The organism is Desulfosporosinus lacus DSM 15449, assembly GCF_900129935.1.
GTDB classification, from domain to species: domain Bacteria; phylum Bacillota; class Desulfitobacteriia; order Desulfitobacteriales; family Desulfitobacteriaceae; genus Desulfosporosinus; species Desulfosporosinus lacus.
Genome location: NZ_FQXJ01000003.1, coordinates 854,566 through 912,236, shown reverse-complemented (window position 1 = coordinate 912,236; position 57,671 = coordinate 854,566). Strand labels below are relative to the sequence as shown.

Below are 57,671 nucleotides of genomic sequence, written 5' to 3'. Positions count from 1 at the left end.
GTCGTTCCATGCTTTCCAGTAACTGTAATGTGGGACTTTCTCTTACATCATCAACATTTTCTTTATAAGTCAAGCCATAAAGACCTACTCTTGTTAAATCAGACATGCCCTTTTCTTTCATAATTCCATAGACTCTTTCCAGGACAAACTCAGGCATAGAATCGTTAATTTTCCTTGCGGCTAAGATGATATTGGCGAGTCCCGGATAGTCTCCTACCAAAAACCATGGATCTACAGAGATGCAATGTCCACCAACTCCCGGACCCGGCTGTAGAATATTTACACGTGGATGCATGTTTGCAATTTTGATTATTTCATAAACATCCATATCATCTAATCGGCAGATTTTTGTTAACTCATTGGCAAATGCAATATTAATATCTCTAAATGTATTTTCAACAACCTTAGTCATTTCAGCAGTTCTGATATTAGTTACCGCAATATCTCCTTGGCAGAACGAGCTGTAGAGGGCTTTAATCTTCTCCCCTACTTGCTTATCATCGGCTCCGATGGTACGAGAGTTGTGCTTTAATTCATATACCATATCACCCGGAATTATTCTTTCGGGAGCATGAACCAAATTGATGTCTCGTCCAATTGTAAAGCCCTTTGCTTCGACAACTGGACGGACGAACTTATCGATTGTTCCCGGAGATATGGTGGATTCTATTACCACAGTAGCTCCTATAGGACAAACTTCCATTACATTTTTAACTGCAGCAAATACATAGCTTGCGTCAATCTTCTTACTGATTTTATCGTAGGGAGTGGGTACAGCTACGATATATACATCAGTTTTTATGTATTCCGTTGAAAATTGAATTCCTTTTTCTACAGCTTCGTTGAAGAGATCGTCAAGCCCTTCTTCTTCGAAGGTAGTTTTGCCTGACTTTAATGTAGCTACTAACTCTTTATCATAATCTGTCCCAACTACATCCACTCCATGGGATGCAAACATTAATGCTGTTGGCAAACCAATATAACCTAATCCGATTACATTAACCATCGCTTTAACCTCGCTCATCTTAATTTAGATTAATCTCAAACTTCAGGTTGCATTTATTGCTCATACTCCTTTTAACGACAACACAGTTGATTTCTTCTTTTCTTAGATAATACAAACTTCTATAAGCTTTGCGAATTTCTATATTTCCAGACTCAATCTTAACCACACACAGTTTTTTGCCGTCATCAAATACCTCAAACCCATTTAATACACTTTTCACTTCATATGGCGTATGGAAATAAAACTCACAATGTACGCCGTTACCACGTACTTCATCATCTATCTTATATCCCTGTACTGTTCTCTGAATCTTTCTGGAATGCTCATAGCCATTCTTTGAGATCAGTGTACCGGAGAAGCTGTCTTCAGCATGCTTTACATCTTTGCACTCAGCCCAATCATATATCAGAAAAGCACCGCGCTTATTCATCTGCTCAATTCCGGTAACCTTAGCGGTATTATGACCAACTGTTGTTGAGATTTCCTTCACAAGCTCACTTGCATATGAATAAGTACCACTATCACAGAAGATGTTCTTCCCTTTGTGCCATAGATCAATATGCAAGCCATCCATATGCGATGGGCGAGCTTTAAAGCTTTGCAGATAGGTCATCAGGAAACCTCCGTCATGCCGTAGCGTATAAAATCCTGACATATCAAAGGAGGTTGACTTCCTCTCTATCTCTGCAACAGGAATTTCCTTTCCATCACCAAACCACAACAGTTCTTCATCATAATCGCCTGCGTCATATAATCTCTCACCTGTAGTCAATGCATATATAGTGTTCAAAACAGATCGAAAATCCCGATAATCGCAAACTGTCAAAGGAAAAATTAGTGCCCCGTCATTAGAACCATAATTGGGGACGTCTCCAGTTATATCCTGTGCCTGATACATTAGAAGAGCACTACTTTTAAGCAGCTCTTTTGACTTAGCTGATATGGATATACCGGTCTTTTCGCCTATCTTATATATGCACTCAAAAATCTGGAGCGTGAATCGCTGGTAGTTGAATGAGTACTGCGTATAACCACCGTCAAGAAGGAACTCGCCTTCTGTTTCTTTGTCTAGTAATCCATAGGCTTTAGTCAGCCCCTCCTTATCGTTGCAACACCACGCACCAATAATCAAGCCACAGATCTCAGAAAAAGTATGATTATTTTTGATGCATTTATGGGCATAAAAGAAATTGGCAAGAACCTTCTTATAGCACACTTCAACTAATAAGAAAATATTGTTCTCATCCTCATCCGTGGTAAGCTGATTAAAGACTGTATAAGCAATTAGTGCATTTATCATTCGTAGAGTGCATTCCTGCCCACATTTATAATTTGCACCATATGGATATGGATTGTCTTTTAACCAATGCTTAAGTTGCTCTGAGAAGGCACAGTAATATTTCACATTACCTGTAATCAAATATGCTCTTGCAAAATATAAGAAATGGGTTAAGCGCGATGCCTCCCAAATGATCTTAATATCTCCTCGTTTAACCTCGAAATCAGGAATTCGATACCACTTAGCAGTCCTGACGCTTTCTTCTCGAGTTATCGGACTGTAATGCCAGTTAATTGGATTGCCGTAGTCTAATTCTATTGATGAGAATCCTGTGATAATGCCGTTAATGGCTTTATCTGCAATAGCCAATATCTTGTATTGCTTTTCCAGTGAGAGTTTTAATAAAAAGGTCCTAATTCTAGCTACATTCAGATTAAATAAATCAATTTTTTTTACTTGTACCCGCTTCTCAAATATATTCTCGGTAGCTGGTACCGCCGATAGCATCTTCAGTTTAGCTGAATACAATAACCGGTTAATCGCCCAGCCTAAACCATATTCAGTTAAAATTGTCTTGATCATCGTGATACCTTACCTCGCTTTACCATGTTCCGCTCAACAAACACGTATTTGTTTCATACAAGTTAATCTTTCAATATACCATCTATTGTTTTTATCAGCCTATCTGTCAAAACCAAATAATTAAAATCTTCAGCACCCATTCTTGCATTTCTTGCCATCTCTTCATACTGGTCTCTAGGCATGTCATGCACTTTCAGTATCGTTTTGGCAAGTTCTTCAGGCGTTGGTTGTTCTAATGAAAGGCCACACTGATACTTCTCTAAAATGCAGTAACCCATCCTCACGGTTGATATAACAGGTTTGCCAGACGCCATATACTCAAAGAGCTTGTTAGAGCTGTTGCCTCTTGTCCAATTGTACGTTGTTTGGGAGTAATTCAGAATATTAACTGATGATCTACTAAGCACATAAGGAATATATTTTTTATCTACATAGCCCTTAAACTTTACGTTAGTAATCTCTTCATCAATAACCCGTCGTTTTAGAGCCTCCAGTTGGTTTCCGTCACCATAAATAAGGAACTGAATATCGTCATGACCTTTCAGCAAGGTAGCGGCGTCAAGAATATTCCCCACATTATTGATGGGCCGAATAGCACCTGTGTAGACAACATTAAATTTGCCATCAATTAAGTCTAGGTCATCTAGCGCTGTCTCAGTCATCTGTCTAGTATAAGCCTCAATATCTACACCATTGTTAATATAGTGGCATTTATTTAAATCGATATTTCCGCCTTGCTCTAAAGTCCACTTTCTTTCTTTGAGATAATCCGTATCGCCTTCTTTTAAAAATATAAGCGCATGAGCTCTTCTATAAATCCAATTCTCTCCCATAATAAGCCACTTCCCTAGAATGCTGTTCTCTGTTGTCTTGCCAAAGGCAAATATTGCTTCAGGCCACAAGTCACGAATTTCGCAAACGCACGGAACCTTGAACTTCTTTGCAATTTTTATCCCGGCAATCATTGTGAATGGATGAGGGGACGATGCAATTATTAAATCGGGCTTGCCATGCTCTTTTGCATATTTGTTCGTTACGCTAAAAAGCCTTTTATAAAACACTATCATATTCTTAACTCTCGCAACTGTACCTTGGGCAGAAGATGGCGTGTTCACAAATACAAACGGAATATTCGAGTCCTCAATAATAATGTAAGCTTCCTTACTATTGATAAGATTGACATCGGAAAAATGAAGGTATGATGCCGCAAAAACTGTCGTATCATATTTATTTTTCATATGGACCGCGAAGTTATACGGTCTTGAAAAGCCGTTCATTGTTGGCGGTGTTGCATAATGATGAAATACCCAAATATTTTTGCTGCTCATAAAGTTCGTCCTCGATCATTCTTGATTTACTCCATAATAACTCTTCGCATCCATTAGCCCGTCTGCCAAAGAATACTTTCCCTTATACCTCAGTATCTTAGTAGCTTTATCGTTTGAAACGATCTTTATCTCCCCTGCTACTGCAAGTTTCTTTAGAGGCCCTACCTTAGACGCGACCTTTTTACAAAACCAAGTTGGTATGTATACTCGTAACGGGTTTAATCCGTAACAGTCGCAAATGGAATCAATAATTTCCTTGTATCCATAATCCCCCGACGATATGTTAAAAACTTCACCGTCTAGGTCGTTTTCGCTTTCAATATACCTTGCGGTAGCCTGGACTATATCCTTAAGATATAGTAGCGTCTTTTTGTTTGCGCCCTTGCCAATCATTGGCACAATACCTTTGCGGCAAAACGCTATTAAGGATTTCATGCTACCCTTATCGTTCTGACCGTATACCGATGCGGGTCGAAAGATGCACACCGCTGTTTTGCTTCCCTTAGATGATTTCCTTAAGTACTGTTCAGCGAGTAACTTACTCTTTCCATAGAATCCCTGTGGGTCAGTCGCCGTTCTCTCAGTTATCAACTGATCTGAAACTGCATAGACATCGTTTGTGCTGAAGAAAAGGAATCTCTCTACACCATGATCTATGCAAGCGTTATATAGTATTCTGGTACCTTCAGCGTTTGTCTTAATAAACTGCCGCTCCTCTTCAATTGTCATTGGCATCCAATGAACGGCAGCGGCTAGATGTACAACACAATAAACGTTATCAAGCATACCCTGCCACACATTGACTTCAAGTAAATCACTTTTAATTATCGTGGCCCTATCCGCGTATTCCTCAATCCTGTGTGTACGAGGGGCCAATAGTATCAGTTCGTATTTATTTATTAGTTCTCGGATAATGGCACTGCCTATCATGCCGTTTGCACCAGTAATTAGTATCTTTTTTATTTTTTCCATTTAAGTCACCTTATTAATTTTTGCTATAAACACTTGTCTTATGTTGTCATTTTTCTCTGTCTGCTGTGCTAATATGTGAAAGCTAACGTTATCCTACCTTGCTATCTACTAGCTCCAAATAATCCTGAAACCGCAAGAACTCAACATCCTGCTTCTTCAACCACCTTATATACTTGAGCAACTTTTTTTTCAAACTCCTTCTACCAACCTGGAATCTAAAATAATTTTTCAGCCCCATCATTTTTGCGTTCTTTAGCGGTTCACCGGAAACCTCAAAAGGGTGTATATAAAAAATGAAGTTTTCCTCACTTTCCCAATGCTTCTTCATAAACCACTTCATCAACCACAGTGGAAACAGTCTAAAATACCCTCCACCAGATATCGGAATTGATTTACCCATAATATCGAGCGTTGGTGTTTCAAACTCGAAATTATCTCCTTTTCTGTAGATCATACTCTCCACCTTTTCGAAGGCAGACATGTCCATCACATTGTACAGTTTATGTTCCTTGAAACGGATCAAACTAGAGTCGTACCTAAATCCCAGATTCCAAAGGAGATCCAGTTTCTCGTTTTCCATGGAGAAACAAGGAGCCCTATATCCTTTAATAGGGGATCCAACTATATCCTCTAAGACCCGTCTTGCTTTCTCTGTTTTCTCCTTGAACTCTTCAACAGATAAATTATAAACCAATTCGTGACCTTGTCCGTGACAAGCTATCTCATGGCCCATTTCCATTATCTCCCTAATTACATCTGCATTATCTCGAGCTATATCCTCCAAGACGAAGACCGTCATGTAGACACCCTCATCTGCCATTATCTTTAGAAATGGAATAACCTGCGGCACGAACTTCTGATCTGACGCTATTTCACCCCTATAGTCTTTTACATATTCCAGGTGATACCACTCTTCAAGATCAAGCGATAAAAAATATCTTCTCATATGAATCCTCTCTTAAACCACGTATCTGAGCACTACTTTATATCAAACGCTTCCCTTTTGAACGAAAAGCTCTCCCCTGTTCAGCAGTTGGCCAAGTGAAATACCTGCCCTTGGTAGCAATGTTGGGTCTACGTTCTAGTGTATTAGTTTCCAACGCCTTTATCGCCTTCACCATAAGTTCGCCACCAACCCCTTTTGTGCACTTCATGAGCTTTAACATTGACTTGCAATTGCCTATATATACTTTGTCTTGAGCGACAATATCCCCATCATCAATCTTTTCAGACATATAGTGAACCGTCGCGCCACCATACTCTTCCTCGTTGAAAAGATACCAAAAGCTCGGCATACACCCCCTATAGTCAGGCAATAAACTCCCATGCACATTCAAAATACCATATTTCGGGCAGGAAAGCAGGGGTTCCTCAATAACCTGAGGAGCAGAAAAAGATACTATTACATCTGGTTGCAACTCATACACTTCTTTGTAGAAGCTCTCACTATTTGATGAGTTAATTACTCTGTACAGCACATTATTCCTCTTCGCCACATGCTCAACACCGCACAGACCTTTATAAAGCCTATACCCAGTAATCTGGTCTATCTTGCCGATAACAGATCGCATGACCGTCGAAATGCCCATCATTCCAACCTGAAAAAATCCAAACCACCTTACGAAATCCTTTAATTTGTTTTGTACTGAACTCTTGCAATTAACATTTACAATTTCAAGCACATTTGAATTGTCGATAATCTTCTGGATGTTTTTAGGGATGTAAAACCTATCTTGCTGGGTCATGACTATTACTTTGAGCATAACATCCTCTTCTCTCCGTTTACTACCACACATCCCCGTTGAACCCGCACCCCAACATCCACAACCGCACAACTCTCCACCTTAACGCCGCCAGCCAAAACTGCACCTTGTGCAATATGAACAAAATCCCCTACGACACAATCATGATCAACTGCAGCAGCCGTATTCACAATAACATGCTCGCCTATCCTAGCGTCAGCATTAATAATAGCCCCTGGCATCACAACACTCCCACCAAGAATCTCTACTTTACTTCCAATAATAGCAACTGGATGAACTAACTTGACATAATCTAAGTTCAACCCTTTGTACTTTTCAACAATCGCTTTCCTCACCAGATTATTCCCAATCGCAATAACAAAACCGACCCCATCCCTAACCCATCTTGGCAACGTCTCAATCTTGCCTAGATACAATTCCCGACCTTCTCCAACCGGCTCATTGTCATCGAGGTACCCCAAAACCTTATATCCATTTAAAATAGCAATGTCCGTCACCACCTTACTGTGTCCGCCCATTCCTATAATAATTAGCTCAGCCAATACGTCTCACCACCTTACCATTTACCCTTACATTGCACTTTCTCTTTTCTCAACCATATTTGGATTTCGCGCCCCTTCTTGAATCCCATCTGCCTTAAGAACCTTTAGGAATGTATAGAGTATTATTTTTATATCTAAGGTTAAAGAGTGATTTTCTAAGTAGTAGCAATCGAAATATACCTTTTCACTTATTTCCAGACAGTCCCGTCCGTTTACCTGGGCCCATCCCGAAACACCTGGTCTTAACGTGTGTACTCCACATTTTGTTCTTAAGTCTATCAAATCGTACTGATTATATAAGGCCGGCCGTGGTCCAATAAACGTCATATCCCCTTTAATAATGTTCAACAATTGTGGCAGCTCATCTATACTAGTCTTTCTTAAGAAGCTTCCAAAAGGAGTAATGTAGCTTTGAGGATCCTTTAGTAAATGAGTCGCTACATTTGGAGCGTCAGTCCGCATGGTTCTAAACTTATAAAAAACAAACTCTTTGTTATTTCTTCCGATTCTTCTTTGGGTAAATAACGCCGGACCTCTGGAATCGACTTTTATGATAAGGCTAACTATGAGTAACAAAGGACTTAAAATAGCAAGCAGTATAAGACCTAAGAAAATATCCATAAATCTTTTCATCTTAACCCTCCAAACTTACCCCTTTTAACGTATATCTCTTTAAAGACTTAGATGAACCCTACCCCTACCTCGCAGACACCCGCTCCATCTCTTTTCCCCTGGGAAGTTGCTGAAACCCCACCACGACACTTCCCAGCTCCTCCACGATCTCATCTCTCTCTAAATGCGAACCCCGCTCCCTAATCATCTGGACCAATCCCTCAATCCCCGCAACATCCACTTCACTCGGCTTCGCTACAAAGATCCTCTGATGCTTCGTGCTCGTCGTCCCTTCCTCTGCCGTGAGAAGCTCTTCGTACAACTTCTCCCCGGGACGTATGCCCGTAAATTCAATCTTAATGTCCACACCCACCTCAAACCCTGACAATCTAATCAAATCTTGTGCTAAATCGACAATTTTCACAGGTTTTCCCATGTCAAGGATGAAGACTTCCCCTCCTCGAGCCATGGCACCCGCCTGGATCACGAGTTGGGCTGCCTCGGGAATCGTCATAAAGAAACGAACCATCTCTGGATGAGTCACTGTTACCGGTCCACCCTTAGCAATCTGTTTCTTAAAGGTCGGAATAACACTCCCTCGACTCCCTAAGACATTGCCAAAGCGGACAGCGACGTAGCGGGTTTGGGATCGTCGGTCTAAGCTTTGAATGATCATCTCGGCCACTCGTTTCGTGGCCCCCATTATACTGGTTGGATTAATGGCCTTATCAGTAGAAATAAGTACAAAGGTCTTTACTTGGGTCAAGTCGGATATTTCTGCAACATTATAGGTTCCTAAGATGTTATTCTTCAAAGCTTCCTCTGGGTTTCGCTCCATGAGAGGAACATGCTTATGAGCGGCTGCATGAAAGACGACTCCGGGTTTATACTTTCTGAAGACCAGTTCGACCTTTTCCCGATCTCTAACATCCAAGATTTCCGTTATGAGATTGATACCGGGAGAGTCCGAGCGCAGTTCTTGCTCGATATCGAAAATACTGTTCTCGCCACGACCGACTAGGATGAGCCTCTCTGGGTTAAACCTGCCTATTTGCCGACAAAGTTCTGAGCCGATGGAACCGCCTGCTCCCGTCACTAAGACGGTTTCTCCTGCCAGATAGCCTGCTACTTCTTCGATATCCAGATTTACCTGATCTCTTCCCAATAAATCCTCAATCTGCACTTCACGGATTTTTAAGGTATCCACCTGTCCACTAAAATAATTATAAATACCAGGGATGATCTTAATGACGACCTCGCTTTTTTCACAAATCTCTGTAATATCCCGAATGACATTCCCAGGAGCCGAAGGCATGGCAATAATAATTTCTTCAACTTTGTGAGCTTTAACAACTCGCGGGATATCAACCCTTGTCCCTAACACGGGAATCCCCATTAACTTGAGTTTTTGCTTTTGCGGAGCGTCATCAATGATCCCGACTGGATAACCTTCTCGATAATTACTGTTCTTCAACTCTCGGATTCCTAAGGCCCCGGCATCCCCTGCCCCGATGATCAGGACTCGCTTCGGTATTCCGGGGATACGAACATTCAAGACTCCATCTTGCAATATCCGCCCGAGGAAACGTGAGCCGCCGATTAAGAAGGTGGTGGTCAGCCAAAAGAGCACAGCCACCGTGTTCGGGTAGCGCATGGGGGCTAAGAAATAAATAACGAGTACAACGCTACTCGTTCCGACGGCCACTGCATAAAGAATGGAAAGAAGTTCACTGATACTGGCATATTGCCAAAGCCGATTATACAAACCAAATAATGAAAAGACGACTAAGTAGATGAGTGTCCCAGCCCAAGCAGTATGATAATATGTCAGGAAATATTCCTGTGGGATATTTCCTTCGAAACGAAGGTAAAAGCTTCCGAAAGCAGCCAGGTTAACAAGTACTGCGTCTATTAGCATTAAATATAAAGAATTTCGGTTCAATGTCATTGACCTTCCTTAAATTACTATATTACCCATTACACCCCTCTAGAATCTCCTTGGAATAATAACTTAAGCTTGTGCCCCCCTTAATTGGGAAAATAATAATTAGGACTATGGTCCTACCAAGGTAGGCCTATCATCCTAAGAAAGGACTACTTATTTCCCAATTCGTTGTTAATATGGAAATTCCTGCAGACAAAATGACAATTATTCCTACAATATTACAGCAATTCTATGCATTTCTGATATAAAGATGTCGTTTACTCACACCAGTCATCTCATTACTCCTTTTATCGTCTAACATACTCCCAAATCTACCTTTCTTTCTCCTTCAACATTGTTCGTAAAGAATTTACTCGAGTTTAATTGATAGGTTGCAAAGTAATTTTACAGAACATGGGTAACATTTCTTCGTTCTTATGTTACAATAATGTAAATTACCTAATATTTATCAAATTTACCATAGTAATCTTTTACAGCAGAAGAGGTAGAACTATGTCTATTCTTAATGTTTTAATCGTTGACGATGACCCTAACGTCTTGATCCTGTTAGATTCAGCCCTGAGCAAAAACGGTTATCAAGTTTATAAAGCAGAATCCGGAGAGGACGCTCTGAGGATTTTAGACTCCTTGGACATTGATTTGGTGATCTTAGATGTGGTCTTACCGGGGATAGACGGCCTGACAACTCTTAAGGAAATACGGCATCATCCTATTAAAGGAAAGGTTCCCGTGCTTATGCTGACAAGCCGGGACAGCGAAATCGATAATGTCATTGGTCTGGAATTAGGGGCGGATGATTATATCTCTAAACCGATTCGCTATCACGAGCTGATTGCACGCATAAAAGCCGTCCTGCGCAGAACAGACCAGAGTGCAGCCACCTCTTCCTCCAAGATTTCATTCCGGAGTCTGGAGATGGACCTTGCTACTCGCAGTGTTACGCTGAACGGCCAAGAGCTTCTGCTATCCTTCAAGGAATTTGAGCTCTTATGTTATTTGGCTAAAAAGCCAGGCAGAGTCTTTACTCGCAGTGAGATTTTAGATGCTATCTGGTCTGAAGATGTCTTCTGGGAAACCCGCACAGTGGATGTGCATATCCGCAGAATTCGCAAGAAGATTGAGGCAACAGGGCTAAGTTCTTGTCTGATTGAGACGGTTAGAAATGTGGGGTATCGGCTTCCAAGTTCTTTCTAAGGGTCTGAAGTTCCCCTATTAAGGCAGGGATTAGCGCCTTAAGTTTGTGGTACTGTTCTTGTAACTCTTGCCAATTTCCGGCCTGAGCCTCCCGTTCCAGCTTCTTAGCCAGCTCAAAAACCTTCATTGAGTAAAGACAGGACAAAGCGCTTGCCAATCTGTGAGCGCTTTTTTCTAATGGGTCAGCCTGGCAAGCCTCCAGATCCGTCTCAATGTTTTCCAGCAAGGATTGATAATTCCTTAGAAAGTCCTCGATAATAGACAGCATGACTGTTTTGCCAAATAGCTCTGCTTCCTGGTGGAAAACTTCGTAATCAATAAGCTCATCCCCCTGCTCTCCTCTGGGTTCGAGTTTGCCCCCTCTAAGATACTCTAGGTTTACTTCCCCCGAATGGCGTATCTTCTGCAGGATGTTCAGTAAATAGTCCTCCCGAATTGGTTTGGCCAGATAATAATCAATCCCTTGGGCGAGAAGTCTTTCACGGTCTCCGAGAATAGCGGAAGCAGTGAGGGCAACGATGGGGATATGCTTTCCCGTGTTTTCTTCCAGGTTGCGAATGATTCGAGTTGTCTCTATGCCCCCCATGACGGGCATATTCTTATCCAGCATGATACAGTCATAGTCCATGAGTTTCAGGGCTTGTATTAGTTCCAGGCCATTATTGACAATGGTTACTTCACAGTTGTGATAGGCCAGGACGTGCTTGATATAGGTCTGATTGGCCAGGTTGTCTTCTGCGGCTATGATTTTTAATCGTTTTAAGTCGTCTTTCTTTTGATAATCGAACTTCAAGCTGTCCTCTGTAACTGCGATCTCCTGCTGAGTTGCCCTTCCCAGGGGTAAGAGACAACGAAACTTGCTGCCTTGACCTTCCCGGCTCTGTACTTCAATGTGCCCATCCATTAATTCCACCAATCGTTTGACGATAGTCAGACCAAGCCCGGTACCGCCGTATTTTTTGGTGATACTGCTATCCCCCTGGGAGAAGCTTTCAAAAATGCTTAGAAGCTTTTCGGGGGATATGCCGATGCCCGTATCCTCTATGATAAATTCAACCTCAACCAGCATTTCATTGACGGTAAGACAACCGGCGCTAAAATTCACCTGCCCTTGATGGGTAAATTTCAGGGCATTGTTTAAGAGATTATTGAGAATCTGACTAATTCTTAAAGGATCTCCGCTTAGGTATTCCGGAATCTCTGAACATATACTCGAAGTTAGGTGTATCCCCTTGCCTCCGGCCTGTGGCTCATAGCTTTCTACGATTTGCCTGAGTAAGTCTTTGAGGTTAAAGGCTCTCTCCTCAATCACTAAGCGATTGGATTCTATTCTGGAGATGTCCAGGATATCGTTGATGATTCCTAAGAGGGATTCTGCGGAGGATTGAATCATCCTGACATAATCCTCATTGTAGCGATGATTTTTCTTCAGGAGGCTGGTCATTCCCATAATCCCTTGAAGAGGGGTCCTGATCTCATGGCTTACATTGGCGACGAAGCGGGTTTTATTCTCATTGGCTTCTGCCAGCTTGTGATTGCTCTCGGCGAGGGCAATATTTTTTTTGGTCAATTCCTTGGTATGGTCTTCCAGAATGCTTTCCAGGTTCTGATATTGTCTGGCGTTTTCTATGGAGACGGCTATCTGGGAAGATAATAACTGTAATAGGTGTAAGCGCTGCTTTGTGAAAATACCCGGTGCCAGGTTATTTTCCAGGTAAAACAGGCCTATCACCTTATTCTTAATAATCACAGGCAGACAGAGGATGGATTTATCCTTCTGGGGGCCATCTGAAGTGACGGTTTCTCCCGTTCTGACCACATAGCTGATCAACTTGATGGGCAGATCAAAACTTGCTTGGTTCAGACTCATGGACTGCAACAGTCTGACAGAGTTATCCTCCGCATTCCCCTCCGCTTCCACGGTTAATCTATCTTCATGATTCATGATTAAGACGACGGTTTGAGCGCCGGAGTTTTGGAGCATGATTTTTATCAGCAGCTTAAGCAGGTCCTCCAGGACTATTTCACTGGAAATGGCTTGCCCGATCTTAATAATGGTGGACAGATCGATATCCGGGATACCCTTGGGCAAGGGTGGATAAGACCCATTCTGAAGCAATTTGGGATAACGCTTCTGCAGATCATCCACTTTAGCCTGAGCTCCCCACTCATGGTAGCAATCAAGGGCTTGCTGGAGATAGAATTTAGCCGAGGCCTCTCTCCCTCGAGAGAGATAAAACTCAGCCGCCAGTTCATTAGCCAGGGCTTCCTCTTGGATAAATTGGTGAGTTCTGCCATACTTAATCGCCAAATCGTAGTAAGTTGCTGCTTTAAAGTCCTCTCTGTCCAGTCTGGCCTTTTCCGCTTTGAGGAGATACAGCTTGTTGAGGATATTTTCCGGGGCTGAGCGAGATAATTTTGCCAAGGTTCTTATGGACCCCTTAATCTTATGCCTGCTTAGATATCGTTTAGAGAAACTTAGTCTCTCATAGTTGGCGGCAATCACTAATGATCCGTAAAAATGAACCAAGGGCAGGCAGAAGGTTCCCAGGACACCGTCCAGATATTCTTCGACAAAGGGTAGGTTTTCTAAGGCTCGTATGGGTTGATGGAAATAGAAAGCCTGAATCAGACGGTGAAAATAGATGTTGAAAACAATCGTCCGATCATTAGACTTCGTATAAACCGGCAGCAGGACTCTTTCATCAAAATAATCCCCCACTAAGGCACAGGGGTCCGGGGTTCTGCCGGCAAAATTCAAGGCAGTCTGGCGATAGAGTTGACAGAGGCGGAGGGAGGTTTCATGCCCTGTTTTGTGCATGGCATTCTGATGCTCCTGCATTTCTTCCTCGATAACAGCAAGCTGCCCTCCGGAAAAATAGGAATAGACAAAGTACTGCATGATGGAGTGACCGGCAGAAAGCAAGTCTCCCGCGGCGAAACCGCTTAAATAGGTCCCGGGAAAATCCTCTAATGTCGCTCTGAGAGGATCTTTGCTATGTCTGATTACCATGTTAAACATCATGCGGATCTTGCTGTCAAAGCGTTTGACACCCAGTCTGTCCTGCAACTCCAGGGCTAGCTGTCCGAATTCATACCCTTTGTCTGCTTTTTTCGAGAGCATGTTGATAATGTAGCCATAAGCGGAATAGGCCACGATGGTTTCTTCTGTAATCCCATATCTAAGGGAGATGCGCAGGGCTTTGAGGACGATTAAGATAATGGTGTTATAAGAAGCGGAGTAGCTGCCGATCCCGGTGCTGTTGAGGATGCGCATAATGGTCATGTGCTTTTCATCCGTCATCTTGGGGAGATCTAGTAAGTCTTCCCTTTCCTTGCCCCGCAAGGCCCAGAGGGTTTTCAGATATTCGAGGATCACATGCCCTAAATGTGGCTTTTTAGGAAAGTGCACTCCTAATAGGCCCAGAATATTTTCTGCCGTTAACATGGCTTTTTCTAATTGGTTTTCCGCAGTATAGGTGGCGATCATGATTTCTGAAATCCTCGCCATATCCAGGCTGTCTTGACAGTGAACCATGGTCTCTGCCGCTACTTCTTCCATGCGCTCGAACTGTGTACAAACGTAGGCCATTTCTGCCAGCTCAATATGTAACTCCAACATCAGGGGGTAGTAAGTAATCCAAGCTTCTTCAGGGCATAATTCTTTGCCCAAGCTGAAATAGTCCAGAGCCCGTTCATAGGCTGAAGAGGCTTTAGCTTTTTTGCCGGCTCTTAGATTCAGATTGGCTGCTAAGTAACGTTCAGTTGGATCGTCGATTAAGTTTAGGGCGATGTTCAAATGATCGACCAGTTCGAAGAGGCGGTTTTCCTGTTCTTGTTCTGTTAGCTTGGCAATGGATAGCTTGCCGATTCTATAGTGAATGGTGGTTTTTGTCTCATCCTCCAGGAGGGAATAGGCGGCTTGCTGGACTCGGTCGTGCAAAAAAAAGTATTTCCTGCCGTTCTCTAGGATAAGTCCCGACTCGACAGCCTCTCTCAGGGTTCTCTCGATTGCGCTCAGGGGCTTTTCCGTCACGATCTCTAAGGTATAGGCGTCAAAATCATTCCCGATACAGGCGGCCAGTTTCAGGATTTCGATGGTGGGCAAAGGCAGTTTGCTGATCTTTGCCAGCATCAAGTCGACGACATTTTCCGTGACCTTACAGCTCAAGATGGCCGGAAGATCCCAGCCCCAGGCAGATTGCAGGGCTTCCTGATTCAGAAGCCCTTCTTCTTTCAGCATGTATAAAAACTGAATCAGGAAAAAGGGATTTCCTTTGGTCTTTATCAGACAGACTTGAGCCAGAGGCAGGGATTCCTCCCAGGGACGTTTCAGGGTGGCAGAGATCATTTCGTTGACATGGCTTAGCTCCAGGGGCTTGATGTCCAGGACTTGGACCTTTAGGCCCGGGTCTTTAAGGCGATGGAAGAGTGACTGTATAGGGTGGGTGGAATCGATCTTATTATCCCGGTAAGCTCCAATGATCATCAGAAATCCGGACTGCTCCAAGACCAGCTGTTCGATGAGACGCAGGCTGAATAAATCTGCCCATTGCAGGTCGTCCAGAAATAGCACCAGGGGTTTCTCGGGGAGAGCGAAGAGTTGGATAAACTTCAGAAAGACGGTATTGAACCTAGTTTGGGCCTCCGTGGGGCCCAGGTTATCCACCGCTGGCTGAGGCCCGATGATCATGCCTGCTTCAGGGATCAGATCCACGATCAATTGCGCATTGGGGGCAAGTGCAGTGAGGATCTGTTCTTTCCAGTGACGGACTACTGCCTGGTTTTCTGAAAGTATTTCCTTCAGAATAGCTTGGCAAGCCTGGATAAAGGCTAGGTAGGGGAGGTTGCTTTTGTACTGGTCGAATTTTCCGCCTGAAAAGCTCCCCTCATTTTCCCGTACATATTCCAAGAACTTGTTGACCACAGCGGTCTTTCCCACCCCGGAATAGCCGGAAAGGAAGATGAGTTCCTGACTGCCGTCCTTTACCCGTCGATAAACCTGCTTAAGGGTCTCCAGCTCAGTATCCCGCCCAAACAGTTTGTTGGGTATTGATAAACCTCTCTGCTTGTCGAATTGGGCGATTTCGAAGGGTTCGATCTGCTCTAATTGGTTTTCGAGGTTGAGAAGTTCGAGACATTTCTCCAGATCCCGTTGGAGAGCGCCCGCAGTTTGGTAGCGATCTTCCGGCTTTTTATGCATGAGTTTATGGGTGATGTCAGACAAGACCGAGGGAATGCTCGGGTTCAACCGGCTTAAGGGCAGGACTTCTCTGGCCAAATGGGCGTAAATAAGTTCCAGGGGATCGTTGGCATTAAAGGGAGGTTGACCGCTGAGCATATGATAGAAAAGTATGCCCAGGGAATAGAGATCCGTCCTGGGATCGACCTGCCGATTGATTCTGCCGGTCTGTTCAGGGGATAGGTAACGCAAGTCAGCAGGAGGGCAAGAGACCCCCGGACTGACGTCTTTCAGTTTAACATGGCATCTGTCGAAACTGACCCTAATGCTGTTGGGACGGATGTTCTTATAAATGATCTTCTGTCCGTGGAGACGAGCTAACTCTTCAGAGATCTTGAGGCCGATCATCAGAATACTCTTGATGTCCAGGGGTTTCCTTCTCAGCATGTCTTCCAGCTCCAGGAAATATATCCCTGATGACTGATCTTTTACGATGTGGGCCGGAATTGTTTCAAGGTCGATCACAACGTTGTCCGTGAGGGGCCACCACCTTACTTAGCGTCAATACGCATTTTTACAAATGAGCATGGTCAACTTCAATGTTGCTATTTATTGATAAAAGCGAATCTCGTGTTACCTTTTTCTGCTTAGTTAAATCAAAAAGATCCTATCTTGACAAATTCTACCTGAGCCTGTGGTTTTCCTGCCGCATTGACGGGTAAAGGTCAAAAGCACGAGAAATCCCATTCCAGGAATTCCTCGTGCTTTAAAAGAAGCAGCTCCTTTAATATCAATTTAACCTGGACCCCATGTCAAGGACATTTAAAAGAGGGCTTTGAAACTGAGACATATTTTAATATCCTTGTTGTCTTGGAGGGGATGTGGGACAAAAGTAGGGGATGTAACGAAACTTGTTTTCCGGTTTATTTCATCCCCACTCTATTTGTTAATCCCCTTAATATATTAGAGGACTGTACACCTTTGGTGTACAGTCCTCTTTTTTGGGATAACGCACCACCAGCTTGAAAAAATCTCAAGTTTCGTTACGGCCCCTACTTTTAATTAATTCCGAGACTCCCACTTCTTTAAGTGGGTGTTCCGATTTCTACTTCGGTGGGGGTAGAATCCCCTACCGAAGCCCCGATGTTCAGCTTTAGCTGAACGAGTTCACTAAAAATCCTATTGCTTAGATTCTGACATTAACCGTTAAATTTTAGCCATGTTTATGCCCTTTATGCTTCTTCTTATTATCGTCAGTTCCGTGATAGTAGTAGTAGTAATAGTAGTCGCTAGTGTTCATGTCTGCTTTATTGAGAACTGCCCCCAGGATCTTCGCTCCTACTTTATCTAACTGCTCCTTGGCAAGCTGGGCATACTCTTTGTTTACTTCACCGGCGGCCAAGACTAAGATCACTCCGTCGACTTGCTGAGCAAGAATGGCGGCATCTGTCACGGCAATGATCGGCGGGGTATCGATCAGGACCACATCAAATTGCTCGCTGACTTCCTCGATTAAACGCTTCATCCGTTGAGATCCGACGAGCTCAGCCGGATTGGGGGGAATGGGACCTCCTGTCAGGACCTTGACCCCAGGTATTTCGGTTTCCTTGATGAAGTTGTGACTGTCTTCTTGATCCTGAACCAAAAAACTTGAAAGTCCCTCGAAATTACCCAGTTGAAACAGTTTATGCTGAGTGGGATTACGCAAATCCGCATCGATAACCAGGACAGACTTGCCGGATTGAGCTATACTCACAGCCAGGTTGGCAACGGTGGTCGATTTTCCTTCTCGCGGGCCTGAACTTGTGATCATAATTTTCTTAGTCTTAGAATCCACACTTGTAAACTGCACATTCGTCCGGAGGGTCCTGTAAGCCTCAGAGATAGGTGATTTCGTTTCTTCGTGCGTAATTAGTGAAAATGCCAAGTAAACCTTCTCCTCTTACCCTTGTTTTCCTGCTTCAAAGCTTGGTATAACTCCTAATACGGGAATTCCTAAAATATTCTCCACATCACTTGAGGTCTTGATGGTATTGTCTAAGTACTCTAACAAAAAGACCAGTCCGAAGGCAGCCATTAAGCCGACAACATAGGCAATCAAGATGTTTAACTTTTTATTGGGTTTAACCGGATTAGTAGGGACGACTGCTGTATCTACGATACTGACACTGTCTACTTTTTTTATCTCAATGACCGCTTTGGAAAACTCAGCTGCCATCGAATTGGCGATGTCAGTCGCTAGTTCGGGGTTTGTATTCATGACTTGTATTTCTAGAATTTCCGTCGTCTTTACGGGGCTGATTGTGATAAGTTTGTCAAGCTCTGCAACACTCATTGTCAAATCCAAGTGATTAATGACACTTTGCTCAACGGTACGACTTTGGGCGATGGTGGCATAGGTTTTAGCAAGCTGTTGATTAGCTTGGAGGACACTATTGTCCAGCATTTGTACGGCTGCTTGACCTGCCTCCGAGGCTTTCTTTCCCACGATCAACGTAGTGGAGGCTTGATATACGGGTTTTATAATAAAGAAACTAACGACCCCGCTGGTGAGAGCTGCGATGAGCGGCAGTACCAGGACGATGATCCAACGCTTTTTTAGCATTTCCCAATACTGTCTTAATTCTATTTCTTCTTCCATGGCTACCTCCAAATCAATCCAGCAAACTTGTCCGACATACTATATTCGCTATCGTTTTGATTTTTCCTTCAATTTCTAAAAAATGATTCTTTTGTAATTATTTATCTTGGAAAAATATATAATTTTGGGTATTTTAGAAGGATATTACATACTCCAACGTCGAACCTTGTTGTCTGTAGGAAATCCCGTACGTTTAGGAGGAAACTGCTCTAATGATTAAACCAGCCAAGCGTGAATTCCACATAATTTTAGCCACCTGTATTTTGGCACTTTCTGTTATTGGCCTATTCTGGGTCACCAATAGAGGAGAGACACCGGAATATACCCTAAAACTATCCACTCCGGTCAACGGCACCATAACCATGACTGAGACTTCAAACCCTGAGAATTCGGAGAAGACCCCTGGGAATCCCCTTATTGATGAGCCAAGCACGATCACCAACCATGGATTAGTTAAACTTTCCGGTCCTGCCGGTGTTAAGGCCCTTGTCTTCGGAGGAGCTGTGGCTGAAAGCCAAGGGACTACCAATAAAGAGGAATTAAGCTGGCATGCTTTAGTCTCAAAGGCTTTACTTGATAAATACCCGGGTAATTTTCAGTGGCATTTTAAGACCACTGAAAATGCTACCATAAATACGGTCTCAGCCTATGCTCCTGAGGCGACACCAGACACGGACCTCATCATCCTCTGCTTAGGCAGAAACGATTGGGCCACAGTAACCACGGAGGATTTCAAGCATAAGTACGAAGAACTGCTGGCAGAACTTAAAGTCTTAAGCCCAGGTGCCAACATTTTTTTAGTTGTGGAACCTCCCGTTAAAAACGTAGCTAATAATAATAAGTCTTTCCCTTATCGCCAGGTTATTATTGAGCTTGGAGAAAAACACCAACTTCCTGTTATTGACGAGTGGACAGCCTTTATAAGTGATCCGACTCCCCTGGCAGGGCTGTTGGCAGACGGAGTTAATCCCAACGATAAGGGGTATCAGGTTTTCGCGGCTGAAGTAGTAAAGGGATTTGAGGGATATTTGTCGGGGGAGTATTGAAAATCCTCTGTACTTGCGCTTTACGAGTAATTGTTCTTTTTAAAGAGCCGACCGCCATAGCGGTCGACTCTTTGCTCTTTGCTTTAACCTAATTTCCTAGGGGGAGCTAAATGGGGATAGTTATGAAATTGGCATTATTTAAAATTGATAGTCCAGGTATTATTGTTTTGATCCTTAAAAAGAATTTTCTTATTTACAAGTTGACCTAAGGTTGCATTTGCCCAAGTAGTACCAACCAGGGTTTCGATATCAGCTTTAATTTCGGCTTTGCCGGTAGTGGTAGTTGGGTCATTCCAATCACCACCGTCAGGTTTTACTGATACAGGCAGTACTCCGAAAGAATTGACTACCAGATTATTAATTCCCATAGTGCTTAGCTTAGTACTTCCTTTACCACTCTTTATTGTTGCCGTAATAACGCGGGTACTTTCATTGACTGTCATTGTAGTCCACTCATTATTTGGCGGTGTGACAGATGATGATAAGTTGAGGGTCAGATTAACACTGCTGTCAGAATATCCTGATTTCGAGAGAGTGCCACGGAACGTAACCGATGACCCAAATAGATCTCTTAAGGTACCTAAGCTGACATCTCCGTTTTTAATTGCCGGAAGAAGGTCTGACATAGTAATTGGATTGCTTAAGGAGAATGATTTGTTGCTAAAGGATACTGTACCCGTACCCGGGGATACAAGACTGGTCAGCTCAAGGGTACTATCCGCAGGACTGGCTGTGATATCAATAGCGCCTACCATTTGTGTATTAGCTAATCCGGTAAGATCGGCGGAACCGCTTGTTCCATTAACTGTGTCGTCTGCAATGCCATCATCTGCACCATCTAAGATAGAGAATTCTACAATTTCGGTAGACGTTGTATCACCCGATCCGCCGCTGCCGCCACTTCCACCTGTTGATGGAGTTTTTGGCGGTGTACTGGGAGTTGAGGTAGTATTCTCACCGTTAACTTTTCCACCACCGCTAACGACTGTACCAGTTGAACCCGATTGTAATTTGCCAATACTTGAACTGCTTGGAATAGTAATGTCAACTTTGGCAGTGGTTTTCATAGTTTCAACAACAGTATTGTCGGCTAAAACCAGTTTCCCTTGGGATTGTACTTCTACCGCTTTAAAGCTTCCCTCTAAGGTAACTTTTTGATCTATATTTTCTGTGTTAATAACAACAGATGGAACAACAGCGTCTTCTGCAGCTTTTAAGGTAACCTGACTTTCCACCACGACGGGCTCAGTGAAAGTTCCTCTTAATTCAACAACGGGATCTTGTCCGGGGGCACTCGTAATGGTAACCGTCCCCATGGAACCGCCGTTGGCATCTAAAATTGCGTAGGTCCGAACAACAGTGTTATCAATTGTTGTAGTACCGGAGGCCTCAACCCGGACATTACTGTCACTGTCAACTGTAAGGACGCCGGCTGTGGTATTTTTAATGTGGATACTGTCTGATGCACCGGAGAGGATAACGATGTTAGCTGCGGTTACTCCGTCTAAGGTAGCCGTTCCCTTTTCCCCGGGATCAACAAAGACTGTCCCACTGACTGTCAGGTTGTTCAGTGTGATATTGTCTCCCTTAACATAGACGCTGTAATTGGCCTTGGCGTTTTGTAAGGTGATGTTATCTCCTGTAAGCAGAACGTTGTCTGTCAATACTGCGGGAGTCGTCTTATCAATCGAACCGACGGTTTCATCATCGGTTGAATATGACACAGCCGATGTCAGGGCGTTCATTCCAGCAGAAGGAACAACAAACTCACCGCCTACTGCAACCATATCATTGGTCGATAAGTTTAACTTCACAAAATCCTTGGTGACATTGTCCAGTTGTTGATTAACAAGCACTACGGGGGACCCACTTGCAGCGGCAAGAGGTACAACAGCCAGAGCATCAACTAAGGTTTCTCCGTTTGCGACGTATACTTTGTCATTCTTATACTGTCTGGCAAAGCCTTTTAGGATTTGGACGTTGGTATCATACTTCGAGAGGCCTGAGTATCTTTTGACGTTTCCTTTTAACTGCCCTTTGACCGCATCCGATACTACTGCCGTTCCACCAACTACATAGGAATCTGTGACCTTATCATTGATGCTGTCGAGATAGGTTTTAACAGAGGCAGGAAGTTGTCCTTGGGTGGTAGTCAAGATCGGCATACCTTGGGCTGCAGCGATGGGCGCAACAGAAAGAGCATCTGATGGGCTTAACCAACCGGCTGCAATCACAACCTTAGAGATATTGACGCCTTGATTGGCCATTTCCTTTGCTATGTTTACGGAGGTTTCATATTGATCATATCCCCCAAGCTGAACCGGGGTAATACCCATAGCGATGATTTCATTAAGAACGGATTGTTTGATGACAGCTGTACCGCTGGTAATATAGACTTTTTTAGGTTTGAGTCGAAGCAGCTCCGCTTTAGCTGATGCATTTAAGGTTTGCCCGTTATCTGTTAATAGAATGGGAGCCTTCAATTTAGCTGCCAATGGGCCCGCTGCCAAGGCATCCACAAGGGAGTAGGTCATTCCGGCTGAAAGAACGACGCTGTCGCTTGTTCCCGCCCAGCCTTTTTGGGCCATCAGGGCTGCTGTTGCATACTGGTCATATCCACCAATCCTAGTCACTGCATTTAGTACGTCTGGCGTTGCTGCATTCGCAACAACCGGAGTTAAGGTTGCCGACAATGCAACTGCAACTGCCATACATCCGTTTAACAACTTTTGTTTTGTTCTTTTCATGATTTGACCTCCTCGTTTAATTCGGGCTCTGGTTTTCTATCCTAGGTTGTGTCAGGATTAGGGTTGGTGCGGAACCACTCTTATATTAATGAAAATTACAATTAAGGTAAAATGTCCCTCACCTGTCAAAAGTTATTTAATTAATTCGCTATTCCTTAGGATATTCCTGCAAGGAATATCCTTTTATTCATATTATTTTCACTTTTAGCTATTACAGCTCTCTCGTCCAGCATTGCTATTGTTTATTCCAATCAACGAACAATGTAATAATTTATCATTGACCACTTTTAAATATATATAATTTGGCATATAATTATATATATAAAGGTTGGTGATTTTGCAATGATGTCATTTAGGAATGATAAACTAAACAATATGGCCTGGCCTAACGAAACATTGCAGTTGATTGGACGAATTCAAGAATTCAAAGGTAAGCAGGATTTATTTAAGCAGCAGCTTCCTGAAATATTGGCTGCGTTGAGGGATGCTGCCATAATTCAAAGTACTGAGTCAAGTAATCGATTAGAGGGAATTGTGGTTGAAACTAAGCGTTTAACGTCTATTGTTCAGAAAAAAATTCAACCGCAGACACGTTCAGAGTCGGATGTTGCCGGGTACCGCGATGTATTAGCTACAATTCATGCGTCAGCGGAATATATGACTCTCAAGCCAGGAGTAATACTACAGCTTCATAGAGATTTAATGCAATACACCGGCAGTGGTGGACGGTTCAAGATCAACGATAATGAGATTACAGAGACGCTCCCTGATGGAACCAAGCGAATTCGCTTTATCCCGGTCCCGGCCTGGCGTACGCCTGAGGCTATGGATGAATTATTTAATGCATATCTTCGTGAGCGTGAGCGTGGAACTATTAACGAGTTGATCCTTATAGCAACGTTCATTTTAGATTTTTTAAGTATTCATCCTTTCAGTGATGGCAATGGTCGTATGGCTCGGTTATTGACATTGCTCATGCTTTACCAATGCGGTCATGAAGTCGGTCGTTATATCAGCTTAGAGAAAGTAGTAGAGGAGACGAAGGATCAGTATTACGAGACCTTGGAGCAATCTTCTGTAGGTTGGCACGAAGGGGAACACAATTTACTACCATGGATCAACTACTTCTTAGTGATGCTTCTTAAGTCTTACCAGCGATTTGAGGAGCGAGTTGGAAAAACAACGGATAGCAAGCAACGCAGAGGGTGGAAAGCGCAAAAAGTTAAGGAGGTCATAGACCACTTTATTGCAGATTTCACTATTCAAGATATCCAAGAACGTTGTCCAGGTGTAAGCCGGCCAACTATTCAAAGGATATTGAATGAATTAAGCCACGATGGAACCATTGAATGTGTAGAGCAAGGTCGTAATGCCCGATGGAGGAAGCTGTAATAGTCCATGAAATAGCTTTCTCTGATATTAAAGACTTTCTGAGATTCGGAACAGAGAAGGTTGTAGACTCTTACGATGAAGAAGGTCGGCCAATCTATGCATACAAGCAGTAGTTGATCGTAAATCACGTGATGAGGTTGACGGATCGCTAATCTCTGAGGTTTCCATAGGTAAAGACGGAACGTTCATGTTGTTAGAGTGCAAAAAGAAAGAACGGATTCACCTTAAATCCGTTCTTTCTTTTTGCACTCTAATGGTTATTCAACTGTTTTCAGATTATTACATATTTATAAGATAAAATGTTCCGCCAATAACCGCTGCCAATACAACCGCCGCAAGTATGATATAGAAATTCTGCTTCTTGGGATTGAGCTTGTGCCAAGGTAAGCCCATGACTTAGGTGCCCCTTTCTGTAAAACGACTCATAATGGTACTTTATTACAGAATACGACAATAATCAAGGACTTTGTTAGGACTGAAATTCTTTGCTACATGTTATGTCCATAGGATTCACGCTTGAATGGGTTAAAGGTGATAAATTGACCGTTTACTAGAGAAAATATATAGATCGGGACAACTTCAAACTCACAGCTTACATATTATGTTATAATTGTTTTGCGAGGGGGGGTGTTTCAAATGGATCAAAAAGTTATGGAGTTACTCGCAAACATATATCAAACGCAAACGGAGATGCGAGGTGAGTTAAAAGAGCTTAGAGGCGAAGTCAATGTGCTTAGAACAGATCAAGAAACAATAGCTCAAAACGTTGCTAAAATAATCACAGTGGTCGAACATGATATCTCCCAAAAAATTGGAGTAATCTTTGATTTCCGTGAAATACAGATAGAAGATAACCAAAAGACCGGAAAAGCACTGGAACGCATAGAAGCCAAGGTCGAGGTCCTACAATTAGAGACATCCCATTTGAGAATGATAAAATGAATGAGTCGTTGCAAGAAGTCTAAAAAATCTCCCAGACCCTTAATTAGGATGTGAGAGATTTTTTAGACTTCTATGTATATTGATAGGCAATGAAGGCTTCCATAAATTTGACCTAAGAAGTTATACCCTCCCGCTCCCATCACAGTTCGGACAAGGAGAAGTATAACGTACTGAAAGGGTCTGACCCACTTTTTTGCGAGTCATTTCCACAAGCCCCAGCTGAGTAATCCCTAAAACCTGAGACTTAGTTTTATCCTGGGCACAAGCTGTCTCCAGCTCGTTAATGACTTGTTTCTGTGCCTCTTCGGTTATCATATCGATAAAATCAATAATGATAATTCCACCCAGGTTTCTCAGCCTCAACTGTCGAGCTATCTCACGGGCAGCCTCCAGGTTCGTATGGACTACCGTTTCCTCCAAGGAGTGTGTCCCTACATATTTTCCGGTATTCACATCAATTACGATTAAGGCCTCAGTTTGTTGGATGACTAAATACCCTCCGCTCTTCAGCCACACTTTAGAGCGCAAAGTTTTTCGGATTTCATCATCCACCCCGTACTTTTCAAACAGGTCCTCTCCTGTGACAACATAAATCTGTTTAGCGGCCGGGTGTTCAATCTCCCGTAAAGCTTTACGCAGTATTTGACCGACCTCATCATGATCAACGGTGATTCTTTCGACATCATGATTAATCCAGTCCCGGATTAAGCGGGAAATAAGATCAACATCTTTATGTACCAGACCGGGCACAGAAACGTGTGGGATTTTCGGCACTAAGGCTTGCCAAAAAGCAACAAGTTGCCTGATATCTTCCGCTATCTCGTCCCCATCTATCCCTTCAGCAAGAGTACGAACTATGACTCCCATACCCTCCGGTTTAGATGCAGCCGCCAAATCCCGCAGCCTTGCCCGTTCATTATTATCTTGAATCTTCCGAGACACCCCAATATAGCTAACCTGGGGCAACAGCACCACATACCTCCCCGGCATGGTAATATTAACACTGATCCGAGCGCCCTTCGTACCCACCGGTTCTTTAGTAACCTGTACTAAAAGCTCTTGGCGAGGTTTAAGAACATTTTCGATCCGATCCTGAACAATCGTCGAAGCCTTTTCATCCTCATCAAAGCGGGATGGAACAGCATCTCCAACATACAGAAAGGCGTTCTTGTCCAAACCAATATCAACAAAAGCAGCCTGCATACCAGGAAGGACATTCTCAACCCGCCCCCGATAAATATTCCCCACCAAATGGGAGGAACCGCCTTCATCCTCGAAAACTTCCATCAGTTCACCCTGCTCAAAGACGGCTGCCCGTATCTTTTGAGATTGGTTTTGGCCGTTACCAATGGTTTGGCTTTGCAGAACGATTTCTTTACGCGCACGCTTACTTTTCATCGAATACACCTCCCAGCTCAGCTTCGAAGCCAATGCAATCCCAAGATCGGCCCTATACTTGCACTAGACTCGCAAGAACCGTGATAAAGCAGAAATTCTTTGCCTACAGGCAATAACGTGTTATAACTAGGCTAAATAAAATTTTCAGAAAATAAGAAGGAAGCGATATATATGCCCCTAGTACAGTTGAAAAAGTCATTTGGAATTGTACAAATAAAGAAACATCACCTAATCACCCTAGGCCAAGAAGTTCGTAAAGAGCTTAACCTTAACGAAGGAGATATTCTTGAAGTTTCAGTTGTAGACGGAAAACTCGTACTAGAACCCCAAAAGCTTATACAAGCTGATCAGCAATGGTTTTGGACAGAGAAATGGCAAACAGGTGAAGGAGAAGCCCAAGCTGAAATCGACGCTGGGCGAATCAAAAACTTTGATTCCATGGAAGATTTCCTAGAAGATTTAAGGAAAAACAACAATGCAGAATAAATCCCCCGCACCGATTCAGAGGTGCCACATGCCTAAAGCATGTCCCAAAATTCAGCTTGCAACAACTTCCCAAGCACCAGCTAACGCCCCACCTATCACCCAGATCCGTCCCCAGCCCTGCGGCGCCGCTCAGCTTCGAAGTCAACTCCAAAACTTGCCCCAACTTACCCAGCTTACCCCAGCAGACCCCCAGAGCGAGGGTCACGAGCACACGGCGAGAAACCTTTGCGAGAGTCGTAGCCAAACTCGGCTTTAATCCGCTTGCATAAAGCAGGGCGGGAAACAGGGACGTTTCCCGCCGGCCATGCGGCACGGACGCCGCTTTGGCCGGGAACCCTGCCCGCTTACATAACCGGATTAAAGCCCTAGTTTGGCACGACGAACGCACGGTTGAACAAGTGTGCTCGTGACCCTCTCTCCCACTCACGCTTCGAAGCTCACCAAGAACGCTCACCCAGCCGTATCGATCGGCGAGCTCTTCCCGCCCTCATAACTTACATGAACCCCCGTCCGAATAACCTGGATCCCATCCAACTCAATCGGCAAATTCTCAAGCTCCCTCAAACTGGCCAGCACTTCCTCCGGACGTACACTTCCTGAGTTGCCCATCTCAACTTCCAGGTCGAAGATAACTTCATCCCCTTGGATTTTAGCCTCTAACAGCTTAATCCAAGGTCGAATGTCCTTATCTGTCGGTCCCTTTTTAGAATAACGGGAATAAGTCACGTGTTCTCTTCCCAGCCAACCGCTTACGGCTTCCTGCAAACGTTCCGCTTGAATCGGCAGAGCCATGGGCACACGTATCCGATAACTGGCGGCATTGAGCACTGCCATCAAGGATTTAGCACCCTGATCCAAGGCGCGCCCTTGTAACAGGCGAATTCCGGGAGGTAGTTGTTCCTGAACTCGCGCTAATACTTCTCCCAGATCCATCTCCTCTTGAAGCTCAACATCCACGTATTCCCTCTCGCCCTCTGTTCCAACCGCTAAGGCAAAACCAAAGGAAATCTTGGGACGAGGGTTAAATCCTTCTGAATAAGACATATGGATTCCAGCTCGTCGGATCGCACGTTCAAATACTCTCGTAAGGTCAAGGTGTGCGATATACCTTGCATCTTCAATTTTAGTATAGGCGATTCTTAGCCGCATGGCACTCACCCTTTCAACTCAATCTGAACCCCTCTGCTCGGGCAAACTCCGCACCCGGTACAATCCTCATATCGACAGTCGATGGTCTTTGCTTCCTGCAGCGCCCGATGGTGTTCTTCAGCCAAAAACCGTTTCGACACGCCACTTCCTATATGCTCCCAAGGTAAGATGTCATCATAATCCATGGCGCGATTAGCGTAAAAACGAGGGTCGATTCCTAACTCTTTCAAGCCCTCCATCCACACATCGTAGCGGAATTGATCAGACCAACCATCAAAACGACATCCGTGTTTAACTGCCCATTCCAGGAGTGGGGCCAATTTCCGGTCCCCTTTGGCAAAGACGGCTTCTAAATAACTTGTTGTCACATCATGATAGCTATATTTAATGCGGCGATCTCTTAATTTCTCTCTCAAATATCTCTGCTTCAGTTCCACTGAAGAGCCTGCTTCCTGGGGCTCCCATTGAAATGGAGTGTGACTTTTAGGAACAAAGACACTCGTCGAGACCGTCACTGTGATATTTCGGCGTCCCAGCTTGGTCCCCAGATTAACAACTTTTTTCGCCAAATCAATGATTCCATCAATGTCTTCCTGAGTCTCTGTGGGTAACCCGACCATAAAGTAGAGCTTAATGGTGGACCATCCCTTTTTAAAGGCTGCCTCTGCAGCTTGTAAAAGGTTTTCCTCCTCGACTCCCTTGTTGATCACGTTACGCAAGCGTTGTGAACCGGCTTCCGGGGCAAATGTTATACCGGATTTACGAGCTTTCTGCACGGTTTCGGCTAAATCAACATCAAAAGAGTCTACTCTCAGGGACGGGAGGGATACTCCTACCCCTTCTGCTCCATGCTTTTCCATGATGCTATGAATCACAGGCTGTATACAGGTGTAATCTCCGGTGGAAAGTGAGGTGAGAGCGATCTGATCATAGCCTGTAGCGCGGACCAATTCCTCTGTTTGTTTGAGCAGGGTTTCCGGAGAACGTTCCCGGACAGGTCGGTAAATCATACCCGCTTGGCAAAAACGGCATCCTCGCGAGCAGCCGCGCATCACCTCTAGCATCATTCGATCATGGACAATTTCTAAATACGGGACGACCGGATTAGTAGGGAAAAATGCTTGATCCAAATCGGCGACAATGGCCTTTTCCACTAAAGCAGGGACACCCTCTTCAGCCACAATCTTCTCAATTCGACCGTCCTCTTTATACGTTACATGGTAGAACTCCGGAACGTATACCCCTTGGACTTGGGCGACTTTCCGTAAAAAGTCTTGCCGGGAAACGGGGTTTTTCTTCTGTTCAGCCACTAGATGAAGCACTTCAGGCAATTGTTCTTCACTCTCTCCGATGAGGAAAAAGTCAATAAATCCAACCAGAGGTTCCGGGTTATAGGCGCAGGGTCCTCCGGCAATAACCCACGGATCCTCAGGTCCCCGGTCCTCCGCCCGCATGGGGATTCCTGCCATATCCAGCATGTTAAGGATATTCGTATAACTCATTTCATACTGAAGGGTGAATCCGACCACATCAAATTTGTTAAGGGGCTGAAAGGATTCGAGGGCATAGAGGGGAATTTCCTTTTCTCGCAATTCTTTTTCCATATCGATCCAAGGAGCAAAAACCCTTTCACAGAGAAATTCAGGATATGAATTAACCAGGTGGTAGAGGATTCTGGTTCCTAAATGGGACATTCCTACTTCATAGACGTCCGGAAAAGCAAAGACCATCCGGACATCGGTTTTATCCCAATCTTTCTTAATCACATTCCATTCAGATCCGATATATCGGCTAGGTTTTAAGACTTTAGGTAAAAAGCGTTCGACCTGCCGGCGTATCTCCGCCGCAGTATTATTACTCATGGTATCAGCGAGGCCTGGTTTCTAAACACTAGACAAACTTATACATCCAGCATTTTCACTTTGCCGACTAAACAAAGTGGTAGCATCACAGGATTCAGCTACTAAGGTCAATACTCTCGTATTAAACGCCAATAAAGCCTTAATTGAGTATCAGCTTAAGTACAACAGACGTGCGACGGTTAGTCGCCCCTAAAACAACTCCGCACAAGCCTTTCAACTGAGTGTACTTGTGCAGTGGTTTATTCTAAGCTTAATCGTTAAGCAATCCTAAGTAGTTCTTTCCTACGCACTAACCATAAACCAGGCGTATTCACTTCCTTCCGTTTTTTGAATAGTCTATCGACTTGTTTACTAATCTCACTCCACTGGCCCCATTCATTCCTTTGGTTGAATATGGTCAGTGTTTTCTTTGGTACTAATTTGTCTCGTAGTAGCTTAGGTACGGTTTCTTTTAACCCATAACTTCGTCTTGCTATAACTAAGGCTGCTCCGTTATGGACATCGAGTCCGTATTGGTGACAATATTTATAAAGCCCTATTTTACTGGTATATTGGGGTCTAACCTTGACGAATTCGACACCGTTACGCAGACAACTACGCTCCAACATTTGGAGTAACGTTGCGTAAACAAACTGACTGCTCACTCTAGCCATTTTACCCGTAACATCGCGGTCGTCCTTAAACTTTAAATCTTCCGCAGCGATCCCGCAATGGTTAGTTTTTGCCGCTTCTACCGCTTGTTTCACAAGCTCACCACATAAATTCGTTCGCCGGTTACTCCGACAGAAGGTTAATTCATGCTGTTTTAAATAGGTGTGCCCTCTGTAGTTACCTTTATTATCAATCCTTGTTAGCACAAAACCATCAGGATTCGTATCTGCTCCGATCATGTTGAGGTGCCCAGTGTCGACGACGTTCGCTTCAGGTTCTTCAAACGTAATGTGTGCGTAATACTTGCCATCTTGTTTGATCAACTCCACTTGGTAGGCAACACCTTGTTCTAACGATTCCATAAATAACTTTCGGTAATGTACACCATTGACTTTGCCAGTCTTTTTGGAGAGTTTTTGCGGTAAATAAATCGGCATCATAACTTTAATTGCTCTGTTCTTAACTGTTTTTTCAAGGGTTGAGATTTCTAGGAAACTTACTCTATCCTTAAAGACGACTCTTAAATTTGGATTACCGCCCTTTGTCTTATCACCACGACTGTAAAAACGGTTATTACGACAATCGTTCCATTCCTGTTTCGATATTAATCCCTTACACCGTCTTAAAAACATCTTTTTCGTGCCAAAGGTAACCGGTGGGATGGTCTTACTCGTCAAAAACGTTGTCCAATAATCTAGCTTTTGCTGACGTTTCGCCAATTTTGCGGTTAAGGCTTTAACCCTGCGTTCCGATAGCTTAGGCTTCTTAAGCTTTTTGACAAGCGCTTCGACTTTTTTGCTATAGTTTTGATGGTGAAGCCTAACAAGTTCATGTTGTGAAGCAATCGTCTGCCTTGCCGACTCCACTGCGTCTTTAGCTTGTCGAATATTCAAATGGTACTTATGCGCAACAACCTTTTCCAAGTCTCCGATCCGCTGTCCTTCGAGTTGTCGCTTAAACGAGTAGCGAATGGCCGTACAGAAAACAAGCATCATGTGATCTAATAGTGCCTTTTGCTCATTCGTTAGGTCTATCAGAACAGCTTTCACCGTCGTTTTCGTAAGACTCACCTCGCTCCTGTTCCAATTTTCTATGGTTTGAACAATCGTCTGTTTTAGCTTTCTTCTACCTCTGGCACCAATTAGATTTCTTCATTGGGTTGCAACTTTACACCTTGTTCAATAGATTCGTAAAGTCCACTAGCAACTTTTTCATAGTCACTTATATCTATCAATCTACTTGTCACCCAAATATACCTTCTACGATATAGTTTAACTAGTTAAAGGCTATCGGCTCACTAGGATTTGTATAGACTTTACAAAACTGTTGTTACCTCCTTGTATCTATTATATTGTGAACTTAAATTATATCATATATAAGTTAAATTCCCTATAATTTCAAGGATTATCCTCATATCTCGTTGGTTAGAGCTTTCCGACGGGAAAGCGGATCCCCTCCCGCAGCATTCCTTCAACAATATCTGTCTCGGTGAGAATTTTCTCCATTCCCGCTTTTTCATTGGTAAGGGAAATCATGGTATAACGATCCGGGGTGAATTCTTCTACAATCCGCACCAAAGGAGTTTCTCCCTGAACCGTTAGCCATAGACTGCGCATCAGCCCTCTTTTCATTAATTCCTCTTTCTTGCGAGTTAATTGCCTAAGAAAGGTAATATGAGCGGAAGAGATCTCTTTGCTCCCCGCAAACCAGAAGAAGCCTCCCAATATGAGATAGAAAAGCGGACCTTCCGTAAATTTTCCACTAACCCCTAAGACTACTCCATAAAGGGCAAAGAGAACCCCCAGCCATCTTCCTGCCCCAGCTAAAAATTTTGTGGTCCGCACGAATCCGAAACCTTCGACTAAGAGGGCTCGCACTACCCGCCCACCATCCAAGGGTAAAACAGGGATTAAGTTAAAAGCGGCCAGCCACAGGTTATAGCGAACAAAATCTTCGGCCAGTTCTCCCGTCCAAACTCCGTTCCAACGTAAAACCTGAGCTCCAAAGAGGAGGACAAGGTTAAATGCCGGACCGGCTAAGGCCATAACACTCTCTTCAAGTTTCCGTCCTTCGAAGAGGCCGTCACAATAAGCTGCTCCTCCGAAGGGAAACAGTTCAAGACCTTCGACTTTAAAACCGTAGGCTTTAGCCACCAAAAGATGGGCCAATTCATGCCCTACTACTAAGGCAAAGATGAGAAGAGCCTGGGCCGCTAAACCCAGGACTCCATAGAGTAACAATACTACCAGAAATGAGGGATGGATTCGGATGCTCACCCCAGATATTTTGAAAAGCTCCATTTTCTCGCACTCCCCCCTAGAACTGTGTCGATGAGCTAAGATCTATCCATATCGCTAACCACGTTTATACTTCCACCTTAAAGCGAACTCGTCCGCTCAAGCTGAACCCACTCCCACTAAGAAGTGGATTTTTACGAATGTATATGGGATCCTAAACCATGTATAAGTTCGATGAATCCTTAAGGAACTGACTTCACCTTTAATTTTTCTTAATCCCTCTAATTCTTCGCCGCAGGAGGTACGAGATAAGGGATTGGATTAAGCGGTTGATTATTTTTTCTCAATTCAAAATGAAGCCAGGGCTTCTTAAGAGGGGCGGAAAGACCAACAGCTCCGACCACCTGTCCCTTCTCAATTCGTTGACCTTTCTCAACCTTTATTTCGCCGAGATTCCCAAGCACCGTGGTCCACCCATCTCCAAAATCAATTTTAACCATCTTACCCAACTGAGGGTCTGCCCCGACTATAGTTACAACCCCGCTGGCAGGCGTGACCACAGGAATTCCCAAGGCACTTCCCACGTCAATCCCTTGATGGACTGAGTCATCACTTCCCACCTCGCCAAAGCCGGCCATGACCGGTCCGGAAATGGGAGGTAAGAATTTCCCTTTCATCTTGAGATCGACCGGGACACTTTCACTGGGCACCCCGCCCAAGGATAATGCTTCTTTCGCCATATTATTGAGAGCTGTGTAATAATTTCCTGAATCCATAGCCCCCCGATAAATAGAATGGACGGCTGAGGAAACTTGATCCGAACTATTGGCGCTAAAAAACACCATTAGGAACATCATGGCAGCTAAGAGGGTTCGCTTCTGGGTACCATTCCAATGGTTCAGGAAGTTTCCCCACCCTTTCTTGACAGGATTTCGATGACGACTGTATTGGTTATTGCGCGGCGTCGATTTACCCCGCCCCTGTTCTTTCCCGACTTCCTGGATCGCCCGTTCCCATTCCCAATCATCCCAACGTTCAAAAGGATTCATCCGCTAACCCCCTATTCGTGGTTCGTGGTTCGTGGTTCGTAGTTCGAACTTTGAATTCGATTCTGCGAATCGAAGAACGTAATTGCATTTAGCTTGAACTTAGGCTGAAGGTTTTAAATACTGTGCGAACTTTGTTCGCTTCGACTCGAACGTCGAACTTTTCGAAACCTCAAACCTCGAACCCCAACCTCAAACCTCAACTTCAAACCTCAAACTTCAAACCTCGAACCCCAACCTCAACCTCAACCTCAACCTCAACCTCAACCTCAACCTCAACCTCAACCTCAAATCTCAACCTCAAACTTCAACTTCAACTTCAACTTCAACTTCAATTCTCTATTCTCTATTCTCTATTCTCTATTCTCTATTCTCTATTCTCTATTCTCTATTCTCTATTCTCTATTCTCTATTCTCTATTCTCGTGCCTCAAATATGGCTCGTACACCCATTAATAGTCTATGAAATAGACAAAAAAATAGAACTGCGATGCAGTCCTATTTCGAGGTTCGAGGCTCGATGTTCGAATTGTAATTTCGATTCTGAGAATCGAAGAACGGAATTGACCTTAGAATCAACATAGACGTGAACTTAGACCGTAGGTTAAAATTAGGCTGAGGCTTTAAATACTGTGCGAACTTTGTTCGCTTCTAGTTCGAACCACGAACTACGAATATCAAACCACGATCAGAACATTAGCCTTCGGTGCCTTAAGTTTACACTTAGCAACAAGCCGATTGCGGCCATATTTGACCACATGGCGCTGCCTCCGGCACTGATGAGAGGGAGGGGAATTCCTGTGACGGGCATGATTCCGGAGGTCATACCGACATTGACGAGAATATGGAAAGTAAACATCGAAACAACACCCGTACCAATCAACATTCCGTACATATCACGGGCTCTCAAAGTAATATAGATGCTGCGCAGAAGAAAGATCAGAAAGAGGAACAGTAAGGTGATGGTTCCGATAAAGCCGAACTCTTCTCCGACCACAGAGAAAACGAAGTCTGTGTGATGCTCCGGCAGAAAGTTCAACTGCCCCTGGGTTCCCATGCGATATCCTTTTCCCCATAATCCCCCCGACCCTATAGCCCAGAGAGATTGAAGAATGTGCCATCCGTCTCCCGACTGATCTGATGCCGGATCCATGAAGATAACCAAACGATTCAACTGATATTCCTGCAGCGGAAGGGGGAGCCCTTGAGCCCATTGTAACCACCCCGGCAAGTCCGTGGAGAAGTGGAGCCAAAGTGCTATTCCTACTACGATGGCCCCTCCCAATAACAAGCCTCCAAATTTCCAGGGGTTAGCTCCGGCAACGAACATCATACCGATAAATATGGCCACAAAAACTAAGGTCGTTCCTAAATCCGGTTGTTTAAAGATAAGGAGCATGGGGAATAACACAAACAAAAACGGCACAATGAAATCCTTGATATTATTAAGTTTCCCTTTGCGTTCGGCTAAAAAATCTGCGAAGGTAATAATGATGAAAATCTTGGCGAACTCTGAGGGTTGGATTCCAATGGTTGGAGTAAAGTAAATCCAGCGGGTGGCACCTTTAGCTGTGTCTCCAAAAAAAATGACTATCAAGAGCAACACCAAATTAAAGCCATAAATCCACCATCGAAAATGATGCCATTTCTGATAATCGATGACGGCAATAACCAAGGCAATCACGATCCCGGTCACAATCCAGACAGATTGGGTCTCAACATAGTGAAAGGGATCTGATTTTATGACGTTAATTGAAGCTGTACTCAAGATCAGGAGACTGGCAGCTAATAATAACAAAGTAAATAGAATGAATAACAAGTCTAGGTTTCTTAATGCTCGTCTATCCACGTGATAAATCCCCTTAGGTTATTTGTTGAATACTTGTTTGCTCATTATACCATAACTAACGCTATGTTCGAAGTTTGAAGATTCCTTTACCCAACAGCAACCCTAGTGGCTGTAAAGAGTAGGTTAGGGGTGGCTGGTAAGGTAGGAACACCACTAAAAAAGGCATGACAATAAGTGTCATGCCTTTTCTAACAGTTTCAAAGCGGATCCATTGTTCTATTCAGCTAATCCCTTGGTCGCATAATCCCGCTTCATTTTCACGACTGGAATGTTGGCAACCAACGCCACTTCCCGATCATCTTGACAGAGATTAAACTCGAGTGCAGCTTCGTCGATTTCCATGTAGTTTGAAATCACTTTAACTAAATCTTCCCTTAATTTGTTGAGCATGGCAGGCGAGATGCTGGCACGGTCATGCACTAAGACGAGCCGCAGACGTTCTTTTGCCACCGTCTTGCTCGAGGCGCTTTCCCTGCCTAGCATTCGGCTGATAAATTCTAACAAGGACAATTCCTCCTCTCAGTACCGAACGTTCAACGTAAGCCAATGAGTCTCTTGAGTCTATCCATAATTCCTACGGGTACGTCAAGGTTCATCAGTGGGATATCTTCCCCTTCGATTCTCTTCGTAATCCGCCGGTAAGCTTCTCCAGCTTTTGATCCCATATCCATGACTGCAGGCTCACCACGGTTCGTAGAAACCACGATGCTCTCGTCTTCCGGAACCACACCAATGAGCTCGATAGCTAAAATATCTAAAATATCCGAGATATCCATCATATCTCCACGTTTCACCATATCCGGGCGCAGACGGTTAATGATCAATTTTGGATTTCTCAGCTCCGCAGCTTCCAGTAAGCCGATAATTCGGTCTGCGTCGCGGACTGCACTGACTTCAGGAGTGCAAACGACAACCGCTCGATCTGCACCGGCAATGGCATTGCGGAATCCTTGCTCAATTCCTGCCGGACAATCAATAATTGCATAATCAAATTCTGCTTTAAGCTCATCAGCTAATGTTTTCATCTGTTCAGGGTTAACGGCTGTTTTATCCTTTGTTTGTGCAGCCGGAAGCAAAAAGAGATTTGGAAAACGTTTATCTTTGATAAGCGCTTGTTTCAAGCGGCAATTTCCACTTGTTACATCCACCAGATCGTAAACAATCCGATTTTCTAAACCCAAGACGACATCAAGGTTACGCAAACCGATATCTGTATCGACAAGAACGACTTTATGACCATTACTGGCTAATCCTGTGCCAATATTTGCTGATGTCGTCGTCTTGCCTACGCCCCCTTTTCCAGAAGTTACTACGATTACCTCACCCATAGTTAGACCTGCCTTTCCCTATAGACTTATTCTCTCATTAACGGGCCTTGCTACGCCAACCACTCATTCCGGCCGCTTCAACCATCAATTGATCATCTTTGATCCTAGCTATCTCCGGACCTCGTCCATCTGTTCCATCATCCGGTGCCCTAGTCACCAAATCTGCAATTCGTAATTGAGTAGGTGCCAAATGATAGGCGCTTACTGAGGCCTTCCGATCACCCGTCGCTCCGGCATGGGCAACTCCTCTAAGGGAACCTAGAACGACAATGTTACCGGTCGCTATAATTTCCGCACCCGGGTTAACATCACCCAGCACAACAACATGCCCCTCATACTGCACACTATTTCCGGAACGAAGTGTGCGTTCCATAAAGAGACAGTGTCCTTCCAACGTCCCTTCCTCCCCGCGTGCATCTTTTTCCTCTGGTACATAGGACCTGGCTTTAGGAAGGTAGACTTCTTCCGAGGTCATCCAGCCGGCAAGTTCCAACCCTTTCTGTTTCAAAACGGTTGTCAAACCAGCGTGTTCATCCTCGGAAAACTCTCTTTTCCCAGCATAGCACCGGACGGTTGCTCCCTGGAGGAATTGGTCAGAGTTCTTCATAAGGTTATCGAGTTCATTCATTAGCAATTCAAAGTCCGCAGCCGGATCCAGGTATAACACCAATCCGTCGCGGGTGCCCTTTAGTGCCACATGTTCTGTCCGTGTCAACCTGCACAATCCTCCATTGCTTGTCATAAATTCTACCGGTTATAAAGTATATTATTTCGGGTGGCATAAGTGTAACTAAGCAGGCGCCTTCGCAAAACTCGACGCCAAGCTGAGTTTTCTATAAATGCACTCCTATAAATTCTACAAGCCTGTCCAAATTCCCTTTATCCAAATGAAAAAAACGAGGATAAATTTCCTCGTTTTTCAGCCTCCATTCGTGTTCTTCCAACCAAAATATTTCATAAAAGCCGCCTTGGCGACGAGACCTGCTGTTTCTCCGCCGTGTCCTCCAAATTCAACGACCCCTGCGAAGGCAACCTGTGGATTATCATAAGGAGCAAAGGCGACAAAGACCCCGTTGTATATTTCTCCGGAGATGGTGTCTTTCGAGCCGATCTGGGCGGTTCCTGTTTTCCCTCCGCCTGTGAATTCCGGTACATCTGCGAAGAGCCAGTTGGCGGTTCCTTCTCCGGTGGTTACAGCACGCATCGCCTGTTTAACCTGATCTAAGACTTCAGGAGAAACCGAGACCGTATTGAGAACCTTAGGTTCATATTGTTGAACTGTCTCCCCTGTCAGCGGATCCAAGAGTTTTTCCACTACAAAGGGACGATAATGCTTGCCTCCGTTTACTATGGTTGCCACATAGTTGGCTAATTGCAAGGGAGTGTAGGCGTTATACCCTTGACCGATAGAATTGTTGTAACTGTCATAGGGCCGCCACTCAAGTGGTTCGCTCGTTCTTGCTTTGTACAAATCATTAACTCTTTTGATTTCTGCGTCTTTCTCCTTTTGAATTTGCACCCGTGCTGTCTCATCGGATGCTTGTTCAAGTTTGGGAGCGTAATCGCTTTCAATCTTCGCCAGGGATGAATCACGTGACTCACGGGCATTGTCATAGATATTTGTGAAATAACTTTTCTTCCATTCGGCTGAAGGTGAAATTCCTTTAGATTCTCCGGGCAAATCAATCCCGCTTTCAATACCCAAACCAAATTCCCGGGCGATCTGTCCGATGGTTTCCGGATTAGAATCAAAAACTCGGCGACCCATGATTTCAAAGTAAATATTTGAGGATTTAGCCATGGCTCGATAAAGGTTGACAAGTCCGAAGTAATTGCCGCCCCATTCCTCAATCCCTTGTTGCTGAGCGCCAAGGCCACCTAAAGAGGAAAGTCTGTCATCAATCTGCTCATAGGGCGTGGTTTGTTTCAGTTGCAAAGCCGACATAGCTGTGATCATTTTAAAGGTGGATCCCGGTGGATATAAACCGGTCAACGCCCGATTTAGAGAAGCTGCTTCTGAGGCACGTTTGGGATCTTGGGGCCAATACTTATCAGCCATTTGTTCGGATATAATGCCGATCAAGTCATTGGGATCCATTGCCGGACGAGACGTCATGGCTAGGATCTTGCCGGTATTGACATCCATTACGACAGCTGCTCCCGCATGGGCAGCCGGGTTTTGCTTTTGAATATCCAGTATCACCTGATCAAGGGTATCATCCACGGTCTTTTGCAGGTCTGCATCAAGGGTCAGTTGAACCGTCTTTCCCGCTTCCGCTGCTTGGATCAATTGTTTGGAAACAGGACGGGCGTTATTATCAACTTCAACTTGTTGAACCCCTTCCTTCCCTCGCAGCCAAAAGTCATAGGATTTTTCAACCCCCATTTTGCCGACCATGTCCCCCTGTGCGTACTCAAAACCGGCCTCTTGGGCATCTGTGTTTTTATTAAACTGAGTAATTTCTGTATCCGAAATTTCTCGAACATACCCCAGGAGCTGACCAATTAAGGTTTTTTCCGGGTAGGAACGAACGGGAATTGCATCCACACTCACGCCGGGGAGCTCCTCCTGGTGTTCGGCAATAACGGCCTGGAGCTCGGGGGAAATCTCATCGAGAATAATGACGGGGCGATAGCGTTCCCATTGGTGATTCTGAATATTGGCGAAAATATCTTCAGCAATTGACTCGACGGTTTGATTGGCATTCGGCCATTCCGGCTGGATGTAAAATGCTAATCGTTGGACAACTTCTTTCCATTCACTGCCTTTTGCCTGTTGCAAATCCATCCAATTCAAGTGGACAACGAACTCAGGAATACTCGTTACCAAAAGCTTTCCATTTCTGTCCACAATATCTCCCCTTGTAGGAGGCACCTTGACCAACTTCATGACGTTTCCTTTGGCCATGGCAGAATAATAAGAACCTTGGGCAATCTGTAAGCGCCATAGGTTAAAGCTTAGAATTAAAAAAATAAGCACAACTACGGCGCTCAAGCCCCAGATTCGATAGGTAAAAGGTTTTCGTTCTCTATCATCCAATGAGCAAACCTCCTCTTTATCGATGTTCGTGGTCCATATCGTGGTTCGTGGTTCGATATTCGTAGTTCGAATTGTGAATTCGATTCTACGAATCGAAGAATCGGAATAGATGTTCGAGCTCAATCGTGGGGTTAACAGGTTGGTGCTTAATGATAAATTCGAGCGAAGTTTTGGGAAGCAAGGGGATGTTTTCAATAGGGTCGGATAGAGTATCGCCGAGCGCCTTTCCCAATAGGAACACTTGGCGCGAAGGAGCTAAACTCCATCGTTATTCGTCTGTGGATCTGCACCTTCGGCCTAAGTCTATCCGCAGCGCAATTGTATTCGTTACGGGCCGTGCGCTTTCGGCGATACTCTCCACCAGAGACTATCGTACAGGAGACTTACGCCACCGAAGTCTCGATGTTCAGCTTTAGCTGAATGAGTTCACTAATCTCCTGCGAACTTGTTCTCATCAATTTCGAACCTCGAATATCGAACTTCGAGATATGAACGCACTAGCGTTCATATCTCGGTCGATAACGCAGCCAGCCGCGAACGAAGGACTGATGAATCAAAGGATAGGTTAGGGGAACCAGGATGGCGTTATACAAGGAAACCCCGATTACCAATCGGCCCATATCCCCCAGCGTCCAATGAAGTCCGGCACCTAAACTCAAAAAAGCAACTAACAATTGTCCCACTGAGGTGACAATGAATACCATAAAGGTCGTTAAAAGAAAATTTTCTCGATACCAGCGTTCTGCTAACCAATAGCTTAAAAAAGCGACCACGACGAGGGTGAGAGTATACATTCCAATGTAACGCCCCAAATAAAGATCTTCTAAGAAACCCGCAACCAGACCCCAAATTAAACCTGAACGAAGTCTGTGATGCATGGCTATATACATGGTTAAAAGCATGAGCAAATCTGGTTTGATCCCTGACCAAGACCAAAAGTGAAAAAGTGTGCCCGGCAAAATCAGGCTTAAGAGAAACATAACCGCAATTAAAACATAACGCACATTATCCACCAACCATTTTAACGATATATACCTCTTCTAAGGAGTCAAAGTCGACGAGTGGTTGAATATAAGCAGTCTTAAGCAAACCGGAAGGGTCTAATTGAATTTCCTTAACTTGCCCGATGGGAACATCTTTAGGGTAAACTCCGCCCATGCCGGAGGTAAATACTAAGTCTCCTACATTAATGCTGTCCTCTCTGCGAAAAAGCATTTGTAAATTCCCTTCCGCTGTCAGACGGGAGCCGCGTTGATAGTTCCCTTGCACAATGCCAAAGGTACTGTTCCCAGTGCTCCCACGCACCGAGGCACTGACCTGCCCCTCTCCATCGAGGATTAAGAGGACTTCAGACGTGGTTTGAGTAACGGACACAATTTTTCCTATCAGCCCTAAGTCTCCGATAACTGGGGCATTGGCCACGATCCCGTCCTGACTTCCGCGATTTAAGGTTAACGTCCGGTACCAAGTCGTCGGGTTGCGATTAACTACGGAAGCCCCAACCTTTTCAAACTTTTCCAGGGTTGGACTGCGAAACTGACCCTGATCAAGCTCATTATATCGCATCCCGGCCAAGATTTCTGTTTTCAGCTTAAGATTATCTCCTGTAAGCTGGTCAACTTTCTTGAGCAGTTCTTCGTTTTGACGGGATACCTCAGTGAAGCCCCAGAATGCCCGCGTATGATTCTTGATCCCATTCCCAATCTGAAGAATTGGTTGTTCTAAAGGGCTTAAAACACGTTGCATGACTCCACCAATAGGGTTAGAAAAATTACTTTCCAGTCCCGTAAACCGAATCGCTATCAGCACTCCTAATAATAGAAAGAAAACGAGAACCGCAATTCCCGTTACATTGACTCGCTTTTTCCTCACCACAAATCCTCCCCGCTCTTTTTAGCTCTTTTGCGAGGCGGCAATTCTACGAAGGATTTCTGCATGTTCCAATACATTTCCTGTCCCAATAGCGACACAGGACAATGGGTCCTCCGCTATGTGCACCGCAATACCCGTTTCCTCTGAAATCAGTCGATCCAGGTTGCGCAGTAACGAGCCGCCACCTGCCATCATAATGCCGCGATCCATAATGTCCGATGATAATTCCGGCGGAGTCTTTTCTAAACAGGATTTAACCGCATCCACAATTGCCATTACCGGTTCTTGTAAGGCTTCTTGGATCTCTTCCGAGGTTACATCAATGGTCTTAGGAAGTCCCGTCAATAGATCCCGTCCACGTACTGTGTACATTCCTTTTTCGGCTTTGTAGGCATATCCGATTTCAAATTTGAGGGTTTCAGCCGTGCGATAACCAATCATTAAATTATAGCGTCGTTTAATATGAGCGATGATGGCATCGTCCATTTCATCTCCCGCTACACGAATTGACCGGCTTGTCACGATTCCGCCTAAGGAAATTACAGCAACTTCTGTTGTCCCTCCGCCAATATCGACGATCATGTTTCCTGTGGGTTCACTGACTGGGAGTCCTGCCCCAATCGCAGCCGCCATGGGCTCTTCTAAAATTATGGGATCTTTTGCACCTGCCGCCATAGCCGCCTCTTTAACTGCCCGTTCTTCAACGGGGGTAACTCCGGAAGGTACGCAGATAACAACCCGGGGACGAATATATGGGTGCTCTGTCCCTAAGGCTCGGCTGATAAAATATTTGAGCATTTTCTGGGTGACGTTAAAATCAGAGATGACTCCATCCTTCAAGGGACGAATTGCTACGATATTACTTGGAGTCCGACCGATCATTTCCTTAGCTTTATCCCCCACAGCCATAGGAGTTTTTGTAGTGATATCCATTGCCACTACGGAGGGTTCCCGTACAACAATCCCTTTTCCCTTTACATGAACCACTGTATTTGCTGTTCCTAAATCTATTCCTAAATCCCTGCTAAAAAAGTTGAAAAACGCCATGGTTTTGTTAATCTCCTTCCAAATTCGAGGTTCGATATATTCGCAACTCTTAGTTTTATTTTCGTATTTCTGTAGTTCGCAGCTCGTAGTTCGTGGCTTGTAGCTCGTAATTCGTAATTCGTAGTTCGTAGTTCGTAATTCGTAATTCGTAGTTTGTTTGCTTACAGTACAGCTCGCAGTTCAAACTAAGACGAACATAATTCCGTAACAATACATCCCGGACATTCATTAAAAGCCAGAAAGTCTATTCCGTTCTTCGATTCGCAGAATCGAATTCACATTCGAACCACGAATATCGAACCTCGAACCTCGATCTCCTCGATCTCCTCGATCTCCTCGATCTCCTCGATCATAGGATTCCGCGTTCCTTCAAGCTGATAAAACGATTATCCCCGATAATCACGTGGTCTAAAACTTCAATCCCGAGAATCTTCCCTCCATCTGACAGGCGACGAGTTACCTCAATGTCTTCCTGACTGGGGGTTGGATCCCCACTGGGATGGTTGTGCAATAAAATAATGGCGTTAGAATTTCGCCGTATTGCTTCTTTAAAACATTCCCGCGGGTGTACCAAGGATGAATTGAGGGAACCTACTGAGACTGGGCTGATCCCTAAAACATGATTCTTTGTCGATAGAGAAACAACTCGAAAATGCTCACGATCAAGGAACCGCATTTCTTCCATAACGATATGGGCCACATCCTGAGGAGAGTTGACTACCGGTCTGGACATGGGATCCACGGAAACTGAACGACGCCCTAATTCCAAGGCAGCCTTCACTTCTGCGGATTTGGCCTTACCTAAGCCATGTATTTGGGCTAACTCATGAACAGTCAGCTTTCCTAAACCCGAAAGTCCACCCACACATACCAAGATGCGTTCCGCTAAGGTCAAGACATTTTCACCCTTGATACCGGTCCGTAAAAGAATAGCCAGAACTTCGTGATTCGATAAGGCTTCAGGACCTAATTGATAAAGTCGCTCACGGGGCAGAAGTTCCTCCGGTAAATCCTTCAAACGCCGATAGTCCATTATCCACCTCACGTGAAGCGATGTTTGTCTGCTCAATCCCCCACGCCCTAAGCTGTTCCGAGAGATATTCCATGGGTAAGCCAATGACGTTTGTCAAGGACCCTTGAATGGCCGTAACAAATTTTTTAGCTTCCCCCTGAATCCCATAAGCTCCTGCTTTATCCATCGGTTCTCCGGTAGCAACATATTCCTTTATTTCATCCGCTCCAAGTCGGCGAAAGTTTACAATGGTTTCCACCACATCCGCAACAATTTTCCCCGATCCGGAGATTAATGCGACGCCGGTTAGAACAGCGTGAGTACGGCCGCTTAGCCTTTGAAGAATTTCTTCTGCTTCCAAGGGTGAAGCTGGTTTCCCTAAAATGGTGGAGTCCAGGACTACCATGGTATCCGCTCCCAGCACAAGGTCCAGTTTGTTTCCGCCAAGCTCTAACCACTCTGCTAAACCCGCTTCGGCCTTGCGTACTGCCAACTGTCTGACCCCGATCTCGGGAGGAATCCCTTCCGCCAATTCTTCTGAAACAGAAGCCTTAACCCTTTCAAAAACGTACCCTCTCTCACGAAGCAATGACGCCCTGCGAGGAGATGAAGAAGCAAGCACGAGCATGTTACACCTTCCTTGACAGCAAATAACCTCCCACAGCTCCCAAAAGGGTTGCAATTGTAATACTTATACGACAACCAAAAGAGAGCGAGAGAAAAAAGAAATCCACATATGTATGAGAGGGTATATCGATGACCGCCGGCCGTAAAAACGGAGCAAGAATACCGTATTTTTCTAAGCCAAAACCAACTAAAGTCCCCAGGGCCGCTCCAATCATAATAAGCAAGACGGTTCTTCCTGCCCCTGAGGAATTTCGTCCAACCGCCATAATTCTTTCCCCTTCCGTACACAGCAAGTCTGTAAAAACCAAGATTGACTCCTAAAAAGCCTTCATATAAGTGTAGCATCTTCACCATGACTAAGCAAGTTCGACACAGTTCTTCTTCACTATATAAAACATGAAAGAAACAGCCCTAATTCAATAAATAACGGGTTTCATTTCGAGATACAAATCCGATATCATCTGTGATGATTGCTGTATAGTTACCTAGTTATTCTATCTGAAAATCACAGATGTTTTTCAGATCCAAAAACTTAACTCAATAATGAGATATTTGGAAGTAAAATTCCAATTCCGCTATATAGTTTAATTTAAACGGTTAGGACGAGTGAATAGGTTGCCATTGAAACTCATGTTATAATTACGGTATGGGTTAATTTATGATTTAATACATATTTATTGGATATTGTGTAATTCATTGATGCAATTCTTAAGGAAAGGAATTTAATAATATGATGAAAGAAATTAAAATGCGCAGAAGTATTAGGAAATATACTGCTGAACCGGTTGAAGATGAAAAAATAATTGAGTTACTGGAGAGTGCAAGGCTGGCTCCTTCCGGTGACAATACACAACCTTGGCATTTTATTGTCGTTAAATCGGAATTGATTAGACATCAGTTAGCTAAAGTATCTAATAACCAAAAATGGATGCTCACCGCACCGGTTTTCATCGTGTGTGTTGCAGATATACGTTCTAGAATAGCAGACGATGTGGATCTATCGTTAAATGAAAATAGTCAGCTAGTAGAACTTAAGCAGATAATCAGGGATACATCAATTTCCATAGGACATATACTGCTTGAAGCTGAAAACTTAGGACTAGGTACCTGTTGGGTTGCATGGTTCATCCAAGAAGAAATCAGACCAGTTTTAAATATTCCTGCTGATAAATATGTCGTTGGCATTATCACTCTTGGTCATGCCGCTGAAACACCGAAAGCACGTCCCCGAAAAAAACTCGAAGACCTAGTACATTATGAAAAATGGTAAACGGTTGGAGCGAGGTGCATAATACGTCTGTTGTGAAGCTTATCTAACCACCCAAATATTATTTCCCATAAAAATAACCGCCACGTTGACGGTTTATAGTAGCAACTTTAGAGTTTAATGTAAGCTAAACATTCCCCTTTAACACGATCTCCCCCTAAGGTAATCGGCAGCTGCTGCCACAACTGCCGATTCGAAACGTAGTACACAGCGTATCCTACAAAATGGTTTGATCTTTAAAGACCAACATTTTTTTGCTTCATATAAGAAATACGTTCATTGATCTAATTATTAGGGGGGGTAACCTCTACCAATATTTTCACACTAACAGAGACATTTTTTGTTTCGAATAATCGGTCTTTAGCGAAGTTATGTTACCAGACGTTCTTATTGAACTCATAAAATCCGATAATGATAATTAACAGTCCCCTCGTACATTTTTGAACGAGGGGACTGTTAATTATCATCGTTAATGCCTTTTGTTATACGATGTGGCCTTCCCTATGAAATGCTTTTAGAAATAAACATCAATAAAGCTACATGAGAAGCTAGACCAATTAAAGAAGTTATTATCATTCCTTTTTGTTTAGTCTTAATGAAATAGAATAAGACAGCCACAAATATTGCAACAAAAAAGAACTCAAGAAATACTTGCGCACTAGATGTAATTCCAACCAATCCGATTGAAAATGAACTAAGTGCATAACTAAGGAAAATTAGTCCTAAAAATAAAACTTCGCAAGCAGCTAATAAGGAGGTAAAGATAATAATAATACGATTGGCGAACTTCTTCAAACACAACCACCCTCTCTTTTCAGAAAGAAAATAACTCTATTAGAAAATTAAATATCTTACTCCTATATGTCTTCGACATATTGTAATATATTTCCTCCTGTGTCGGATATCTCTCACAAGTAACTGATTATTTCTCAATTATCGAGGCACTAACCACGGCAGTTTAGAACTTTATTTTGTTCGCTAAACTCCCAACAAACGAAGCTTGGAGTACAGAAACTTTTATCACTCATTTCAGGTATGCTTAATTAAATGCATGATCCCTCATGTAAAACTTTATGCTTCGCCAAACTTTCGCTACGATTCTCCTGAAAGAAGGCGAGGATTAAGAGTCATTCAAGAGCTACTCGGTCACACTGACATACGAACAATCAGAATCTATACTCGGGTTCGGAGAAACTAAAAAAAGCGGCCTCGAAAACAGATAACCACTTGAGTCCAAAGAAAATGGCCTTGGAACAACGTAAAAAAAGTGGGTTGCAACGCTATTGCAATGATAAGTAAAAATGAGCCGATTCAAACGTAATCCAATACTATCTTATTTAATAAAAAGAATTAGAAGCAACTATGAAAATGCATTCTCGTAAGGAAGAATATCTTTTTTCATAGAGGGATGCCACCCGTTGGTAAGAACCTCCCCTATGACCTATCGCTTATGCCAGAGAAAATACGTTCACGCTATTTTAGACACGACTCTTCCTGATCCTAACGAAAGCACACTCCCATTAGTACTATGAACGTATATAGGACCGGACCCTCCACTAACAAAATAGCCAAAAAGAAAAAACTGATTTTACGTTTTTCAAAATATTCAGAGTCAAAGGATAGGTCCCTAACAGCCTAGAATTAAAGGCTATTAAGTAATTGTAATCACAGTTGAAATCGTTTTTTCTTTTACTAAGTATGTAGTTCAAGTATAAGTAATGAACAACCGGGAAGAATGTTATTGTATGATAGCACTTTTTTCTAAATGTCATCATATAATATCGCAAGTCATTGCTCACCTTCTTTTACTCTGTTATACTAATTATACTAAGGGTATGAGGAAGTGAGCTCTTGAGCCAGAACGTTGAAGACTTTCTGAGTGAATGTCGTGATTTAATCGGGCAGCGAAAGATAACTCTTAACCATGATGCCGAAGCAACTAGAAAAAGACGGGAGACTCTTGACAAATTAGGATATAGCATTCAGGCAATGCTACAAGAGATAAAGGACTTAAACTCTAATGATCTACACAGTGGACCAGAACAGGACTATAACTATCCTAATGAAGTAGTGTGGATTTTCAAAAAGGTGATTCAGGGTAATCTAATCTATATCAAAATTAAAATTAGAAAAATTCCCATACGTAAAGACCTTTTTGTGACGAGCTTCCATCTTGACATGTATTGGTAAAATTCGTCTACTTCCAGTACTTAGAATAAAGTAATGAGAAGTGGAAATTGAAATAAAAAATGAAAGGTATGGAGAAGTTAAGAAAGGAAGAAGATTATGACAAAGAAAGAATTGTTTTGCGAAGATTGTCGTGGGATGAGAGCTACGACTCCAAAGGTAACAGAAATAAGTCATACAATTAGAGGTGAGGAGATTACGGTTACAGTAAATGTTCCTTTCTGTTCAGAATGTGGATGTGAGCTTTCCGATCTTGATGTTGAGGAATATCATCACGACCTTGCATTAAAGGAGTACCGAAGGCGTAAGGGACTATTGTACACAGACCAGATAAAAGCTATCAGAGAAAAGTATGGCCTGTCCCAAAGGGCTTTTGCCAGGGCTCTTGGCTTTGCTGAACCAACCATTAATAGATATGAACTCGGTGCTCTTCAAGATACTCTTCATAACAACATCCTAGTATTGGTAAACGACTCTAGTGTTATGTTGAAAATGGCAAGTTTAAATAAGGACAATCTATCCGAGAAAGAGTTTACTACTCTGGTTGAAACCCTGAATAAGATTAAGTCAGATAGACCTTCAGAAACACAACAAGACGGCATCATAGGTTACATGGTAAAAAATCTTGACCGTCTAAATAGGAAAGTGGATGAACTTCTTAAAGATTCGAAAAAAGCTACACACTCACACGGTTTAAAGATACAACCAGATCATGAGTGGCAAATTGAAGCCTTACCCAAAGTACGGACAAATCCGTTTGAACCCAGACGTTCATTTGAATTGGAACCTTCGTTTAGTAATTGGGACGAGACATTTCTTCAACTAGATAATGGGAGGTGACACTATGTCGGAGCAACTACAAATACTCATCAAGTGGTTTAATAAATTAGAGGACAAACAAAAAGATGATCTCATGAAGCATATAAATTCCAAGGCTTTTTTACCTGAAAAAGAAACTTTTAATTCATTTAAAGCATTAAGAAATGAAATTGTCAATTTAATTACAACAGGACAAGAAGAAGATATTATACTCCAAAAACTCACTGTTGGAGGAATGGAAGAAAAAACAGGCAACATCTTTTTCAAATATTGTTCTTCAATGTTGAATCCATTACGAGAATGCCAAATTATAAACTCTCTGGAACTTGATGGTCTGAAAAATGTAATGGATTTTATTATTCACAAGATGTTTATCTACAGAGAATATGGTCACTACCCATTTGATACCGTGGTTAAAGCAGGGAATTTCAGAAATCAAACGGAAGCTCAAAAAGTTCTTCGTTTTTTGCACAAAACTATATTTCAAGTTGCAAGAAGGGATATCAGTCCAGATACTTTCAAACTAATTTTACTCAACGATTATGACTTGTCACCCGACTCAGTTGAAATTATCACGGACTTACTAAAAACAAATGCCTATGAACTTCACCAGGCTCAACTTTTTTATATTATAGACGAAGTACAGGATAGACTTGAAGAGCTTTTTGCGGATGAAGATGACGAGGTAGAGGAAGATTAAAGAGGACCTCTCCCCTATTAGAATGATGGTAGACTATTCCAAATACGAATAGTTTTCTATTCCATAAACTACCTATGGATATTTTGATCCTTCTATGGTAAGGCAGGATGGCTGTTCAGTGATACGACTAAGGGGGCCAAAGCCAGTGCAGTCGTTTATAGCCTTGTTGAAACGGCAAAGGCGAACAAACTCAATGTTTACATGTATCTATTCTACCTTTTCAGAAAAATGCCAGGGACTGATTTTAAAACCGATCCATCGCTTCTTGATGACTTTTTGCCCTGGTCGCAAAAGCTACCGGACTACTGCCGCAACATAAATCATTGAATGATAGGATGACCTAAAACCCCGGCACGCTGATTGCTGGGGTTTTACTGTCAATGCACCCGTTTATTAAGCGCTACGCTCTTCTGAAACGAAGTATTCAATATCCTTCCACGATAGCAAAATAATCCAAGAAAAACCAAAAAAGCCAGACCTAACGATCTGGCTCAATATGTTCCCCCATACACTCCGTCACAATAAAAAGACAATCACTCTCTCAAACCCGCTCATATCAAGGCTTTCAATCAACACCGATATAGCACTATTATCGTCTCCACGTGCCCTGTCTGAGGAAACATGAATCCCCTTCTTTTACGTGAAAAATAAGACTAACCAAATTATATGGTTAGTCTTATTGTATTGTTATTTTCCCAAAATAGCAGGTCATAAAGTGGAAGCATATCTTTTCCAAACGGAAATTTTATGATCCAAGTTACATTTTGCATTATTATTTATATATGGTAAGTTCCTATAGAAACACCTAAAAATCATTCGCCACCAATGGTAAGTTTACCTTTATTTTTCTCGATAGGTCATATAAGTAACACCATGACTAGTCGCTGAAAATATTATTTGTTCGCTAAACTCCCAACAAACGAAGCTTGGAGTACAGAAACTTTTATCACTCATATCATACATGCTTAATTAACTACCGGATCCTCATCAATAACTTTATACTTTTAAGCATAGCAGTGCTACAATCTTGTTAGGAAGTGGTGTCCCGCCTAAAAATGTATCCGCCAGATTGGGTCATAGTTCATTATGCTCATGCATTGGAATCAGTTGGCCGACAAGCAGCTGACAAATTGGATGAAATTATGGCTAAAAAATAATCCTTGCAATACATCAAATTTGATTTATAATGGGATTAAGACTAAAACATCAAATATGGTGTATTATTTTCGTAACAAGGGGCCAAAATATGAGTGTTTACCGATATGCCACGCTGGGAGGTAAAGACTTAATTGCTGATTACTTAAAGAGCCTTCCGAAAGATGAACAAGCAGAAGGTCAACTTATAATGACGCAACTCGAACAAAAAGGACTAGATTATTTAAAAGAGATCCTCGATACACGTCAGATTGAAAAAAAGCTCTGGGAAATAAAATTCCTAAGGAAGAACCGATTTTTTTATATCATTGCTGATGTAGACAATTTCTATATCGTCCATGCTTGCCGGAAGCAAAAAGGAAAAGCTGAAAAATTCGAGATAGATAAAGCTAAACAACGCGCTAAGGAAATCGGAAAAGAACTAGGGAGGATTTTCGTTTAACTTAGAAGGGGGAATAAAAAATGCCATTCGTAAAGGTCAATATTCAGGATGAGACAGAGAAATTTCAAAAAGAAGATCCGGAATTTGCAAGAGAATATGCGATAATCGAGACAGAGTATGAGCTCATAAAAATGGCTGTAGAAATGCGGAAGCAGCTCGGAGTGACCCAACCCGAAATCGCTCAGGAATCCGGACTTTCTCAGCAAGCCGTTTCAAGGCTTGAAAAGGTTGGTCATTCTCCGACACTACGAAACTTCCTCAAATATTTATCAGGAATGGGCATTGAAATTGAGCTCAAAAAAAAAGCTCTGGAAAAGGACGAGCGTCTAGCAGTATAAAGGGTCACTGAAGGAGAAAAATGCCAGCCACAAAATACGGCTGGCATTTTTATTGTCATTTTCAGGTACAAAAGGTGTAGAAGAAATACCTTAACCTTCTGGTTTCCTAAATATTCTTTAAACATTTACAAATGTTAGTAATATAATTCATATCATAAATAAATAAAGTTGACTCTTCAAAACCAGAAAAGTCAGCTTTATTCCTTATAGTACCTTAGTAGCATGTAATCAACAAATATTTGACTCACAAAATTCCGTCTGCGAGTTCTCCTTCTATGATGGAAGTCAAGATACTACCTCCCCAATATTTCATCTTAAGCCATTGCCTGTATCGGCTGCTGCGAATTTATGCGCAAACTGGGTCTTTAACGAAGTTAAGTTGTTATATGATCAGGTCTAATAATGATGTAATAATTACAAACAGAACCCTCCGTCAATAAACCGAGGTCTTTGGTGGAAAAACTAAACTTACAACGCACCTGTAATTATTGACTGCCTGATTAAACAGACATGTGTTACTGTTTATTATCTACATTTTATCAAGTTATAGTTTTGTATAAGCTTGTAAAATTGATGTTACTACTTTTTCCACCTCATTTTCCTGCAAATCCGGGTGAGTAATGACAAATTGCAAACCATTTTTGATGGTAAACTGAGCAGCTGGCAAACTAACATTTTGGGTTTTGCGCAATTTAACTTCAGTCCCGTTAATTTGTTTTGTATAAAAATCCGAGTTTGGCGTTAACATGGGTTTCGAGCCTCCATTTTTCATCGTTACATGTAAAATAGGGGAATAGTCTGTTCCATATGCTAAGGAACAGGTTTCTGACGTTTCATCCCCTTCAATGTGTATATTGGAGTCTTTATATATAAATTTATATCCCTTTGGAACGACCAAATCCCCAGGTTGAATGGTCTTGTAACTTAATTCATCTGATACTGTAAGACCCCGTTCGACAATAAAAGTGTCTGTAGGTGGAGTTTTCACTGGAACAACTAAACTTTCGCAGATTTTCTTTAACTCATCAATCGAAACTGCTGCTCCTCCGTTGTTCATTACTGTATACTCCACATTATTTTTCGTGAATTTTATCCTATTTGAAGAAATTTTGTCTATTTTTTCCTCGCTTGCTGTTGCTAAGAAATCGCCGATTTGAATTTGAGTTTTAGGCGATTCTGTGTTAAAAAGATTAATTGCATTGGGTAATGCTTCAAAGATACTAAATCCGGAATCCGGGTAATCGCCATATTGAGCCCAGTAAATATGTCCGTTATCACAGTTAATTTCTGTATGTGTAAGTTTATATCCCGCAGTGTAACTTGGAAGTAAGGGGGTAAATGAGAGATACTTTTGGTAGTTAAAACTTCCATCCTCTAAAGTATAAGATTGATCAGACTGGTTGGTTTGTATCGGAGTGCTGGCTCCCGTTTTAGGGTTAGAGTTTGATATTGAGTTAGTGAAACCCATTAAACCTAAACTAATGAATATAACGACCGCAATACATGTCCATTTTAAAGTGGGTTTCTGAAATAACTTAATCATTTTAATTCTCCTCTTAATTTGATAATTGTTTTCGTTCCCAAAGAAACCCGTTGCCCCCGGAAGCCATGGAGTTTGCGTATGGGTTGCTAAACTGATGATGGATAAGCCATAGCTTTGATACTCTTCTGGACTTAAAAAATTTAAGGTATCGGCATCACAAGCTAACTCGCAATCTTCACGCATTTTCGCAAAAGAATACCAAATTAATGGATTAAACCAATGAGCTATCTGTACGGCGACGGCCAGCCAATTAATAAGTATATCTTTTCTTTTATAATGAAATAGTTCATGAAGAAAAATATGTCTGATGTTTTCTTCATTTAGCCGGTTGACTAGGGATTTAGAAAGAAGTAGTTTGGGACTGAATATTCCGTAAAGACAAGGCGCTTCTATCCGATTCGTGATTATTATCGGAAGGATTTTTCTGATACCCAGTTTACTGGTACACTCTTTCATGAGTTTGGACATTCTTACGTCTGTTACATGGGGGTCTCGTCTTATTTTGGAATAGAATCTGAGGTTTATAGCAATGGTCAGAATCCCTAAAACTAAAACCCCAACTAACCATATAATTGCTAATATCCTGCCATAGGACAAATCCTGAGAAATAGGTTCTTCCAAGTTGCTATTGGTTTCTTTGTTGATAATAGAGTTATTATTAGTTAACTGAATATCATTTCTGGATATATTCCTGATTTGAGCATTGATATCTGGCATCCTAATTTGATTGACAATAGGAATTGTCACCGGATTGTTAGATAATAAGCTGTAAATGCTCAAAGGACTTTGAATATCGTAAGGTATTAGTAATCGAATTATAAGCAGTATCCAGATCGCATATTGCCACTTTGCATCCAGTTTGTTTCGTAGCGCATATTTCAACAGTAAAATTAGGACAGCCAAAATACTAGCCATAATGGACAATTTAATAACAGAATTGAAGACTAACTCTAATCCCAATAAAACCGCCCCTCTTCGGATTATTTATCTTCCAAGAGTTTTTTAAGCTCTGCTATTTCTTCTGCCGAAAGCTCTTTGTTTTCGATAAAGTTTTTAACAAAGAGCTTTAGAGAGCCATTATAAACCCGACCTAGGAATGACCTTGCTTCTTCTTTGGCACATTCGTTTTCGGAAACTAAGGGATAATATGAATACCCTCGGCTTCCAACGTCATAAGCTACGGCATTTTTTGTAACCAATCGACTAAGTAATGTTTTAATGGTTTTTGGTTTCCAGTCGGTTGTCCCCTTCAACTCGTTAACAACATCGCCGGAACCCAAAGGAGACGCATTCCATAATACTTTCATTATCATCCATTCGGCATCGGTTATTTGTGGGATATTTTTCATTTTCTCACCAACCTACATTTGTAATCCTATCACAAATAGAGCTTACACTTGTAAGCCTTGTTTGTCAAGCCTCTTGGAAAATTCCAAAAACTACTGTAATTTAAAAACTTTCCTATTCCTGTGTCAGTTGCAAGAATATAGAACGTTATGGCTTCGCTAAACTCCCATTTACGTTGACACGACCGCACCGTTAACCCCTTTTATGGGTTCATAACCTGATCCATCTCTTAAGGTAACGTGGAATCTTATTCATAATTTTATCGGCAAAAGTTTTAGTACTCAACCAAAGCCCATTAGCCATTTTGCTAATTTCGCAATTACTTCTGATCACTTGGTAAATCTTCCTGATAACCTCATCTTTCAATTTTTCAATATCCTTATCTATTTGAGACATTAAATATTCCCCCTCTTCTAATCATCTCATATATTCAATGCAAAATAAGGGGCTGTATACAACTTAAAATACCTTACAGTAGGAGGGCAAAGAAAAAAGACTATCTAGTCCCTCTTTGCCCCTTTATGTTGTTTAGTATAGGTCTACTATGCAATAAAAGACCTACCTTGATTTTTATATCAAGAACAGGTCTTTTACTACATATAATAAGAAAAATGCGTCTTAACTGTAATTATGAACGTCTTTCTGAGAGATACCTAACCAAATACGCAGTTTATTTATAAAACGGCGATTGACTTCATCTGTTGAATCATCACCTTTGTATGAAGCGACAAAAGAGGCAGATTTTACTTCAATTCTGATATCCATATTAAATTGATGTAAATGCAATGCAACAAATTGCAATCCGTATTTTTCGGCAGGAATATCACGGACTATTTTTAACCTTTGAACAAAATCCACTGGAAGAGATTTAATACAGTCTGGAGCAACAACCTTCAAAGCAGTTTCTTTTAATGAAAGGTCCTCAAAATTCTCAGTAATTTCAACAGCATTAAAAGTTTGTTTTAGAAATTGCACTAATTCTTTCCCAAAATGTGGTTCTGGTATAAATTCGAAATTGTTATCAATAGTTTCCTGCATAATTTAACCGCCAATCATCTTTACTGTACATTTTTCAACAAGTGTGCATCAACATAAAGATTAAGCATATTCCATATTATAGCATCTGTTTAAAGGAAATGTCTTTAGATTTTAATCCTCAGCTAATATAAAACACTAGAGGTAATTGCGTTAAAATCCGCAATAACCTCTAGTGTTTTATAGCTATGATACCAGCTCTATCGAAAATAAATGCATATCCCTATAGGTACGCCATCCTGCCTATCTCAACAACTCTACCCCAGCTATTCCCGGTCTGGTCATCTCATATGGGTTTAAAATTAAATCAAGTTCCTCTTTAGTTAAAATCCCTTTTTCTAAGACAATGTCCGAGACTGGCCGCCCATAAAGAATGGCCTCTTTGGCTATGATTGAAGCCACTTCATATCCCACATGGGGGTTAATTGCCGTAACCAGTCCGACACTGTTTTCCACCATTGCCCTGCAACGTTCTACATTTGCGGTAATACCTGCGACACAGCGGTCTCGGAAAACACGGGTCACATTGCGCAAAATGTCCAGGGATTGGAGTAAATTGAAAACGACGACGGGTTCCATAACATTGAGCTCAAGTTGGCCTGCCCCACAGGCTAAGCCGATGGTGAAGTCATTCCCTTGAACCTGAAAAGCTACCTGATTGACCACTTCAGCAATTACCGGATTAACCTTTCCAGGCATAATGGAAGAGCCCGGTTGCATCGGTGGTAAATTTAATTCATTTAATCCGGTTCGTGGACCGGAGGCCATCAGGCGCAGGTCATTGGCTATTTTAGAAAGGTTGACCGCCAAGGTCCTTAAAGATCCGGAAACTTCCATGAATGCGTCCGTGTTCTGAGTAGCATCCACCAGATCCTCGGCAAGACGTAAAGGCAGACTTGTCCATTCTTGCATCAGCTCTGTCACTTTCTCAATATATCGAGGATCAGCATTTAACCCGGTGCCAACGGCCGTTGCTCCCATATTTATAACTTCAAGAGCTCGAATGGCTTCTTTAATTCTCTTAATATCCCGCCCTAACATGTGGGCATATGCTGCAAACTCCTGTCCTAAGCGAATAGGAACAGCGTCTTGAAGATGAGTTCTCCCCATTTTAATGACACCGTCAAACTCTTGGGCCTTATCTTCAAAGGATTGACGCAAGCTGTCTAAGACTTGGAGCAAATCATGGGCCACATTTAAACAAGCAACACGAATTGCCGTGGGGAAAACATCATTGGTGCTTTGAGCCATATTTACATGAGTGTTGGGGTGAACTTTGAAATACTCACCCTTTTTCCCGCCCAGAATCTCGATGGCCCGATTAGCAATGACTTCATTAGCGTTCATATTCATAGACGTCCCAGCCCCGCCCTGAATCACGTCCACCACAAATTGCTCGTGAAGCTTTCCTTCAATTAATTCCTTAGAAGCTTCAACAATAGCCTTACCAATCCCAGGACTCAAAGCCCCAATATGCATATTTGCTTCAGCCGCCGCACCTTTAACCATGCCAATAGCACGGATCAATTCTCCATGAGGGGGATATCCGGTAATAGGGAAATTCTCCGTGGCACGGAGTGTTTGAATACCATAATACACGTCATCCGGGACTTCATGAACTCCAATCAAATCCTTCTCTTGCCGCATATCTCATATCTCCCCTACAAATTTTCGTCTTAAAAGAGGTCGCACTCACACGATCCCAACAACCGTGCTCCCACGATTCCCCCTGACCCAAGAGGGTCGCGTTCACACGCAGCGACGCCTCTGCGAGATTCGTAGCCAAACTCGGCTTTAATCCGCTTTCATCCAGCAGGGCGGGAAACAAGGTCCCTTCCCGCCATCCTTGGCTACAGGGACACTAGACCATCCATGGTCGTCGGACGTTTTCCGCCGGCCATGCGACAGGGACGTCGCATTGGCCGGGAACCCTGCCGCTTTCATAACGGATTAAAGCCCTAGTTTGGCACGACGACCGCACGGCCAAGCAAGTGTTGACGCGACCCTCACCAGGACAAACGAGGAACGCAACAACCGTGCTCCCACGTCCCCCCCGACCCAA

Annotated in this window: 49 protein-coding genes (1 of these 49 running past the window's edge); 13 read left to right on the top strand and 36 right to left on the bottom strand. The window is 43.0% G+C overall.

All coding sequences use genetic code 11. From position 1 onward, the window contains the following. From BUB11_RS04275 to BUB11_RS04235, 9 genes are all read right to left on the bottom strand, one after another. Positions 1-1,006 carry the 5' portion of a nucleotide sugar dehydrogenase gene (locus tag BUB11_RS04275; RefSeq protein ID WP_073028115.1) on the bottom strand. Its footprint begins 215 nt before the window's first position, so only the first 1,006 of its 1,221 coding nucleotides appear in the window; its start codon is at positions 1,004-1,006; the stop codon falls past the left edge of the window. A 19-nt stretch (positions 1,007-1,025) separates the two neighbouring features. Then, on the bottom strand, positions 1,026-2,867 hold the full coding sequence (locus BUB11_RS04270; protein WP_073028114.1) for a heparinase II/III domain-containing protein: 1,842 nt from the start codon (positions 2,865-2,867) through the stop codon (positions 1,026-1,028). Positions 2,868-2,929: 62 nt separating this feature from the next. Next, complete coding sequence (locus BUB11_RS04265) at positions 2,930-4,195, bottom strand: glycosyltransferase family 4 protein (protein WP_073028112.1); 1,266 nt, start codon at positions 4,193-4,195, stop codon at positions 2,930-2,932. 15 nt (positions 4,196-4,210) lie between these two features. After that, on the bottom strand, positions 4,211-5,167 hold the full coding sequence (locus BUB11_RS04260) for an NAD-dependent epimerase/dehydratase family protein (protein WP_073028110.1): 957 nt from the start codon (positions 5,165-5,167) through the stop codon (positions 4,211-4,213). An 88-nt stretch (positions 5,168-5,255) separates the two neighbouring features. Beyond that, entirely contained in the window at positions 5,256-6,113 is an 858-nt protein-coding gene (locus BUB11_RS04255) for a polysaccharide deacetylase family protein (RefSeq protein WP_073028108.1), read from the bottom strand. 37 nt (positions 6,114-6,150) lie between these two features. Further along, positions 6,151-6,930: a methionyl-tRNA formyltransferase gene (locus tag BUB11_RS04250; protein WP_073028106.1), complete on the bottom strand. Its 780-nt coding sequence runs from the start codon at positions 6,928-6,930 to the stop codon at positions 6,151-6,153. Then, complete coding sequence (locus tag BUB11_RS04245; RefSeq protein WP_073028105.1) at positions 6,918-7,472, bottom strand: PglD-related sugar-binding protein; 555 nt, start codon at positions 7,470-7,472, stop codon at positions 6,918-6,920. The genes BUB11_RS04250 and BUB11_RS04245 overlap by 13 nt, the downstream gene beginning before the upstream one ends. Before the next feature lie 27 nt (positions 7,473-7,499). Next, on the bottom strand, positions 7,500-8,105 hold the full coding sequence (locus BUB11_RS04240) for a sugar transferase (RefSeq protein WP_073028103.1): 606 nt from the start codon (positions 8,103-8,105) through the stop codon (positions 7,500-7,502). Between the two features lie 64 nt (positions 8,106-8,169). Continuing rightward, a complete protein-coding gene (locus tag BUB11_RS04235; RefSeq protein ID WP_073028102.1) occupies positions 8,170-10,032 on the bottom strand; it encodes a polysaccharide biosynthesis protein in 1,863 nt (620 codons plus the stop codon). 489 nt (positions 10,033-10,521) lie between these two features. On the opposite strand from BUB11_RS04235, the gene BUB11_RS04230 reads away from it, so the two are divergent. Continuing rightward, positions 10,522-11,223, top strand: a complete 702-nt coding sequence (locus BUB11_RS04230) for a response regulator transcription factor (protein ID WP_084110146.1) — start codon at positions 10,522-10,524, stop codon at positions 11,221-11,223. Here the strand turns inward: BUB11_RS04230 and BUB11_RS04225 are convergent. The 3 genes from BUB11_RS04225 to BUB11_RS04215 all read right to left on the bottom strand — a co-directional run bounded on the left by BUB11_RS04225 (position 11,186) and on the right by BUB11_RS04215 (position 19,046). Then, positions 11,186-16,852 carry an AAA family ATPase gene (locus BUB11_RS04225; RefSeq protein ID WP_143187535.1) on the bottom strand — a complete coding sequence of 1,889 codons (5,667 nt, stop codon included), beginning with the start codon at positions 16,850-16,852 and terminating at the stop codon, positions 11,186-11,188. The genes BUB11_RS04230 and BUB11_RS04225 overlap by 38 nt on opposite strands. Before the next feature lie 766 nt (positions 16,853-17,618). Continuing rightward, a complete protein-coding gene (locus BUB11_RS04220) occupies positions 17,619-18,332 on the bottom strand; it encodes a CpsD/CapB family tyrosine-protein kinase (protein WP_073028098.1) in 714 nt (237 codons plus the stop codon). A 15-nt stretch (positions 18,333-18,347) separates the two neighbouring features. Further along, positions 18,348-19,046, bottom strand: a complete 699-nt coding sequence (locus BUB11_RS04215; RefSeq protein ID WP_073028096.1) for a YveK family protein — start codon at positions 19,044-19,046, stop codon at positions 18,348-18,350. A gap of 212 nt (positions 19,047-19,258) precedes the next feature. On the opposite strand from BUB11_RS04215, the gene BUB11_RS04210 reads away from it, so the two are divergent. Continuing rightward, positions 19,259-20,092, top strand: coding sequence for an SGNH/GDSL hydrolase family protein (locus tag BUB11_RS04210; RefSeq protein WP_073028095.1), 834 nt, complete (start codon positions 19,259-19,261; stop codon positions 20,090-20,092). A 134-nt stretch (positions 20,093-20,226) separates the two neighbouring features. On the opposite strand, the gene BUB11_RS04205 is transcribed toward BUB11_RS04210, so the two are convergent. Continuing rightward, positions 20,227-22,839: a cell wall-binding repeat-containing protein gene (locus BUB11_RS04205; protein ID WP_073028093.1), complete on the bottom strand. Its 2,613-nt coding sequence runs from the start codon at positions 22,837-22,839 to the stop codon at positions 20,227-20,229. 342 nt (positions 22,840-23,181) lie between these two features. Between BUB11_RS04205 and BUB11_RS04200 the strand changes: the two genes are divergently transcribed. Beyond that, complete coding sequence (locus tag BUB11_RS04200; protein WP_073028091.1) at positions 23,182-24,231, top strand: Fic family protein; 1,050 nt, start codon at positions 23,182-23,184, stop codon at positions 24,229-24,231. A 636-nt stretch (positions 24,232-24,867) separates the two neighbouring features. Beyond that, entirely contained in the window at positions 24,868-25,173 is a 306-nt protein-coding gene (locus BUB11_RS04195) for a hypothetical protein (protein WP_073028090.1), read from the top strand. Between the two features lie 120 nt (positions 25,174-25,293). On the opposite strand, the gene BUB11_RS04190 is transcribed toward BUB11_RS04195, so the two are convergent. Next, positions 25,294-26,571 (bottom strand): Rne/Rng family ribonuclease, encoded by a 1,278-nt coding sequence (locus tag BUB11_RS04190; RefSeq protein ID WP_073028088.1) that lies wholly within the window; start codon positions 26,569-26,571, stop codon positions 25,294-25,296. Between the two features lie 171 nt (positions 26,572-26,742). On the opposite strand from BUB11_RS04190, the gene BUB11_RS04185 reads away from it, so the two are divergent. Next, entirely contained in the window at positions 26,743-27,057 is a 315-nt protein-coding gene (locus BUB11_RS04185; protein ID WP_073028086.1) for an AbrB/MazE/SpoVT family DNA-binding domain-containing protein, read from the top strand. 450 nt (positions 27,058-27,507) lie between these two features. Here the strand turns inward: BUB11_RS04185 and BUB11_RS04175 are convergent, their stop codons facing one another. From BUB11_RS04175 to mrdA, 10 genes are all read right to left on the bottom strand, one after another. Beyond that, the gene (locus BUB11_RS04175) at positions 27,508-28,206 is read right to left on the bottom strand and encodes a TIGR03936 family radical SAM-associated protein (protein WP_073028083.1); all 699 of its coding nucleotides are present in this window, start codon (positions 28,204-28,206) and stop codon (positions 27,508-27,510) included. A gap of 5 nt (positions 28,207-28,211) precedes the next feature. Next, positions 28,212-30,068, bottom strand: coding sequence for a TIGR03960 family B12-binding radical SAM protein (locus tag BUB11_RS04170; protein WP_073028081.1), 1,857 nt, complete (start codon positions 30,066-30,068; stop codon positions 28,212-28,214). Positions 30,069-30,325: 257 nt separating this feature from the next. Further along, positions 30,326-31,789, bottom strand: a complete 1,464-nt coding sequence (locus BUB11_RS04165; protein ID WP_073028079.1) for an IS200/IS605 family accessory protein TnpB-related protein — start codon at positions 31,787-31,789, stop codon at positions 30,326-30,328. 354 nt (positions 31,790-32,143) lie between these two features. Then, entirely contained in the window at positions 32,144-33,019 is an 876-nt protein-coding gene (locus BUB11_RS04160; RefSeq protein WP_073028077.1) for a M50 family metallopeptidase, read from the bottom strand. A 218-nt stretch (positions 33,020-33,237) separates the two neighbouring features. After that, positions 33,238-34,005 (bottom strand): murein hydrolase activator EnvC family protein, encoded by a 768-nt coding sequence (locus BUB11_RS04155; protein WP_073028076.1) that lies wholly within the window; start codon positions 34,003-34,005, stop codon positions 33,238-33,240. A 684-nt stretch (positions 34,006-34,689) separates the two neighbouring features. Then, positions 34,690-35,850: a rod shape-determining protein RodA gene (gene rodA / locus BUB11_RS04145; RefSeq protein WP_073028072.1), complete on the bottom strand. Its 1,161-nt coding sequence runs from the start codon at positions 35,848-35,850 to the stop codon at positions 34,690-34,692. A gap of 216 nt (positions 35,851-36,066) precedes the next feature. Beyond that, entirely contained in the window at positions 36,067-36,354 is a 288-nt protein-coding gene (gene minE, locus BUB11_RS04140) for a cell division topological specificity factor MinE (protein ID WP_073028071.1), read from the bottom strand. 29 nt (positions 36,355-36,383) lie between these two features. After that, on the bottom strand, positions 36,384-37,178 hold the full coding sequence (gene minD, locus BUB11_RS04135; protein ID WP_073028069.1) for a septum site-determining protein MinD: 795 nt from the start codon (positions 37,176-37,178) through the stop codon (positions 36,384-36,386). Positions 37,179-37,215: 37 nt separating this feature from the next. After that, positions 37,216-37,893: a septum site-determining protein MinC gene (minC, locus tag BUB11_RS04130; protein WP_073028068.1), complete on the bottom strand. Its 678-nt coding sequence runs from the start codon at positions 37,891-37,893 to the stop codon at positions 37,216-37,218. Between the two features lie 204 nt (positions 37,894-38,097). Next, complete coding sequence (gene mrdA / locus BUB11_RS04125) at positions 38,098-40,218, bottom strand: penicillin-binding protein 2 (protein ID WP_073028066.1); 2,121 nt, start codon at positions 40,216-40,218, stop codon at positions 38,098-38,100. A 149-nt stretch (positions 40,219-40,367) separates the two neighbouring features. On the opposite strand from mrdA, the gene BUB11_RS26835 reads away from it, so the two are divergent. Continuing rightward, a complete protein-coding gene (locus BUB11_RS26835; protein WP_143187533.1) occupies positions 40,368-40,634 on the top strand; it encodes a hypothetical protein in 267 nt (88 codons plus the stop codon). Between the two features lie 81 nt (positions 40,635-40,715). Here BUB11_RS26835 and mreD read toward each other — a convergent pair whose 3' ends face one another. The 6 genes from mreD to BUB11_RS04095 form a co-directional block, all read right to left on the bottom strand. Next, the gene (mreD, locus tag BUB11_RS04120; protein WP_073028213.1) at positions 40,716-41,222 is read right to left on the bottom strand and encodes a rod shape-determining protein MreD; all 507 of its coding nucleotides are present in this window, start codon (positions 41,220-41,222) and stop codon (positions 40,716-40,718) included. A 1-nt stretch (position 41,223) separates the two neighbouring features. Then, on the bottom strand, positions 41,224-42,090 hold the full coding sequence (gene mreC / locus BUB11_RS04115) for a rod shape-determining protein MreC (RefSeq protein WP_073028064.1): 867 nt from the start codon (positions 42,088-42,090) through the stop codon (positions 41,224-41,226). A gap of 21 nt (positions 42,091-42,111) precedes the next feature. Then, positions 42,112-43,137 (bottom strand): rod shape-determining protein, encoded by a 1,026-nt coding sequence (locus BUB11_RS04110; protein ID WP_073028062.1) that lies wholly within the window; start codon positions 43,135-43,137, stop codon positions 42,112-42,114. A 349-nt stretch (positions 43,138-43,486) separates the two neighbouring features. Continuing rightward, positions 43,487-44,170 (bottom strand): RadC family protein, encoded by a 684-nt coding sequence (gene radC, locus BUB11_RS04105; RefSeq protein ID WP_073028061.1) that lies wholly within the window; start codon positions 44,168-44,170, stop codon positions 43,487-43,489. Beyond that, positions 44,121-44,777 (bottom strand): Maf family protein, encoded by a 657-nt coding sequence (locus BUB11_RS04100; protein WP_073028059.1) that lies wholly within the window; start codon positions 44,775-44,777, stop codon positions 44,121-44,123. The genes radC and BUB11_RS04100 overlap by 50 nt, the downstream gene beginning before the upstream one ends. 1 nt (position 44,778) lies before the next feature. Beyond that, positions 44,779-45,042, bottom strand: coding sequence for a DUF4321 domain-containing protein (locus tag BUB11_RS04095; protein ID WP_073028211.1), 264 nt, complete (start codon positions 45,040-45,042; stop codon positions 44,779-44,781). Between the two features lie 464 nt (positions 45,043-45,506). Between BUB11_RS04095 and BUB11_RS04090 the strand changes: the two genes are divergently transcribed. Then, positions 45,507-46,046 (top strand): nitroreductase family protein, encoded by a 540-nt coding sequence (locus BUB11_RS04090; protein WP_073028057.1) that lies wholly within the window; start codon positions 45,507-45,509, stop codon positions 46,044-46,046. Between the two features lie 498 nt (positions 46,047-46,544). Here BUB11_RS04090 and BUB11_RS04085 read toward each other — a convergent pair whose 3' ends face one another. Then, positions 46,545-46,838, bottom strand: coding sequence for a hypothetical protein (locus BUB11_RS04085; protein WP_073028056.1), 294 nt, complete (start codon positions 46,836-46,838; stop codon positions 46,545-46,547). Between the two features lie 1,056 nt (positions 46,839-47,894). Between BUB11_RS04085 and BUB11_RS04080 the strand changes: the two genes are divergently transcribed. The 6 genes from BUB11_RS04080 to BUB11_RS04055 all read left to right on the top strand — a co-directional run bounded on the left by BUB11_RS04080 (position 47,895) and on the right by BUB11_RS04055 (position 51,684). Then, positions 47,895-48,233 carry a type II toxin-antitoxin system MqsR family toxin gene (locus BUB11_RS04080; protein WP_073028054.1) on the top strand — a complete coding sequence of 113 codons (339 nt, stop codon included), beginning with the start codon at positions 47,895-47,897 and terminating at the stop codon, positions 48,231-48,233. A gap of 96 nt (positions 48,234-48,329) precedes the next feature. Next, a complete protein-coding gene (locus tag BUB11_RS04075) occupies positions 48,330-49,070 on the top strand; it encodes a type II TA system antitoxin MqsA family protein (RefSeq protein WP_073028053.1) in 741 nt (246 codons plus the stop codon). A 4-nt stretch (positions 49,071-49,074) separates the two neighbouring features. Beyond that, the gene (locus BUB11_RS04070) at positions 49,075-49,749 is read left to right on the top strand and encodes a hypothetical protein (RefSeq protein ID WP_073028051.1); all 675 of its coding nucleotides are present in this window, start codon (positions 49,075-49,077) and stop codon (positions 49,747-49,749) included. 111 nt (positions 49,750-49,860) lie between these two features. Beyond that, positions 49,861-50,076, top strand: coding sequence for a transposase domain-containing protein (locus BUB11_RS28685; protein WP_143187543.1), 216 nt, complete (start codon positions 49,861-49,863; stop codon positions 50,074-50,076). A 919-nt stretch (positions 50,077-50,995) separates the two neighbouring features. Further along, positions 50,996-51,346, top strand: coding sequence for a type II toxin-antitoxin system RelE/ParE family toxin (locus tag BUB11_RS04060; RefSeq protein ID WP_073028049.1), 351 nt, complete (start codon positions 50,996-50,998; stop codon positions 51,344-51,346). A 20-nt stretch (positions 51,347-51,366) separates the two neighbouring features. Further along, positions 51,367-51,684: a helix-turn-helix domain-containing protein gene (locus BUB11_RS04055; protein WP_073028047.1), complete on the top strand. Its 318-nt coding sequence runs from the start codon at positions 51,367-51,369 to the stop codon at positions 51,682-51,684. Positions 51,685-52,228: 544 nt separating this feature from the next. On the opposite strand, the gene BUB11_RS04050 is transcribed toward BUB11_RS04055, so the two are convergent. The 5 genes from BUB11_RS04050 to aspA all read right to left on the bottom strand — a co-directional run bounded on the left by BUB11_RS04050 (position 52,229) and on the right by aspA (position 57,256). Further along, complete coding sequence (locus tag BUB11_RS04050; RefSeq protein ID WP_073028045.1) at positions 52,229-54,187, bottom strand: M56 family metallopeptidase; 1,959 nt, start codon at positions 54,185-54,187, stop codon at positions 52,229-52,231. Between the two features lie 20 nt (positions 54,188-54,207). Further along, positions 54,208-54,576, bottom strand: coding sequence for a BlaI/MecI/CopY family transcriptional regulator (locus BUB11_RS04045; RefSeq protein WP_073028044.1), 369 nt, complete (start codon positions 54,574-54,576; stop codon positions 54,208-54,210). A gap of 208 nt (positions 54,577-54,784) precedes the next feature. Next, a complete protein-coding gene (locus BUB11_RS04040) occupies positions 54,785-54,970 on the bottom strand; it encodes a hypothetical protein (RefSeq protein WP_073028042.1) in 186 nt (61 codons plus the stop codon). Positions 54,971-55,192: 222 nt separating this feature from the next. Then, positions 55,193-55,612 (bottom strand): hypothetical protein, encoded by a 420-nt coding sequence (locus BUB11_RS04035; RefSeq protein WP_073028041.1) that lies wholly within the window; start codon positions 55,610-55,612, stop codon positions 55,193-55,195. A gap of 240 nt (positions 55,613-55,852) precedes the next feature. Continuing rightward, complete coding sequence (gene aspA / locus BUB11_RS04030; RefSeq protein WP_073028039.1) at positions 55,853-57,256, bottom strand: aspartate ammonia-lyase; 1,404 nt, start codon at positions 57,254-57,256, stop codon at positions 55,853-55,855. Positions 57,257-57,671 lie beyond the last annotated feature (415 nt).

What these genes read in the sequence shown, in the direction of transcription:
- BUB11_RS04265 (WP_073028112.1), bottom strand. Translation starts at nt 4,195, where the DNA reads ATGAGCAGCAAAAATATTTGGGTATTTCATCATTATGCAACACCGCCA.
- BUB11_RS04035 (WP_073028041.1), bottom strand. Translation starts at nt 55,612, where the DNA reads ATGCAGGAAACTATTGATAACAATTTCGAATTTATACCAGAACCACAT.
- BUB11_RS04160 (WP_073028077.1), bottom strand. Translation starts at nt 33,019, where the DNA reads ATGGAGCTTTTCAAAATATCTGGGGTGAGCATCCGAATCCATCCCTCA.
- BUB11_RS04040 (WP_073028042.1), bottom strand. Translation starts at nt 54,970, where the DNA reads ATGTCTCAAATAGATAAGGATATTGAAAAATTGAAAGATGAGGTTATC.
- radC (WP_073028061.1), bottom strand. Translation starts at nt 44,170, where the DNA reads ATGGACTATCGGCGTTTGAAGGATTTACCGGAGGAACTTCTGCCCCGT.
- BUB11_RS04095 (WP_073028211.1), bottom strand. Translation starts at nt 45,042, where the DNA reads ATGGCGGTTGGACGAAATTCCTCAGGGGCAGGAAGAACCGTCTTGCTT.
- BUB11_RS04100 (WP_073028059.1), bottom strand. Translation starts at nt 44,777, where the DNA reads ATGCTCGTGCTTGCTTCTTCATCTCCTCGCAGGGCGTCATTGCTTCGT.
- BUB11_RS04235 (WP_073028102.1), bottom strand. Translation starts at nt 10,032, where the DNA reads ATGACATTGAACCGAAATTCTTTATATTTAATGCTAATAGACGCAGTA.
- BUB11_RS04190 (WP_073028088.1), bottom strand. Translation starts at nt 26,571, where the DNA reads ATGAAAAGTAAGCGTGCGCGTAAAGAAATCGTTCTGCAAAGCCAAACC.
- BUB11_RS04250 (WP_073028106.1), bottom strand. Translation starts at nt 6,930, where the DNA reads ATGCTCAAAGTAATAGTCATGACCCAGCAAGATAGGTTTTACATCCCT.
- BUB11_RS04225 (WP_143187535.1), bottom strand. Translation starts at nt 16,852, where the DNA reads ATGCTGAGAAGGAAACCCCTGGACATCAAGAGTATTCTGATGATCGGC.
- BUB11_RS04055 (WP_073028047.1), top strand. Translation starts at nt 51,367, where the DNA reads ATGCCATTCGTAAAGGTCAATATTCAGGATGAGACAGAGAAATTTCAA.
- BUB11_RS04230 (WP_084110146.1), top strand. Translation starts at nt 10,522, where the DNA reads ATGTCTATTCTTAATGTTTTAATCGTTGACGATGACCCTAACGTCTTG.
- BUB11_RS04070 (WP_073028051.1), top strand. Translation starts at nt 49,075, where the DNA reads ATGTCGGAGCAACTACAAATACTCATCAAGTGGTTTAATAAATTAGAG.
- BUB11_RS04200 (WP_073028091.1), top strand. Translation starts at nt 23,182, where the DNA reads ATGATGTCATTTAGGAATGATAAACTAAACAATATGGCCTGGCCTAAC.
- BUB11_RS04215 (WP_073028096.1), bottom strand. Translation starts at nt 19,046, where the DNA reads ATGGAAGAAGAAATAGAATTAAGACAGTATTGGGAAATGCTAAAAAAG.
- BUB11_RS04090 (WP_073028057.1), top strand. Translation starts at nt 45,507, where the DNA reads ATGATGAAAGAAATTAAAATGCGCAGAAGTATTAGGAAATATACTGCT.
- BUB11_RS04170 (WP_073028081.1), bottom strand. Translation starts at nt 30,068, where the DNA reads ATGAGTAATAATACTGCGGCGGAGATACGCCGGCAGGTCGAACGCTTT.
- BUB11_RS04060 (WP_073028049.1), top strand. Translation starts at nt 50,996, where the DNA reads ATGAGTGTTTACCGATATGCCACGCTGGGAGGTAAAGACTTAATTGCT.
- BUB11_RS04075 (WP_073028053.1), top strand. Translation starts at nt 48,330, where the DNA reads ATGACAAAGAAAGAATTGTTTTGCGAAGATTGTCGTGGGATGAGAGCT.
- BUB11_RS04195 (WP_073028090.1), top strand. Translation starts at nt 24,868, where the DNA reads ATGGATCAAAAAGTTATGGAGTTACTCGCAAACATATATCAAACGCAA.
- minD (WP_073028069.1), bottom strand. Translation starts at nt 37,178, where the DNA reads ATGGGTGAGGTAATCGTAGTAACTTCTGGAAAAGGGGGCGTAGGCAAG.
- BUB11_RS04260 (WP_073028110.1), bottom strand. Translation starts at nt 5,167, where the DNA reads ATGGAAAAAATAAAAAAGATACTAATTACTGGTGCAAACGGCATGATA.
- BUB11_RS04255 (WP_073028108.1), bottom strand. Translation starts at nt 6,113, where the DNA reads ATGAGAAGATATTTTTTATCGCTTGATCTTGAAGAGTGGTATCACCTG.
- BUB11_RS26835 (WP_143187533.1), top strand. Translation starts at nt 40,368, where the DNA reads ATGATAAATTCGAGCGAAGTTTTGGGAAGCAAGGGGATGTTTTCAATA.
- aspA (WP_073028039.1), bottom strand. Translation starts at nt 57,256, where the DNA reads ATGCGGCAAGAGAAGGATTTGATTGGAGTTCATGAAGTCCCGGATGAC.
- BUB11_RS04185 (WP_073028086.1), top strand. Translation starts at nt 26,743, where the DNA reads ATGCCCCTAGTACAGTTGAAAAAGTCATTTGGAATTGTACAAATAAAG.
- BUB11_RS04110 (WP_073028062.1), bottom strand. Translation starts at nt 43,137, where the DNA reads ATGGCGTTTTTCAACTTTTTTAGCAGGGATTTAGGAATAGATTTAGGA.
- BUB11_RS04205 (WP_073028093.1), bottom strand. Translation starts at nt 22,839, where the DNA reads ATGAAAAGAACAAAACAAAAGTTGTTAAACGGATGTATGGCAGTTGCA.
- BUB11_RS04175 (WP_073028083.1), bottom strand. Translation starts at nt 28,206, where the DNA reads ATGCGGCTAAGAATCGCCTATACTAAAATTGAAGATGCAAGGTATATC.
- BUB11_RS04270 (WP_073028114.1), bottom strand. Translation starts at nt 2,867, where the DNA reads ATGATCAAGACAATTTTAACTGAATATGGTTTAGGCTGGGCGATTAAC.
- BUB11_RS04240 (WP_073028103.1), bottom strand. Translation starts at nt 8,105, where the DNA reads ATGAAAAGATTTATGGATATTTTCTTAGGTCTTATACTGCTTGCTATT.
- BUB11_RS04045 (WP_073028044.1), bottom strand. Translation starts at nt 54,576, where the DNA reads ATGAAAAATATCCCACAAATAACCGATGCCGAATGGATGATAATGAAA.
- BUB11_RS04155 (WP_073028076.1), bottom strand. Translation starts at nt 34,005, where the DNA reads ATGAATCCTTTTGAACGTTGGGATGATTGGGAATGGGAACGGGCGATC.
- BUB11_RS04210 (WP_073028095.1), top strand. Translation starts at nt 19,259, where the DNA reads ATGATTAAACCAGCCAAGCGTGAATTCCACATAATTTTAGCCACCTGT.